The sequence below is a fragment of the Sphingobium sp. B8D3A genome (genome assembly GCF_025961995.1).
In the GTDB taxonomy this organism is placed as follows: Bacteria; Pseudomonadota; Alphaproteobacteria; order Sphingomonadales; family Sphingomonadaceae; genus Sphingobium.
In genome coordinates, this window is sequence record NZ_JAOQOS010000001.1 from 2896294 (window position 1) to 2953964 (window position 57671).

The 57671-nt window shown below is 63.9% G+C and carries 47 protein-coding genes (2 of these 47 only partly in view); 16 read left to right on the plus strand and 31 right to left on the minus strand.

The genetic code is table 11. The features are described 5' to 3' along the window. The 4 genes in view from M2342_RS13430 to M2342_RS13445 are tightly spaced (at most 54 nt apart) and all read right to left on the minus strand, a layout consistent with a single transcriptional unit that may run on beyond the window. Window positions 1-224 carry the 5' end (the start) of a spinster family MFS transporter gene (locus M2342_RS13430; RefSeq protein ID WP_264579458.1) on the minus strand. 1096 nt of this gene lie to the left of the window's left edge, so only the first 224 of its 1320 coding nucleotides appear in the window; it begins with the start codon at window positions 222-224; its stop codon lies beyond the left edge, outside the window. A 45-nt stretch (window positions 225-269) separates the two neighbouring features. Then, the gene (locus M2342_RS13435; RefSeq protein ID WP_264576323.1) at window positions 270-1898 is read right to left on the minus strand and encodes a thiamine pyrophosphate-requiring protein; all 1629 of its coding nucleotides are present in this window, start codon (window positions 1896-1898) and stop codon (window positions 270-272) included. Between the two features lie 9 nt (window positions 1899-1907). Continuing rightward, a complete protein-coding gene (locus M2342_RS13440; RefSeq protein ID WP_181558976.1) occupies window positions 1908-2867 on the minus strand; it encodes a TauD/TfdA dioxygenase family protein in 960 nt (319 codons plus the stop codon). 54 nt (window positions 2868-2921) lie between these two features. Beyond that, the gene (locus M2342_RS13445) at window positions 2922-5324 is read right to left on the minus strand and encodes a TonB-dependent receptor (protein ID WP_264579459.1); all 2403 of its coding nucleotides are present in this window, start codon (window positions 5322-5324) and stop codon (window positions 2922-2924) included. 184 nt (window positions 5325-5508) lie between these two features. On the opposite strand from M2342_RS13445, the gene M2342_RS13450 reads away from it, so the two are divergent. Next, on the plus strand, window positions 5509-6621 hold the full coding sequence (locus M2342_RS13450; protein ID WP_264579460.1) for an amidohydrolase family protein: 1113 nt from the start codon (window positions 5509-5511) through the stop codon (window positions 6619-6621). Window positions 6622-6666: 45 nt separating this feature from the next. Here M2342_RS13450 and M2342_RS13455 read toward each other — a convergent pair whose 3' ends face one another. The 3 genes from M2342_RS13455 to M2342_RS13465 all read right to left on the minus strand — a co-directional run bounded on the left by M2342_RS13455 (window position 6667) and on the right by M2342_RS13465 (window position 10092). Then, window positions 6667-7449: an IclR family transcriptional regulator gene (locus tag M2342_RS13455; protein WP_264579461.1), complete on the minus strand. Its 783-nt coding sequence runs from the start codon at window positions 7447-7449 to the stop codon at window positions 6667-6669. A gap of 95 nt (window positions 7450-7544) precedes the next feature. Next, window positions 7545-8696 (minus strand): FAD-dependent oxidoreductase, encoded by a 1152-nt coding sequence (locus M2342_RS13460; protein WP_264579462.1) that lies wholly within the window; start codon window positions 8694-8696, stop codon window positions 7545-7547. A 4-nt stretch (window positions 8697-8700) separates the two neighbouring features. Continuing rightward, complete coding sequence (locus M2342_RS13465) at window positions 8701-10092, minus strand: FAD-dependent oxidoreductase (RefSeq protein WP_264579463.1); 1392 nt, start codon at window positions 10090-10092, stop codon at window positions 8701-8703. Between the two features lie 171 nt (window positions 10093-10263). On the opposite strand from M2342_RS13465, the gene M2342_RS13470 reads away from it, so the two are divergent. Continuing rightward, entirely contained in the window at window positions 10264-11691 is a 1428-nt protein-coding gene (locus tag M2342_RS13470) for an FAD-dependent oxidoreductase (protein ID WP_264579464.1), read from the plus strand. An 80-nt stretch (window positions 11692-11771) separates the two neighbouring features. Here the strand turns inward: M2342_RS13470 and M2342_RS13475 are convergent, their stop codons facing one another. The 3 genes from M2342_RS13475 to M2342_RS13485 form a co-directional block, all read right to left on the minus strand. Then, on the minus strand, window positions 11772-12605 hold the full coding sequence (locus M2342_RS13475) for a p-hydroxycinnamoyl CoA hydratase/lyase (RefSeq protein WP_264579465.1): 834 nt from the start codon (window positions 12603-12605) through the stop codon (window positions 11772-11774). Continuing rightward, a complete protein-coding gene (locus M2342_RS13480) occupies window positions 12595-13065 on the minus strand; it encodes a MarR family winged helix-turn-helix transcriptional regulator (RefSeq protein ID WP_264579466.1) in 471 nt (156 codons plus the stop codon). The genes M2342_RS13475 and M2342_RS13480 overlap by 11 nt, the downstream gene beginning before the upstream one ends. 178 nt (window positions 13066-13243) lie before the next feature. Continuing rightward, a complete protein-coding gene (locus tag M2342_RS13485; RefSeq protein WP_264579467.1) occupies window positions 13244-14353 on the minus strand; it encodes a 5-methyltetrahydropteroyltriglutamate--homocysteine S-methyltransferase in 1110 nt (369 codons plus the stop codon). Window positions 14354-14505: 152 nt separating this feature from the next. On the opposite strand from M2342_RS13485, the gene M2342_RS13490 reads away from it, so the two are divergent. The 3 genes from M2342_RS13490 (at window position 14506) to M2342_RS13500 (ending at window position 19154) form a co-directional block, all read left to right on the plus strand. Further along, on the plus strand, window positions 14506-16254 hold the full coding sequence (locus M2342_RS13490; RefSeq protein ID WP_264579468.1) for a thiamine pyrophosphate-requiring protein: 1749 nt from the start codon (window positions 14506-14508) through the stop codon (window positions 16252-16254). A 129-nt stretch (window positions 16255-16383) separates the two neighbouring features. Continuing rightward, on the plus strand, window positions 16384-18501 hold the full coding sequence (locus tag M2342_RS13495; RefSeq protein ID WP_264579469.1) for a DEAD/DEAH box helicase: 2118 nt from the start codon (window positions 16384-16386) through the stop codon (window positions 18499-18501). Continuing rightward, window positions 18498-19154, plus strand: coding sequence for a DUF2290 domain-containing protein (locus tag M2342_RS13500; RefSeq protein WP_264579470.1), 657 nt, complete (start codon window positions 18498-18500; stop codon window positions 19152-19154). Before M2342_RS13495 ends, M2342_RS13500 begins: the two co-directional genes overlap by 4 nt. 57 nt (window positions 19155-19211) lie before the next feature. Here the strand turns inward: M2342_RS13500 and M2342_RS17130 are convergent, their stop codons facing one another. From M2342_RS17130 to M2342_RS13510, 3 genes are all read right to left on the minus strand, one after another. Next, window positions 19212-19355 carry an aldehyde dehydrogenase family protein gene (locus M2342_RS17130; protein ID WP_413715142.1) on the minus strand — a complete coding sequence of 48 codons (144 nt, stop codon included), beginning with the start codon at window positions 19353-19355 and terminating at the stop codon, window positions 19212-19214. A 120-nt stretch (window positions 19356-19475) separates the two neighbouring features. Then, window positions 19476-20966 carry an aldehyde dehydrogenase family protein gene (locus tag M2342_RS13505; RefSeq protein WP_264579471.1) on the minus strand — a complete coding sequence of 497 codons (1491 nt, stop codon included), beginning with the start codon at window positions 20964-20966 and terminating at the stop codon, window positions 19476-19478. Window positions 20967-21049: 83 nt separating this feature from the next. Beyond that, a complete protein-coding gene (locus M2342_RS13510) occupies window positions 21050-21670 on the minus strand; it encodes a MarR family winged helix-turn-helix transcriptional regulator (protein ID WP_181558965.1) in 621 nt (206 codons plus the stop codon). Between the two features lie 190 nt (window positions 21671-21860). Here M2342_RS13510 and M2342_RS13515 point away from each other — a divergent pair, with 190 nt between their 5' ends. From M2342_RS13515 to M2342_RS13535, 5 genes are all read left to right on the plus strand, one after another. Further along, the gene (locus M2342_RS13515; protein WP_264579472.1) at window positions 21861-23135 is read left to right on the plus strand and encodes an aromatic ring-hydroxylating dioxygenase subunit alpha; all 1275 of its coding nucleotides are present in this window, start codon (window positions 21861-21863) and stop codon (window positions 23133-23135) included. A gap of 419 nt (window positions 23136-23554) precedes the next feature. Continuing rightward, window positions 23555-24673 (plus strand): sensor domain-containing diguanylate cyclase, encoded by a 1119-nt coding sequence (locus M2342_RS13520; protein ID WP_264579473.1) that lies wholly within the window; start codon window positions 23555-23557, stop codon window positions 24671-24673. 83 nt (window positions 24674-24756) lie between these two features. After that, the gene (locus M2342_RS13525) at window positions 24757-24909 is read left to right on the plus strand and encodes a hypothetical protein (protein ID WP_264579474.1); all 153 of its coding nucleotides are present in this window, start codon (window positions 24757-24759) and stop codon (window positions 24907-24909) included. A 275-nt stretch (window positions 24910-25184) separates the two neighbouring features. Continuing rightward, window positions 25185-26741, plus strand: a complete 1557-nt coding sequence (locus M2342_RS13530) for an ATP-binding protein (RefSeq protein ID WP_264579475.1) — start codon at window positions 25185-25187, stop codon at window positions 26739-26741. Window position 26742: 1 nt separating this feature from the next. Then, a complete protein-coding gene (locus tag M2342_RS13535) occupies window positions 26743-27591 on the plus strand; it encodes an HNH endonuclease (protein ID WP_264579476.1) in 849 nt (282 codons plus the stop codon). Window positions 27592-27657: 66 nt separating this feature from the next. On the opposite strand, the gene M2342_RS13540 is transcribed toward M2342_RS13535, so the two are convergent. From M2342_RS13540 to M2342_RS13595, 12 genes are all read right to left on the minus strand, one after another. Then, a complete protein-coding gene (locus tag M2342_RS13540; RefSeq protein WP_181558959.1) occupies window positions 27658-28656 on the minus strand; it encodes an amidohydrolase family protein in 999 nt (332 codons plus the stop codon). A gap of 12 nt (window positions 28657-28668) precedes the next feature. After that, window positions 28669-29325, minus strand: coding sequence for an RraA family protein (locus tag M2342_RS13545; protein ID WP_264579477.1), 657 nt, complete (start codon window positions 29323-29325; stop codon window positions 28669-28671). Next, entirely contained in the window at window positions 29325-29999 is a 675-nt protein-coding gene (locus M2342_RS13550) for an RraA family protein (RefSeq protein WP_264579478.1), read from the minus strand. The genes M2342_RS13545 and M2342_RS13550 overlap by 1 nt, the downstream gene beginning before the upstream one ends. A gap of 23 nt (window positions 30000-30022) precedes the next feature. Next, window positions 30023-31033 (minus strand): protocatechuate 3,4-dioxygenase, encoded by a 1011-nt coding sequence (locus M2342_RS13555; RefSeq protein WP_264574663.1) that lies wholly within the window; start codon window positions 31031-31033, stop codon window positions 30023-30025. A gap of 108 nt (window positions 31034-31141) precedes the next feature. Continuing rightward, window positions 31142-31900 carry an HD domain-containing protein gene (locus M2342_RS13560; protein WP_264579479.1) on the minus strand — a complete coding sequence of 253 codons (759 nt, stop codon included), beginning with the start codon at window positions 31898-31900 and terminating at the stop codon, window positions 31142-31144. After that, window positions 31897-33237: an MFS transporter gene (locus M2342_RS13565; RefSeq protein WP_264579480.1), complete on the minus strand. Its 1341-nt coding sequence runs from the start codon at window positions 33235-33237 to the stop codon at window positions 31897-31899. The genes M2342_RS13560 and M2342_RS13565 overlap by 4 nt, the downstream gene beginning before the upstream one ends. A gap of 119 nt (window positions 33238-33356) precedes the next feature. After that, window positions 33357-34085: an SDR family oxidoreductase gene (locus M2342_RS13570; protein ID WP_264579481.1), complete on the minus strand. Its 729-nt coding sequence runs from the start codon at window positions 34083-34085 to the stop codon at window positions 33357-33359. A 238-nt stretch (window positions 34086-34323) separates the two neighbouring features. Further along, window positions 34324-34749, minus strand: a complete 426-nt coding sequence (locus M2342_RS13575) for a Zn-ribbon domain-containing OB-fold protein (RefSeq protein WP_264579482.1) — start codon at window positions 34747-34749, stop codon at window positions 34324-34326. A 5-nt stretch (window positions 34750-34754) separates the two neighbouring features. Continuing rightward, window positions 34755-35927, minus strand: coding sequence for a thiolase family protein (locus tag M2342_RS13580; protein ID WP_264579483.1), 1173 nt, complete (start codon window positions 35925-35927; stop codon window positions 34755-34757). Window positions 35928-35930: 3 nt separating this feature from the next. Then, window positions 35931-36731 carry a crotonase/enoyl-CoA hydratase family protein gene (locus M2342_RS13585; RefSeq protein WP_264574657.1) on the minus strand — a complete coding sequence of 267 codons (801 nt, stop codon included), beginning with the start codon at window positions 36729-36731 and terminating at the stop codon, window positions 35931-35933. Window positions 36732-36734: 3 nt separating this feature from the next. Then, window positions 36735-38888, minus strand: coding sequence for an acetate--CoA ligase family protein (locus M2342_RS13590; protein ID WP_264579484.1), 2154 nt, complete (start codon window positions 38886-38888; stop codon window positions 36735-36737). A gap of 107 nt (window positions 38889-38995) precedes the next feature. Next, complete coding sequence (locus M2342_RS13595; protein WP_264579485.1) at window positions 38996-41902, minus strand: TonB-dependent receptor plug domain-containing protein; 2907 nt, start codon at window positions 41900-41902, stop codon at window positions 38996-38998. 341 nt (window positions 41903-42243) lie between these two features. Between M2342_RS13595 and M2342_RS13600 the strand changes: the two genes are divergently transcribed. Next, entirely contained in the window at window positions 42244-43419 is a 1176-nt protein-coding gene (locus M2342_RS13600; protein WP_264579486.1) for an acyl-CoA dehydrogenase family protein, read from the plus strand. Then, entirely contained in the window at window positions 43416-44546 is a 1131-nt protein-coding gene (locus tag M2342_RS13605; RefSeq protein WP_264579487.1) for an acyl-CoA dehydrogenase family protein, read from the plus strand. The genes M2342_RS13600 and M2342_RS13605 overlap by 4 nt, the downstream gene beginning before the upstream one ends. 17 nt (window positions 44547-44563) lie before the next feature. Here the strand turns inward: M2342_RS13605 and M2342_RS13610 are convergent, their stop codons facing one another. Continuing rightward, on the minus strand, window positions 44564-45643 hold the full coding sequence (locus M2342_RS13610; RefSeq protein ID WP_264579488.1) for an aldo/keto reductase: 1080 nt from the start codon (window positions 45641-45643) through the stop codon (window positions 44564-44566). A gap of 89 nt (window positions 45644-45732) precedes the next feature. On the opposite strand from M2342_RS13610, the gene M2342_RS13615 reads away from it, so the two are divergent. Then, the gene (locus tag M2342_RS13615) at window positions 45733-47190 is read left to right on the plus strand and encodes an aldehyde dehydrogenase family protein (RefSeq protein ID WP_264579489.1); all 1458 of its coding nucleotides are present in this window, start codon (window positions 45733-45735) and stop codon (window positions 47188-47190) included. Window positions 47191-47649: 459 nt separating this feature from the next. Here the strand turns inward: M2342_RS13615 and M2342_RS13620 are convergent, their stop codons facing one another. From M2342_RS13620 to M2342_RS13630, 3 genes are read right to left on the minus strand one after another with little or no spacing between them, the layout of a single operon-like run. Continuing rightward, complete coding sequence (locus M2342_RS13620) at window positions 47650-48945, minus strand: MFS transporter (RefSeq protein ID WP_264579490.1); 1296 nt, start codon at window positions 48943-48945, stop codon at window positions 47650-47652. 39 nt (window positions 48946-48984) lie between these two features. After that, window positions 48985-50193, minus strand: a complete 1209-nt coding sequence (locus M2342_RS13625) for a pyridoxal-phosphate-dependent aminotransferase family protein (RefSeq protein ID WP_264579491.1) — start codon at window positions 50191-50193, stop codon at window positions 48985-48987. A 9-nt stretch (window positions 50194-50202) separates the two neighbouring features. Further along, complete coding sequence (locus tag M2342_RS13630; protein ID WP_264579492.1) at window positions 50203-51540, minus strand: Rieske 2Fe-2S domain-containing protein; 1338 nt, start codon at window positions 51538-51540, stop codon at window positions 50203-50205. Window positions 51541-51693: 153 nt separating this feature from the next. Here M2342_RS13630 and M2342_RS13635 point away from each other — a divergent pair, with 153 nt between their 5' ends. Then, a complete protein-coding gene (locus tag M2342_RS13635; RefSeq protein ID WP_264574647.1) occupies window positions 51694-52467 on the plus strand; it encodes a FadR/GntR family transcriptional regulator in 774 nt (257 codons plus the stop codon). Window positions 52468-52485: 18 nt separating this feature from the next. Here M2342_RS13635 and M2342_RS13640 read toward each other — a convergent pair whose 3' ends face one another. After that, complete coding sequence (locus M2342_RS13640; RefSeq protein WP_181558943.1) at window positions 52486-53178, minus strand: VIT family protein; 693 nt, start codon at window positions 53176-53178, stop codon at window positions 52486-52488. A gap of 95 nt (window positions 53179-53273) precedes the next feature. Next, entirely contained in the window at window positions 53274-53783 is a 510-nt protein-coding gene (locus tag M2342_RS13645) for a homogentisate 1,2-dioxygenase (protein WP_264579493.1), read from the minus strand. Between the two features lie 85 nt (window positions 53784-53868). On the opposite strand from M2342_RS13645, the gene M2342_RS13650 reads away from it, so the two are divergent. After that, complete coding sequence (locus tag M2342_RS13650; RefSeq protein WP_264579494.1) at window positions 53869-55956, plus strand: TonB-dependent receptor plug domain-containing protein; 2088 nt, start codon at window positions 53869-53871, stop codon at window positions 55954-55956. Between the two features lie 93 nt (window positions 55957-56049). Beyond that, window positions 56050-57671: the 5' portion of an FAD-dependent oxidoreductase gene (locus M2342_RS13655; RefSeq protein ID WP_264579495.1), read on the plus strand. The gene runs 52 nt beyond the window's last position; only the first 1622 of its 1674 coding nucleotides appear in the window; its start codon is at window positions 56050-56052; its stop codon lies beyond the right edge, outside the window.

The following is a 57671-nucleotide window of genomic DNA, read 5'->3' on the forward strand; positions in this document are numbered from 1 at the left end:
TAGAACAGGAGGAAGGCCAGGCCGGACACCAGCCCGAGGGCGGTGTCCGAGACGTGCATCTCCGACTTGATGGAGGGCAGCGCCAGCCCCAGCAGGGAGCGATCGAGATAATTGAAGGCCGAAACCAGTGTGAGGAACCCGAGGCCGTAAACGGCGCTGAAGTTCCAATCCTTCACGCTCCCGTCAGGACCAGAGCCAGTCGGGGGCGCCGTCGTTTCGGCCATCGCATCTCTCCCAGTTTATAGTCACCCGGTTATGGTCGCCCGCTTTTATAGTCGCGAAGCGCGCGTTTCCTTCGCGGTTATGAATTCGATCAGCGCCGGTTGCCCCGCCTCGATCGCAGCCAGCGCGCGATGAATGGCCGGGACGATCTCTTCCGGACGCGTGACGCGCTCGCCATGGCCGCCGAGCGCCTTGGCGAAATCGGCATAATGGCCGGAAATGTCCGTCGCCCGGAAGCGCTCGGTCGCGACCGGCATCACCGGCAGTTCGATGGCCATCGCCTCATTGTTGAGCAGGATTGACAGGATCGGCAGGCGCTCGCGCACCGCCGTCTCGAAGTCCATGCCGGTAAAGCCGATGGCGGCATCACCCCACACATTGATGCACAGCTTGTCCGGGCAGGCGAGCTTGGCGCCCATGGCGAGGCCAAGGCCGTAGCCAAGCTGCGTGGATTTGCCCCAGCCAATATAGCTCAGCGGCGTGATCGACTTCCAGTAAGGCGTCAGCTGATCGCGCGGGCTGCCGGCATCATGGGTGATGATGGTATTAGCGACATCCACCGTCTTCTGAAGATCCCAGAGCACGCGGTAGGGGCTGATCGGCGCATCGTCGCTCTCGAGCAGCGGCAGCCAGTTCGCCAACCACTCCTTCTCGACCTTGGCGATTTCCGCGGCCACCGGCCCGGCGTCGCGTGGCGCTGACACCAGCGCGCGGCACGCCTCGAGCAGCATCCCCAGCGTCAGCTTGGCATCGCCGGCCAGCGCCATCTCGCAGGGCACATTCTTGTTGAAGTCGGCGGGATCGAGCGTCGAATGGATCACCCGCTTGCCCTGCGGCATCTTCACGCCGAACGCCGTCTCGCTGAAGCTGCAGCCGATGCCGAAGATCAGGTCCGCTTCATCGAGGAAATGCCGCAATTGGCCCGAAATAGCCGCACCGCCCGAACCGAGCGCCAGTGGATGCGTCTCGTCGAATGCACTCTTGCCTTCAAGGCTGGTGGAAACCGGGATGGCCAACAACTCGGCCAGCGCCTTCAGTTCCTCATAGGCCTCGGCCCAGTGCACGCCCTGCCCGGCGTAGATCACCGGGCGCTTTGCGGCGACCAGCGCCTCGGCTGCTCGCTTCACCGCGTCTGGCTCGGGCGCGTAGCGGGTGGTGACCACCGGCTGATAGCTCTCGGGCGCGTCGATTTCTTCGCCCAACACGTCCCAGGGCATCTCGACCAGCACAGGGCGCAGACGGCCATTGCGCAGCTGCGTGAACGCGCGGCGCATGATGTTCTGCGTTTCTGCCGCAACCGTTATCGGCTCGGCATGTTTGGTCACATCCCGCATCGAGACGCTGGCATTGAAATTGTCCGGCACGAAGGCGATGCGGCGGGCATAGCCCTGCGGCAGCACCAACACGGGCACGGATTCGGAGTAAGCCTGTGCCACCCCGCCATAGGCATTTTCCGTCCCCGGTCCATGTTGCATGGCGAACACCCCCATGCGCTTGCCCCGCGTCAGACGGGACAGCGCATCGGCCATGTGAACGCCCGTCCGCTCCTGGCGGACGATGACCGGGCGGATGCCGATTGCGGCGGCATCCTCCAGCACGGCGTTGCGCGGATAACCGAAAATGACGTCTACACCCTCACGCTTGAGGATGTTGGCGATGGCAGCACTGACTTTCATGGGGTAATTTCAATCCTTCCTGGGGCCTTTCGGGCCGATCGGCCTCTCGCCCATGACCGTCGTGCGGATGAGATGCCGACGTTCGTACTTGAAATCATGGACGCCACGATGAAGCAAGAAACGATTGTCCCAGACAATCAATGTGTCCTTCTTCCATTTCACGCGGCAATGATAATGGAGGTGCTGGGCAAGGCTCTGGAGATAGCCGAGCAGCGCTTGGCTCTCGGCCTCCGTCCAGCCGACGAAGCGCTTGAAATAGGCCGTCGTCGCGAACAAGGCCTTGCGGCCAGTCACCGGGTGAACGCGCACCGCGGGGTGGATATTCTCCAGTTCGTCTTCGCTGAAACCGTGCGATTCACGCAGGCGCAAGCGCTTCTCGGGCGGCAGCTTCTCATTGCGCGCCCAGATTTCCTTGCCTGAGTAAACGACCTCGAGCCCGTCGAGCAGTTCCTTCATGGCATCGGAAAGATGCTCATAGACGAGATAGCCGTTCGAGAAGGCGGTATCGCCACCGAATTTGGGCACTTCCAGCGCGCGCATCACCACGCAGAGCGGCGGCTGCAGCAGGAACGGGCTGTCCGTGTGGAAGTGCTCGAAGGAGGGAACGACGTTCTCCGGCTCATGCGCTTCGCGGCGCACTTCCTGCATGTCCTGATGCTCGCCATAGGTCGGCGCCTGCGGCAGCTCGGTAATCGGGCCGAAGTAGCGCGTGAACGCCTTGTGCTGCTCCGGCGTCAGATCCTGGTCGCGGAACACGATGACCAGAAAATGCTCGAACGCCTTCATCACTTCGGCGAGCGTCTCGTCATCCAGCGGCTCCCGCAGGTCCACACCGCTGATCTCGCAGCCGCACGCGCCGGAGATCGGCTCGACGGTGATCCGCTTGAACTCGGGCATGGGCAAACCCGCCACGATCGTGCCGGTCGCCTGATCGGCGGCCTGCCCCTTGTGAGACACTTGGATGTTCATCTCGAAGCTCCTCTTCCAAGACCCCGGCGCAAGACCGGCCGGGGTCATCATCTATCAGAAATTGCGCTTGATGGTGACAGCCCATTCCCGCGGACGCGCCGGGCGCCCTTGGATGGACTGGGTCGATCCGCGATTGTCGAACAGGCCGTCATAATAGAGCCGGTCGGTGAGGTTGGTGACCTCAAGCGAGAGCTGCCAATCCTCGGCCACATCGCGATACGTGAGGCGCGCATTCACGATCGTGCGCCCTTCCACCTGGTTGAACGGCGCGCGGTTGATCGCCGTCGAGAAATAGGGGCTCTGCGAATTGACGTCGATGCGCGGGGTCAGCGAGCCGGCATCACCCAGCTCGATCTTGTACTGCCCGCCAACGCTCCAGCGCCATTCCTGCACGAAGGGCGCGTCCATATCGAGCGTGATGCCGGCGCTCTGGCCGATGGCGGAAATCGACTTGTAGTCGAAGTCCAGATAGCCGAGCGAAGCATCGATCAGCAGGCCGCGGACCGGGCGCAGCGTCGCCTCGACCTCGAAGCCCTTAACATCCGCCTTGCCGGCGTTGAGCGGCAGCGCGCAGGGCGCGGCCGGCACCGTCGGGCAGGTCGAGACGCTAACGAGAATATCGTTATACTTGTTGAGGAAGCCCGAGACATTCAGGCGCAGCAACCGGTCGAACAGGTCGCTCTTGAACCCGACCTCATAGGCGGTCAGCGTCTCGGGATCATGCGTCAACGCCTGCGCAGGGAAGAACGGCCGCGGGTTGGCGCCGCCACTCTTGAAGCCCGTCGCGATCTGCGCATAGGTCATGAAATCGGGCGTCCAGCGATACTGGATGACACCGCGATAATCGAGACGATCGCCCTTGAACGTCCGCACCAGCCCATCGAGCGGGGCGAGCGACGGCGGCGCATTGCCGCCGTAGATGTTCCCCGGATTGCCCTTGCGCGCATATTGGAAACTCTTGGTAATGTCCGTGTAGCGCAGGCCGCCGATCAGCGTCAGCTTCTCGGTCAGATGCAGTTCGGCATTGGCGAAGGCAGCGATGGTCTGGGATTCGACATGGTCGTTCTGGCGGAATTCCAGCGTGGGAAGCTGGACGCGCGAGCCGCCGTCGCTGGTGCCCTCGAAATAATAGCCGCCCACCGTGTAGTTCAGCAGCGTACCGATCGCACCGCTGGCGCGCAGTTCCTGGCTGAACTGATTGTGGTTCACGTCATTGGCCGTCAGCGCGATGTTGATCGGCGAGGACTCGGCCGATGTGAACACCGAATTATAGCTACGATAGGCCGTAATCGAGGTGATGCTCAGATCGCCGACATCGATGGTGATGTTGCCGGAAAGCCCCCAGGTATCGAGCGAATTGCGCGCCGGCGCCGCATAAGGCGCCGTGCCATCGCGCGGGGCATAGTTGAGATAATTCTCATAGCTCACGAACGGGCTGGTCGTGAACGTATCCTGCGCGAAATTGCCGTAAGGCGAATAGCTGATGAACGGCGAGCCGGTGGCCGCACCATAGCGGACGCCATCGATGACATAAGGGGCGGTCGCGCTCGACCCCGGGCCCGTCAGCGTGCCGACATAGAGCAGCGTGGAGGGCGCAGACTCGCTGTCATCGCGGGTGATGTCGCCGATGATTGAAATGTCGACCGCGTCATTGGGCGTCCAGCGCAACGTCCCGCGGCCGGCGACATAGGATTTGCCGCCCTCGGTGCCGAGCTTGCAATTGTCGGAAATCGCGAAGGTCCGCACCGGCGAGGCCGGGTGAGTGCAGCGGTAATCGTAGCGCGTGACGTAGCCGTCCTTCTTCACACCAGCGCCGGAGACGCGCAGGAAAAGCTGATCGGGCACGACCGTCAGGTTCAGGCCGCCGCGCACCTCGGTGCGGTTGAAGCTACCGTAGGTTGCCTGGACATAGCCGCCGCCCGAGCCATCCGGCTTCTTGGAATAGAGCTTGATCGCGCCGCCGATGGAATTTTGCCCGGCAAGCGTGCCCTGCGGCCCGCGCAGGATTTCCACCCGGTCGAGGTCCAGCAGATCGAGCATCGAGCCCTGCAGCGTCGAGTAATAGACGTCATCGACATAGAGGCCGACGCCCGGCTCCAGCGCGAAGGTCGAATCCGACTGGCCGACGCCGCGAATGAACGCTTGGATCGACGGGCCGTAGGTGGCCGGCGCTTCGGCGAGATTGACGTTGGGTGCCTGTGCGGCAACCTGAGCGATGCTCGTCTGGCTGCGCGCTTCCAGCATGTCGCCGGAGACGGCGGTGATGGCCAGCGGCGCATCCTGCAGACGCTGCGAGCGGAACTGCGCGGTCACCACGATGTCATCGGCATCGGCCTGCTGTGCAGCGCTTTGTTGGGGAGCGGGGGCATCCTGCGCCATGGCGGGTGTCGCCAGGGTTGCGGCGCCCAGCGCCAAGGCGCTCGCGGCCTGCAACAAAAGATCTGCCTTCTTCATCATCGCTCTCCTCCAATGTCAGAACGCCCGTGCCTCGGGCTGTTATCGGGCGGGACCATGGCGACGCTCGGCGTGCATGTCAAATTTATTCCATATTGCAGAAGTCTTGTTCCGTATATTGGAATTATCGGCTTGACTTGTTGCCGCACCGCCGTAGCTTCCGCCTCAGAAAAACGAGGAGGGATGAATGGCAGAGTTCGATCGACGGCAGCTTTTGGCGGGCGGACTCGCCGCCGGCGGCGCCATGAGCGCAATGACCGGCACCGCAGCGGCGCGCACGATGCGGCCGCCCCCAGCCGCCGCACCCGCGCGACGGATTGCCGTGGAGGAAGCTTGGACGATTGCCGAGCATCAGGACGCGCTGGCCGCCCTTGCCACCGGAACATGGCCCAATCTGGACGCGCAGCTGATTAACCCGCTTGGTTCGCGTGGACCCGATCGCCTCACTCGCCGCCTGCGCGACGTGACGGAGCGGCTCGCGGAAATGGACCGCCTAGGTGTCGACATGCAGATACTTTCGCTCACCTCGCCGGGCGTGCAGATGTTCCGCGCCGATCAGGCCGTCGCCATGGCCGAGCTTGCCAATGATCGGCTTGCCGAGGTGGTCCGCGCTCACCCAAAACGCTTCGCCGGCCTTGCGTCCTTCGCGCCGCAAGACCCGGCACGGGCCGCCAAGGAAATGGAGCGGGCCGTCAATAAGCTGGGTTTCAGCGGCTTCATCGTGAACTCGCACACCAATAACGAGTATCTGGACGATCCCAAGTTCATGCCGATCCTGGAGGCCGCCGCCGCGCTCGACCGGCCGATCTACATCCACCCCCGCTGCCCGTCAGATGGCATGGCGGAGCCGTTCCGCGATCACCGCCTGCAATCGGCGATCTGGGGCTATGCTGCCGAAACGGGCACCCATGCCATGCGGCTGATCCTCAGCGGTGTGTTCGACAAGCTGCCCAACCTCAAGATCGTGATTGGCCATATGGGTGAAAACATCCCGTTCCACCTGTGGCGCACGGACCATTGGTTCGAGCGCCGGCGCGATGCCTATGGCAGCAAGCTCAAGCCCTCCGAAGTCATGAAGCGCAACGTGTACATCACCACCAGCGGCGTGGAGCATGGCCCGGCCTTGCGCTACGCGATCGACGTACTGGGTGTAGACCGCGTGCTTTGGGCGATCGACTATCCCTATGAGGAGATGGAGCCCTCCGTCACCTTCATCAACCACGCCCCGCTTGACGGAGAAGAACGCGAGGCGGTCTGCCATCGCAATGCCGCGCAGGTCTTCCACCTCCCGCCAGCCTGATCCCGCCTAACCCTGACGACCCGCCCTGGCCCGCCAGGGCGGGCGTCAGGCCTCGGCGGAGGCGTGGCCGAAGGTAGCGCTGAGCGTGCGCGCTGCCGCCATGACGTCGCTCGCCATGCGCTCGCGGTCCATCGTGCCGAAGCGCTTGGCCGGCATCGTGAGGCCGATCGACCCAATCACCGCATTCCCGCTGCGGAACACCGCCGCCGCGATGCCCGCGACATCGGCTTCCTGACTGGAGAAGATCGCGCAACCCCGATCGCGAATGGCCGCCAGTTCCTCCACCAGCACCTCGGGCGGCGGCGTTGGGGCGCCGGTCAAAGGGCCCACCGGGCTCTGCGCGAGCGCCGCCGCCAGATCCTCCGCCTCCAGATGGGCGAGAATGGCACGGCCCAGCGACCCCCAGGTCAACGACAGATCGGTATAGGGCTCCAGCACATGCCGCAGCGTGTGTGGCGTGAGGATTCGCTCGGAGACGATGGCGCGGTGATGGGGGGCATCATAGGTGCAGAATACCGCCGTCTCCTGCCAACCCGTCCACAGGGTGCGCAGGAAAGGACGAACCGCCGCGACATAATGGCTGCGGCTCAAGATGTTGGCGGACAGCCTGAACAGTTCACGCCCGGCCCGATAGGATGTGCCGTCGCCCCGCTCCACCAACCCGCCGCGGATCAGCATCTGCAACAGCCGATGCACGCTGCTCGCCGGCATCCCCGTGCCGACGGCAAGATCCTTGAGCGCACAATCGCCGTCGCTTTCGCCGATCAGTTTGAGCAGGGCAATCATGCGGGCGCCAGAGCCGCGATCGGTGTTAGTCGATGGATCCATGAAAAAGAAGACGCTCCGCCCCATACCCCGCGCTGCCGGGGGAGCGTCTTCTACGAAATCTTCAGCGCTGACGCCATTGCCGAGTTCTGCCGCGATCAGGCAGCGGACCGGGCCGCCAGGTGCGCGAGCGCAAGCGCGCCTGCTCGCTCGCCGAGCTGTAACGATCCGCCCGTGCCCAGAGTGGCCCAGGCGCGCGGATCGGCAGAGACAGCCCGCCCGGTGACGAACAGCCCGCTCAACTCTCGGGCGCGCAGTGCCGCGTCGATAAGCGCACTATCGCTCTTCAGGGGCGCGTCCTCAACGCCGAGCACATGCGCGCCCACGACATGGCGAAGGCGCGCGGCCTGCATGGCGCCTGCAACGTCGATCAGGAAGCTCGCTTCCAGTCCGGGCAGGGTCCGCAGGAAAGGCAGAATCTCGCGAATCAATGTCCGCGCCCGCGCCTCCTGCGCGCCCAGTTGCGCGACGCTGGTCGCGCCATCAACCTGCATGGAAGGCCCGCGCACATAGGCCACGCCCCTGTCCCGACCCGCTGGCGTCACGCCGTAGAGCACCAGTCGATCCGGCTGATCGGGCGACAGCACGCCAGATGCCCTCGCTTCGGCGAGGGGGGCAGGCCATGTCGCTTGTCCGGCCAGCACCGCATCGAACGCGACGCCGCCGATCCGGTAATTCATGGCGATGGTGGCGGGCTCGTCCAGCACGCGCATGGCAGCGCCCGCCCGCATCGCCAGTTCGCCATCGCCGGTGGCGTCGATGACCATGCCGGCCGGCACAGCGAAGCGCCCGGACTTGTTCTCGACCATCGCGCCCCGCACGACGCCGTTTTCCACGATGGGATCGGCCGCCCAGCTGGAGAGCAGTAGCTGCACCCCCGCCTCCTGCGCGAGATCGAGCAGCGCATATTTGAGCGCCTCGGCATCATGAACCAGACCATCGCCCAACAGGTCAGGCCCGGCCTCGCCGTTTCGCTCCAGCCGACTGACCAACTCGGCCGCGATGCCCTGTTCTGCGGGCGTAAGGGCGATATCGAAGGACAAGGGGCCATTGCCGCCCAGTACGACGTTGCGCTCCACGAGGAGCGTGCGCGCTCCGCCCCTCGCCGCCGCCACAGCCGCCGCTACGCCGGACAATCCGCCGCCGCACACCAGCACGTCGACCGCGCGATAGACCGGGGTTCGGCGGCCCGGCAGCATGATCTCACCGCGCGTTGCGCCCGCTGTGCGTTCCATGATCGTCGTGCTCATCCGCTTAATCCCGCACCATATTGTGAATCTTGGCCTTGCTGATATCGATCGCGCCATCGGCCAGGTTCTGGCCCTGCGCGATCAGCAGCGCCTGCAATTCGTCGATGGCGACCTCGCGCAGCGTCACCCCGTCCCGGCAAGCCAGCGCCGCCGCCGTCCCCGCCGCCTGACCGAAGGCCATGCAGTCAGGGATCTGCCGACAGCGCGAATGGGCCTCATAGCTCATCGACACGGTCTTGCCGGCAACCAGAAGATTCTCGATGCCCTGCGGCATCAGGCAGCCTAAGGGCACGCCGAACACCGACGTGACCATCTTGGCGTTAGCCAGCCGCTCGCGAAAGGCCGCCGTCGTTTCGCTGCCATCCGAGGGGTGACGCACGAAGCCAAGCGTGTCAGGCAGGCGGTGGTAACGCTTGAAGATGTCATCCGCGTGGAAGAGGCCTTCCAATATGTCGTCGCGCGTGAGCGTGTAGTCGCCCAATATCCGCCGGGAATCGCGCACCCCGATCATCGGCGCTGCCTTGATGAGATAGGCCTCCTCGAATCCCGGCACAGTGCGCAGGAACGGCATGAACGCGCGCACGCCCTGCCGGGCCCGGACCTCCGCATCCGTCAGCTCGTCGGCATCATAAGGGTCGCGATGCAGCACACGGACGCCGTAGATATAGCCCATCTGCCCCGCCCGTGTGGAAGGCGCGATGCCGAAGTTGGAGAAGTTGTCGAGATAGACGTCGTCCAGCAGAACGCCTGCAGCCTTGGCTGCCTTCACCATCTCGGTGCGGCCCTTGCGATCCTGACTGTGGCGATAATCCACCCCGCCGATCTGGAAGAGCATGACCATCGGCTGCGGGTGATTATACTCCTGCATCGGCGCTCCGGCCCGAGCCGCGACATCGGCATCGCCGGTCGCGTCAATCACCACGTCGGCCAGCACGGCCTGCCGCCCGGCCTTGTTCTCAATGACAACGCCGCGCACAGCGCCATCCTCGACGATCGCATCGGTGACCCAGGTCTGCGGCAGCACACGCACGCCGGCTTCCTCCACCAGTTCGGCGAGGACAAATTTGAGGATTTCGGGGTCGAACGGCACGGCGAAATGCCCGTCCTCCAGGTCCGGATCGGCGCCGCCATTGGCGCGTAGCCGCTCGATCACCTCTTTCATGATCCCGCCGGTGAAGAAGGCTTGATGATATTCCGTGACGAACGAGCGCGGCCCGGTGCCGCCCAAGGTTGTATCCCGCTCGATCATCAGAACGTCGGCGCCATTGCGGGCTGCGGCGACCGCTGCAGCGACGCCGCCGGCGCCTCCGCCGCAGACCAGCACTGCGGCCCGGTCAACCACCGGCAGCCCTTGCGGCTGCTCCTCGATCCAGTCCTGCTCGTCCACGGCTGTCATGTAATACCCCTCGGTCTCGGCTGAGGCGAACTATCTAACTATAATATTCTTTGCAAGACCAGATAGCGGCTTGCGACGCAAACCATATAACTATATTATTTTTAGATGGAGAAAAGATTCGGGGCTCCCACCGCACGGGAAACCATCACCGAGGCTGCACGGGAGATCCCGGTGGCACGGCGCACGCAGGTTCTGGTGGTCGGTGCCGGCGCGGGGGGATACCCAGCGGCGATCCGCGCCGCACGCAATGGCGCGGAAGTGCTGCTGATCGAGCGCAACGCCGTTGTCGGCGGCACCGGGCCGATGTCGTTCGTCACTGAATTCCTCAGTTGCGAGAATATCAGCGGCATTTTGCGCGAGATGCAGCAGCGCCTCGCCGCGCATGATGCTGCGGCAGAGACCTTCCTGCCGGAATATTTCAACCTCGCTTACGATCCCGAGATGCTCAAGCTGGTGGTGCTCGACATGCTGGTGGAAGCCGGCGTCGATCTCCTGCTCAACACCAATGTCGTCGACGTGATCCGTGAGGGGGATGCACTCAAGGGCGTCATCATCGAGAACAAATCCGGCCGGCAGGCCATTCTCGCCGATGTCATCATTGATGCCAGCGGCGATGCCGATGTCGCCGCGCGCGCCGGCGTCGCCATGCATCCGCGCGAAGACCCACAGCCCATGATGATGCTGTGCCGCATGGGCGGCGTCGACTGGGAGCGGATGCAGGCTCACGCCCGCGCGAACCCGGACGATTTCTCCAAGCTGTGGGGTACGCCCGCCAATCCACTCGATGGTGCCCAATATGTCCACCTGACTGGCTGGAAGTCGCTGGTGGCCCAGGGCAAGGAAGAAGGTGCCCTGCCCGGCACATTCGGCCATCACATCTCGATCTTTGGTGCTACACCGGCCAATCTGCGCCATGGCATCGGCTATCTCTATGCCGTGCAGGTGCTCAATCGCGATCCCACCGACGCCGCCGATCTCACCGGCGCTGAGGTGGAAGGCCGCCGCCGGGCGCGCGATTTCCTGCCGTTCGTCAAGCGCATTCCCGGTATGGAAGACGCCTTCCTCATCGACATGGCGCCGCAGATCGGTGTGCGGGACAGCCGCCGGATCGTCGGCGATTACACGCTCACCCGCGATGACATCTTCGATGGCGCCACCTTTGCGGACGAGATCGCCCTCAAAGTCTATCGCGGCCCGAATGTGAAAGGCTGGGTGCGCCACAAGCCCGACGGCAGCGAGGGCGGCAAGGGCCATGATCTCACCGAAATGCCAATCTCTGTGGTCGTGCTTGGCCTGCCTTATCGCTGCCTGCTGCCGCAAGGCCTCGAGAACCTGCTGGTCGCGGGCAAGACCGTTTCATTCGACAATGAGGCCCATCAGCGCGTGCGGTTGATGCCCGAATGCATCGCCATGGGCGAGGCTGCTGGCGTCGCCGCCGCCGTGGCAGTGCGAGACGGCATTTCGCCGCGTCAGGTCGATACGGACGCGGTGCGCGCCCTGCTGAGCGAAGGCGGCATGAATCTGGACCGGACCAAGGTGCGTGTGCAGCAAGTGCGGGAAACCCTCGCTAGCCGGGGCTTGAATGTCCTGATGGATTGAGACCGGCGCCCTCCCCGCGCCCCTTGCCCAAGGCGGGGACGCGGAGCAGGTGAGGTTCGGCGCTTGAACGCGAGGAGCGATCAGTCCTCGCGGCGATACCCGCCCAAGCCGGGCTTGAAGGACTTTTCGTCCAGAAACTGCGTCATCCCCTTGCGGCGCCCGCGCTCGGTATCCTGACCCGCCGCCGTCGCCGCCATCGCGCCGAGCATCGCCTCGGACGTGTCCCAATCCAGCCGCTCGACATATTTGAACGCGGACTTGGCGTGGCGCAGGATGGTCGGGTTCTTGGAGAGCAGCTTGCGCGCCAACGCCTCGGTTTCGGCACGCAGATCGGCCAACGGCACCGAGCGGTTGACCAGCCCCATTTCCGCCGCCTTGCGCCCGTCGAACGGATCGCCGGTCATGATGTAATAGAGGCTGTCGCGATGGTTCATCACCTGCGCCACCGCCCGCGTGACGTTACCGGCCGGAATGATCCCCCAGTTGATCTCGGACAGGCCGAAGGTCGCCTCATCAGCTGCAATCGCCAGATCGCAGGCGACCAGCGGCGTGAACGCCCCTCCGAAGCACCAGCCATTGACCATGGCGATCGTCGCCTTGGGATAGTGGGTCAGGCGCCGCCACATCCAGTCCGTCGCAGCGCGACGGAAGCGGGCCTGCACAATGGCAGACTCCCCTTCCGTCTCACGGAAATATTCCTTGAGGTCCATGCCGGCGGAGAAAGCCTCCCCCTCGCCAGTGAGCACCACCACACCCACATCATCCCGGACCTCCAGCTCATCGAGCATCTGCCACATCTCACGATTGATCGTCGGATTCATCGCATTGCGCTTGGCCGGGCGGTTGAGGGACACCCATGCGATGCCGTCATCCAGCGTGACCTTCACGGCCTCATAAGTGTGTTCACTTGTCATCGATGGATTGTCCTTTCGCTTCCATGGACACGACCAGGCGGGTGAGCAGATCGAGCAATGTCTTGCGCTCTTGCTCCGCCAGCCCGGCCGTGAGTTGCTCTTCCAGCCGTCGCGCATCGGCGTTGACGGCTTCGAACCGCGCCTGTCCCTCGGGCGTCAAGCTGATGAGCGAGATCCGGCGGTTGAGTTCGCTGGTCTCGCTGGTGATGAGGTTCTTCTCGCGCAATTGGGCGAGTTGCTGGGTGGCGGCCTGCGGCGTGACCCGCTGCACCCGCGCAAGATCCGCCGCCGAACAGGGGGCGAGGCGTTTGAGGAAAGAGAGGATCGTGAAATCGCTGGTCGTCAGCCCGTGCGCCCGCACCAACTCGTCCAGCTCCAGCTTGCCGGCGGTGTAGCCGCGTTTGAGCAGATAGAGCAGCCGTTGCGGCCTGACTTCATCGGATCGCGACTGCCCGCTCATGCTCCCCCTCTCCCGCCGACCTCCGGCCGTTCAAATTAACAATCTACTTTATATAAAGCTTCTTGATAATTATCCCGCTGACTGTCAACCGGCTTCGCCTTCGCCACACCGCACGCAAAAGGGCGGCACCTACCGATGCCGCCCCTACGAGATCACATGATGCGTGGCCCGCGGCGGCTCAGCCCCAGACCTCCTCCGCTACGCGCACGACCAGCTCCAGCTTGGCCTTCTCGTGCTCGATATCCATCATGTTTCCGCCGATTCCGCTGGAGAAGCCGCATTGCGGAGACAGTGCGAGCTGACTGATATCGGCATATTTCGCCGCATCCTCGATCCGCCGCTTGAGCTCGTCGGGGCTCTCCATGGTGCCGCGCTTGGTGGTGACAAGGCCGAGCACCACGGTCTTGCCCTTGGGCAGGAAGCGCAACGGCTCGAAGCCGCCGGCGCGATCGGAATCATACTCCAGGAAATAGCCGTCGATGTTCATCTCGTTGAACATGACGTCCGCGACCGGATCATAGCCACCCTCGGCGACCCAGCGGCCGGCGAAGTTGCCCCGGCAGACATGCATGCAGACGGCCATATCATCGGGCTTGGCGGCGATCGCCGCGTTGATGAGCTTGGCGTAGACGTGCGGCAGCTCGTCCGGGTCCTCGCCGATGCTGGTCGGCACCTGCGCGCGCAGGGTGGGATCGCAAAGATAGGCGAAGTTGGTCTCGTCGATCTGCAGATAGCGGCAGCCGGCGTCGATCAGATCGCCGATCTCCTCGGCGTAGACCGCCGCGAGGTCCGCGTAGAATTCCTCCATCGTGGGATAAGCCTCAGCGTCGATCGCATCGCGCCCGCCGCGGAAGTGCATGATCGAGGGCGAGGGAATGGTGATCTTGGGCGTCTGCTTCGTCACCGTCTTGAGGAACTTGAAGTCCTCCACGAAAATCGGCTTGGGGCGGCTGAGCTTGCCGGTGATGCGCACCGTATGCGGCTTGCTCTCGACCGTACCCTGCTCGTTGCGGAAGGTGGTGCGGTGGCTGGATTGCCATGGCTCGACATTGGCGAAGCGGAGCAGGAAGTCGGTGTGCCAGCTGCCGCGATTATACTCGCCGTCGGTGATCGACTTGAGGCCGACGCCCTCCTGCAACGCCACGACCTCGCGGATGGCGTCCTGCTGGATGGTCAGCAGCTCCTCCGCGCTGAGCTCGCCGGCGGCCTTCTTGTTCCGGGCTTCGATGAGATATTCCGGGCGGATGAGGCTGCCCACATGGTCGGCTCGGAACGGCGCTGGCTTCATGCAAAACTCTCCCTTGGGCAACAACAGAATGCGGTTTTGATGATCGTCATTTGAGACAATCCCTGCACCCCGCCAATAGCACGATTCCTTGCAGCAGCCACAATTTTCGTTATCAATGACAACAAAATAAGCGGCCACAGATAGGAGATTTCATGGTCAGTCCGGCGCAACCTGTTTCTGCCCCTGCGGAGACGGCGGATATCGAAGCCCCCATGATCGAGGCTTCGGCTGGCGAGATCTTCCTGCGGCGGCTGGCGGCCAACGGCATCGATTATCTGTTCGCCAATGGCGGCACGGACTTTGCGCCGGTGATCGAGGGCTTTGCCCATGCGCAGGTGGCGGACTTCAAGGTGCCCACGCCCATCCTCATCCCGCACGAGACCGCCGCGCTCGGCATGGCGCATGGCTATTATCTGGCGACCGGACGCCCGCAGGCGGTGATGGTCCACACCAATGTGGGCCTGGCCAATTGCGTGATGGGCGTGCTCAACGCGGCCTCCGACCAGGTGCCGATGATCCTCGCCAGCGGCATCACTCCGCATACCGAGCACGGGGCGCTCGGCCACCGCAACTCGCCGATCAACTGGGGCCAGAACATGCGCGACCAGACCGCGATGGTGCGCGAGCCGGTGAAGTGGGACGCCACCCTCTCCCGCCCCGAGCAGATCGCCCCGCTGGTCGACCGCGCGGTGGCCATCGCCACCTCCAGCCCGCGCGGCCCGGTGTATCTGGGCCTGCCACGCGAGGCGCTGTGCGAGGTGACGACCTATCGCGACAGCAAGCCGCGCAATGCCGCCGCCCGCGCCGCGCCGCATCCCGAGGATCTGGCCGAGGCCGCGCGGCTGCTCGATGCCGCGGAGCGCCCGCTGATCGTCGCCTTCCGAACCGGTGCGCGCGGCGGCGGATTCGACGCGCTCACCGCCTTTGCGGAGCGCCACGCGATCCCCGTGGTGGAGTTCTGGCCCTCGCAGCTCTCCATCGACGGCGCCTCGCCCATGCATGGCGGGTTCGACCCCGGCGAGGACCTGGCGGCGGCGGACGTGGTGCTGGTGCTCGATGCCATCGTGCCCTGGCTGCCGCACCGCCACGGCTTTGCCGAGCAGGCGACGGTGATCCAGGCCGGGGCCGATCCGCACCAGCTGGAAGTGCCCCTGCGCGGCTTCGCCACCGATCTGGCACTGACCGGCGAATCCGCCCACATCATCGCCGCGCTGGACGAGGCGATGCAGGCCATGACGCCCCCTCCGACATTGGCGCGGGACCGCTCCGCCCGCTTCGCCCGGCTGGCCGAGCGCCACGCCGCGCGGCGCGCGCAGCTGGACAGCGCCGTGCGCGCCGGGCCGCCCATGTCCGCCGCCTTCGTCACCCGCGCGATCGTGGCGCTGATCGGCGCAGAGGGCTGCATCGTCAGCGAGCTGGGTGCCAAGCCGGAATTCGTGACCGGGCTGCGCGGCGACCAGTTCTTCCAGAACCCGATCTCCGGCGGGCTCGGCTGGGGGCTCCCCGCCGCGCTGGGCGTGCAGCTGGCGGACCGCGACCGGCTCGTCGTCGCGACGGTGGGCGATGGCAGCTACATGTTCGCCAATCCGGTCGCCTGCCACCAGATCGCCGAGGCGCACGGCCTGCCGCTGCTCACCATCGTCTATAATAACGGCATCTGGGGCGCGGTGCGCGGATCAACCCTGGGCATCTACCCCCAGGGCCACGCGGCGCGCGCCAATGTGATGCCGATCACATCGCTCGAGCCGCTGCCCGACTTCTGCAAGATCGCGCAGGCCTCACGCGCCTGGACCGCGCGCGTGGCCGACCCGGCCGCGCTGGCCGACACGCTGCGCGAGGCGGCGCGGGTGATCCGGGAGGAGAAGCGACAGGTGTTGGTGGAGGTGAAGGTGGGGCGGTAGGGGAGAGGCCGAGCCTCTTTGCAAAGAGCCTTTCTCACCAGCATACGTCGAACTTTCTCTCACACGATGCGACTTGCCCTGCGCGCGGAATCAGTTGTTCAAACTTAGTTGCCGTGCAAAATGCAACGAATGATCGACACAGTTTGGGGCAGCACAAAAAAGCCGGTCGCGGCTCGGCAGTTAGCCGAGACGTTGTCGCACATACAAAATGTGAGTGGCACGCTCTATATCGGTTATCCTATCATCGGCACGCCCGATGGGGCATTCCCGTTCGACGCCCTTCTCCTTAGCCCGGAGAAAGGCGCTGTCGCGTTCGACTTGGTGGAAGGCCGGGAGCTTGGCGATTTCCAAGATCGTCAGGACGACTTATATGCCAAGCTGCATTCAAAACTTCTGCAATATCCGGCGTTAGTAAAACGCCGGACTCTTGCCGCCCCGATCCACACCATTACATTTGCGCCGGCTCTGCCGGGCAGCACAGGGCAAGCTGATGCGCCGGTCACTGACACGACTTCCCTACCTGGGGTGGTTGACGAAATCGCTTGGCAAGAAAATCAGAGTTTTTCAGCATTAGCTTCAGCAATTCAAGCACTAACCACAATACGTAAAAGTCGCCACAAGCGTACGATTAGCAATGCGAACTCGCGCGGGGCGAAGCTTCACGCACTTAATGAATCCATTGCCACCCTAGATGCCAACCAGAACGCGGCAGTCGTAGAGACCGTCGCAGGCGTGCAGCGAATCAGAGGCCTGGCTGGTTCCGGCAAGACCATCGTACTCGCCCTCAAGGTAGCATATCTTCATGCGCAAAACCCGGACTGGCTGATAGCTGTTACATTTAACACTCGGTCACTTAAGGGACAGTTCGAAAGACTGATCACGTCATTTGTCTATGAGCAGACAAGCGAAGAGCCCGACTGGAGTAAAATCAGAATTCTTCATTCGTGGGGATCCGCAAACTCGCCGGGAATTTATTATAATTTCACCAAAGATCACGAACTAACATACCGTGACTTTCGTTCAGCGCAGAGCGCCTTTGGGGAAGGCAAGGAATTCTCTGGAGCTACAGAGGAAGCCATCAACCATGTCTCGAAAATAAAAGGGACATATGACGCTATCTTGGTAGACGAGGCGCAAGATTTGCCGAGTTCTTTTTTGAGATTGTGTCATTCTCTGCTTAAGCCTCCCCATCGCTTGGTTTACGCGTATGACGAGCTCCAGAGCCTGACTAACGCTTCTCTTCCTGGTCCAGAAGAATTGTTCGGAAACGACGCTGCGGGTAATCCGCTTGTCGAGTTCTCTGCCCCTGTGCTTGGGGAACCAAGACAGGATATCATTTTAGAAAAATGCTATCGTAATTCCCGTCCCGTCCTCGCAACTGCCCATGCTCTCGGATTTGGTATCTATAGGGAACCTGACGGTCTTATCCAAATTTTCGAGCAGAACCAGTTGTGGCAAGATGTCGGGTACAGGGTACGAGACGGGGCCCTTGAAGACGGACATTTCGTTTCTCTCGAACGTACATCCGAAACTAGCCCAATATTTCTTGAAAATCATTCTCCTATAGATGATTTAATTCAATTCCATGCTTTTAATTCACGCGCGGAACAAGACGATTGGCTCACAAATTCGATAATACGGAACATCCAGGAAGATGAACTTCTTCCGGAAGATATCGTTGTTATTAATCCTGATCCATTAAAAACTCGGAAGATAGTAGGCAGTGCCCGAAGCATCCTTCTTAGTGCTGGTATAAATTCGTCGTTGGCCGGAGTGTCTACATCTCCTGATGTTTTCTTTGAGAAGGATGTAGTTACATTTACGGGCATATTTAGAGCCAAAGGCAACGAGGCCGGCATGATATATATCGTCAACGCCGATGACTGCTTCGACTCTCCGAGACCCACCACTAGAGCCCTGATTAGGAATCGCTTATTCACTGCGATTACCCGCTCAAAGGCCTGGGTTCGCGTGCTTGGCGTAGGCCCTGGAATGGAAGCATTGCGGGAGGAATTTGAGCGCGTGAAGCAACGTCAGTTTCGATTAGACTTCGTTTATCCAGACGAACAGAAGAAAAAGGCCCTGCGTATCATTAACCGCGATCTAACACGAACTGAACGTAAGCGTTTAGATGCAAAAGTCAGTGATTTGGCGAGCGCGATCGAAGCACTGGAAAGCGGGGACGTCCTTGTCGAGGATTTACCTGAAGCGCTCCGTCGTCGCCTCAAGGAACTATTCAGTTCGTGACCCCATCGCAGATCTGTCAGCAAATAAATGAGGTGATCAGGGTCTTGGTCAAGGAGGGACTTTCTGATCACCAGAGATTCCCAGCCGTGCGCACAGCAGGGTCCCAAGTCCAAATCACTATTCCAGACGCGCCAAATCTTTCGGTTAGCTTGAAAAAGAAACCATACGCAGAAATATATGAAGAGCTTAGACGGTCTGAATCATATCATATTCGCATGTTGGATGGGGCCCTTATACAGTTTCTTTTCACTTTTGATCAAAATGTTCTCAGTTCTCACAGATTGGCTTTCTTTCCTTCCCCGACATTGGAAATGTACGAAACAGTTCCAGAACATTACGATTTTGATGAGTCATTTGCGGATATTGTAGGAGATTTCTCCATAAAATTTCCAATCAGATTTGACTATTCGTCTTCCGACGAAAAGCATGTTGATGTTGAACATCCTAAATCGCACTTAACATTGGGCCAGTACAAAGGTTGTAGAATCCCTGTAAATTCTCCGCTGACACCCTTCAGATTCATTCGTTTTACGCTACGTAATTTTTATAACCCTGCATACTTTGCCGTCGACTTCGATGATGCTGCCAGGGCAAGCGGATTTCCGAACGTGATCACCCAAGCGGAACAAGGAATATTATTTGTTACTGCTTGATGGGCCTTCTTAAAGCTTAAAGCGCGTACGACGCGGTCCAGATCCACAATTTCAATCTCACCACACCGGCCGGCTCACCAGCTGCAATTTCCTGATACGCCCGCATCCCCAGCCGCCATGCTCGCGGCCATAACCGGAGCCCTTCATACCGCCGAAAGGCACGTTTGACTCGTTAAGGCCGTGGCGGTTGATCCAGAGCATTCTACTCGCAAAATGACGCAGTTTTTAGGTGAAGTGAGACAGAACGGCGCTTTGCCGGAGGTGTCTCGACTTCGCTCGACACGAACGGGGGCGGGTTCAAGCGCGGGGGCTTTAACTCCCTCACCCCACCGGCCGGCTCACCACCTGCAGTTCCTGATAGGCCCGTATCCCCAGCACGCCATGCTCGCGGCCGTAGCCGGAGTCCTTCATGCCGCCGAAGGGCACGTCTGACTCGTTGAGGCCGTGGCGGTTGATCCAGACGGTGCCGGCCATCAGCTGCCCGCCGACGGTGCGGGCGCGGGTTTCGTCCGTGCTCCAGACGGAGGCGCCGAGGCCGAAGCGGGTGGCGTTGGCGCGCTGCACGGCTTCATCCTCGCTGGCGAAGCTGAGGACGGGCATGACCGGGCCGAACTGCTCCTCGCAGACCAAGGGCACGCTCTCATCCAGCCCGGCGATGATGGTCGGCTCGATGAAATAGCCCCCCTCGCCGTGCTCGCCGCCCCGCGCCCCCCCGCTAGCGCTGCCGCCGGTCAGCACCTGCGCGCCTGGGCGGGCGACGGCGTCTTCCAGATAGGCCTTCACCTTCTCATATTGCGGCAGGTTCTGGATGGGCCCCATGTCCATGCCGGGCGTGCTGCCGGCGCCGACCTTGAGCGCGCGCACCTTCTCGACCAGCTTTTCCAGAAAGGCATCGCGCACGGGCTCGGCCACATAGACGCGCTTGATGGCCATGCAGATCTGCCCGCAATTGTAGAAGCCGCTGCGGGCGATGCCGGCGGCGGCCTTGTCCAGATCCGCATCGGCCAGCACCAGCGTCGCATCATTGCCGCCCAGCTCCAGCGTGATGCGCTTGAGCGTGGCGGCGGCGCTGGCCATCACCTTCTTGCCGGTGGCGACCGAGCCGGTGAAGCTGATCTTGTCGATCCCCTCATGCGCGGTCATCCAGGCGCCGAGATCATTGCCGCCGGCGAGGACGTTCATCACGCCGGCGGGCAGCACATCCGCCGCGAGCGCGCCCACCGCCAGCGTGGTGAGCGGCGTGTAGGGCGAGGGCTTCAGGATCAGCGTGTTGCCTGTGTAGAGCGCCTGCGCGACCTTGTGCATGGCGAGCGCGATGGGGAAGTTCCACGGCGCGATGGCGCCGACGACGCCCAGGGGATGGTAGCGCAGCTCCACCTTGCCGCGCGCATCATCGCGCAGCACCTCATCGCCGATCTCCAGCGCGGCGAGCTGCTTCATGTGATGCGCGGCGACGGTCAGCTCCATGCGCGCCTGCTCGATGGGCTTGCCATGCTCGCGGGTGAGCAACGGGGCGAGGCGATCGGCCGCGGCGGCGATGCTGTCGGCCAGGGCGTGGATGCGCGCGCGGCGCTCCTCCGGCGTGCGCGCGGCCCAGGCCGGGAAGGCGGCGCGGGCGGCGGCGACGGCGGCATCGAGATCGGCCTGCGACGCCTCCGGGCAGAGCGCGAAGGGGCGGCCGGTGGCGGGATCGATCACCGCGAAGCTGCGCCCCCCGTCCTCGAAAGCGCCCTGCACGAGCTTGCCGCCGATGAGATGCGCATCCGCACCCGCCACGCTCGCCGGCCGCTCCAGCACTGTTCCCTCGCCCATCCATCGTCTCCTGACTCGTTTGCGCGGGAGCATGGATATTGTTGTTTGAATCTACAACCCCGAAATCGTGATGATTGGATCGCTCAGGGATTTTCGGCGAGGTAGCGGCCGAGCATGTCGTGCAGCTTCTGGGCGAAGGCGCGGTCGAGCATCATGGCGCCGTCGCTGCGGGTCTCCGGCGCGGGGGCACTCTCGATGCGGGGCACCTTGCCCAGCGCATCGACATCCTCCACCACCCCGCTCACGCGCTTGAGCTGCTGATCCAGCTGGCCGAGAAACGCCAGAAAATCATCGCTTTGCTTGCGGGTGAAGGGCATCTGCAGCACCTCGTTGAGGCGCAGCGCGAGGGCGTAGGTCTGCTCGTGCACCGTCTTGCCATGATCGGTGAGCTGGAGCAGCACCGAGCGGCTGTCCGACGGATTGGCCTGCTTCTCGATGATCCCGCGCTCGACCAGCGAGGAGACGACGCGGCTAGCATAGCTCTTCTCCAGATGCGCATCTGCCGCGACCTGCTTGAACGAGACCGAACCGTAACTGGCGGTGATGCCGATCACCCGGCACTCCGGCAGCGAGAGCCCCAGGTGCCGGCGATAATATTCCTCGGAAATCCCTTCGGAAAAGCGCGCCACCATATGGAGGCGGAAGGTCATCAGGTTGCGGAAGCTCGGCCGATCCACCGATGCGCCGGCCTTCTTTCTGGCCACAGAACAGGTCCCCCTTGGTTTCGAACGGACCGGTATAAGGGATGCCGCCGCCCACGCACAACAAAAAGGCCCGCGCGGCAAACACGGGCTTGACGCACTTTGTTGTCTATGACAACGATTTGGCAAAGACGACATGAGTCCGCGGGCGCGCCCCACGGATTCCCGGCAGATGACCAAGGAGGGATGCGCCATGCTGTCTGCAGAACAGAATGAAAAGCTGGCCCGCGTCGGCCCCGGCACGCCGATGGGCGAGCTGCTGCGCCGCTACTGGCACCCCATCGCCGGCGAGAGCGAGTTCGAGACGCGCGCCACCAAGCCGGTGCGGATCATGGGCGAGAATCTGGTGCTCTACAAGGATCTCTCCGGCCAGTTCGGCCTGATGGACCGCCACTGCCCCCACCGCCGCGCCGACATGGCCTGCGGCATGGTCGAGCCCGACGGGCTACGCTGCAGCTATCATGGCTGGATGTTCGACGCGCAGGGCGCCTGCACCGAGCAGCCCTTCGAGGACACCGCCAATCCGCAGGGGCGCTACAAGGACAAGGTGAAGATCAAGGCCTATCCGGTCCGCGCCCATGCCGGGCTACTCTGGGCCTATATGGGCCCCCTCCCCGCGCCCGAGCTGCCGGACTGGGAGCCCTTCTCGTGGAAGAACGGCTTCCGTCAGATCGTCATCTCCGAGCTGCCGTGCAACTGGCTGCAGGGGCAGGAAAACTCGATGGACCCGATCCACTTCGAGTGGATGCACGCCAACTGGAGCAAGCGCCTGCGCGGCGAGACCGGCCCCTATGGCCCCAAGCACCTCAAGATCGATTTCCGCGAATATGAGTATGGCTTCACCTACAACCGCATCCGCGAGGATACCGACGAGACCAATCCGCTGTGGACCATCGGCCGCGCGTGCCTGTGGCCCAATGCGATGTTCACCGGCGACCATTTCGAATTCCGCGTGCCCATCGACGATGAGACGATGATGAGCGTCGGCTGGTTCTTCACCCGCGTGCCGCGCGATGCCGAGCCCTATGTGCAGCAATCCATCCCGGTCTGGTTCGGCCCGATCAAGGACGAGCGCGGCGAGTGGATCACCAGCCATGTGATGAACCAGGATTTCGTCGCCTGGATCGGCCAGGGCACCATCTCGGACCGGACGCAGGAAAATCTCGGCCTGAGCGACAAGGGCATCGGCATGATGCGCCGCCAGTTCCTGCGCGACATGGAGAAGATCGGCCGCGGCGAAGACCCCAAGGCAATCATCCGCGACCCCGCGATCAACAAGGCGATCCCCCTGCCGACCATCCACCGCGACGCCGTGATGGAAGGCATGACCGCCGAGGAAATCGAAGCCGGCGGCGCGCTGCACCTCAAGCGCTTCATCTTCCAATATGGCCAGCCCGCGCATGTGCTGAAGCTGCAGCAGGAGGCGATGCGCATCAGCCAGGACAATAAGGGCTATGTCGACGCCTGAGGGCGGCGGACGACGCGCGCGCGATCAGCCGACCTCTCTCGGCAACAGACTGGCCCGGCTGGCGTGATCTGGCCGGGCTTTTGTTTGGCGGGATGCCGCATGGCTGCGAGGTTCGTCCGCTGTGCTTTGGGCTCCTGCCTGCGCAGGAGCACAGAGAGAGATTGGGCGGGCGTGAAGCTTGGCTCTCATCCTCCGTGCTCCTGCGCAGGCAGGAGCCCAGGGCGGCGATAAGCGGAGCAAGCCGAGCGCTCCGTCCGCGCGATCTCCAAACCGCGCCCTCCCCGTCGGGCCACGTCCGCGCCCCTGGCGCCCGTTGAACGGCTGATCTCAAAACGCGGTGGTCCGCTGCGATGAAATGCGCAGGCATCACGCATTGTTAACCCGATCTCGGACAGGAGAGCTTTAAGATCGGATGAATCATGAATTTGCTGGACATCGACACGCTGCAGCTCTGCAGCCTCGTGAATACGAGCGCCTTCGGCATCGTATTTCTGCTGCTTTGGCGTGGTCGAAAAGCGGATAATTATCTGCTGTTCTGGTCGGCAAGCGCGCTTCTCTACGGCGGTGTGATGATCGGCTTTGCCCTGTGGGGTGAGCGCGGCATGGGCGCTGCGACGGCGCTGTTAATGATGCTCGCCTTCAGCAACACGGTCTCGGTGATGGGCGTGCGCCGGTTCGAGGGCCGGCCCGTGCTCACGCCATGGATGGCGCTGCCGGCGCTGGTCATCGGCGTTGCCCATCTTGGGCCGCTGTTGCTGATGGCCCAAGGCTGGCTCCCGGCAGACTCCCAAATCCCACGGATCGCCGATGTCCTTGGCCTGACCGCAGCCATGGCGATCAATGGCACAGCCATGATCTCCGGGCGATTGCGCGGGCAGCGGATCGCCGGCGCAGGCCTGCTCGCCTACATCCCCATATTCCTGATTTCGCTGGTGGGCGATCTGGGCGTGCTCTCGGGCGACCACTCGCTGGGCAGCCTGCCGCTGCTCGCAGATCAGGCGTTGCTCGGGATCATCAATCTTGGTTTGCTGGTGCTGCCAATCGATCAGGCGCAGGACGCGCTGCGCGCCGCAGCGCTTCGTGATCCGCTGACCGGCGTGTGGAACAGGGCGGGCCTGGAGGTGCAGAAGCGGCGCCTGCTCGCGCCTGGCGCGGCCGTCGTCGCGATCGATGTCGATCATTTCAAGGCCGTCAACGATCTGCACGGCCATGAAGCAGGCGATGCCGTCTTGCGCGGCATTGCGCAGGAGGCTGGCCGGATCGCACAGGCTCAAGACGGCGCTCTCGCACGCATTGGCGGCGACGAATTCATCCTGCTGCTGCCGGCGAGTTGCGAAGGGCAACGCCTGATCGTCGAGGCGCTGATGAACCGATGCCGCGCCGCTGGCGCCGCACCGGGATCATGGAGTGTCAGCATCGGCTTCTCGCAGGTGACGGCGGCGGAAACAGCCTTCGAGCCTGCCGTCGTCCGGGCCGACAAGGCGCTGTATCACGCCAAGGCGGAGGGGCGGGATCGCGTTGCAGGACTGGCGGCGTGATGTGCAGCGGGTGACTGATAGCACGGCACCCGCTGCCGCCACGCGATACATCATTGGGTGACGCCGTCCACCGCGACGCCGTGATGAAGGGGTCGACCGCCGAGGAAATCGAAGCCGGCGGTGCGATGCACCTCAAGCGCTTCATCTTCCAATATGGCCAGCCCGCGCATGTGCTGCAGCTGCAGCAGGAGGCGATGCGCATCAGCCAGGACAACAAGGGCTATGTCGACGCCTGAGGGCGGCGGACGACGCGCGCGCGATCAGCCGACCTCTCTCTCGGCATCAGACTGCCCCGGCTGGCGTGATCTGGCCGGGCTTTTTGTTGTATGTGGAGGAACCGAATAGAGAGAGAGAGAGAGAGAGAGAGAGAGAGAGAGAGAGAGAGAGAGAGAGAGAGAGAGAGAGGGAGGCGCCCTCACAAGATAGCACCCGAACTTCAGGCGCTGAGACTAAACCTCGACACGCGTGTGATCGTTGGGATACTGATTGGGATGAGGAGCATCCTGTGTCCATGAAGTTTAAGTTTGTCACTTTGACGGCATCAGAAGCGATACCCATGACCGCGTCTAACGTGGTTGTTCTCGGTTATGATAGTTGGGACGATTGGTTTGAGTTCGAAACGACGTACAACGTCGTTCTTTTCGACGAGGCGGGGGAGCGCCATCACCTCGGCGGCATCAAAATCGGCGAGGCGGGTCAGACCAATCGCCGCGCTTCCGTTCCTAGAGAATTTGACACGCTTCCTCCGCAGTTTTTCTCTGTCGGTTTAACGGAAGACTACTACAAGTCATTATCTGATTTGGGTTTTGCAAGCGACATATTGCCAAATCTTAATGACATGGCCTACAATCTTGAAATATTAGAAAAATCTAAGGATGAGCGAGTTACTGCAAGATCTTTATTCCGGACAGTTGATAGTGATCGAATAAAGAATAAATTCCATCGTCTGGCAAATGGAAATGCAGAATTAACGAGTTATGCTTTCGAGTATATTGTTGATGATACCGTCGCTGAGGAGGAAGGGTCTGTTCTCCGTTTTGAAGTACAGCCAAACTCAAAACCCCCTTCTAACGTCCACACTTTAATTGGCCGGAATGGTGTAGGAAAGACGACTTGCCTAAATAACATTGCACGTGCTTATGTCGATAGTTTGATTGCCGGATCTCCATCTGGAATCGCCTCTGAGAAAGTTAGACTTCGCGTTTATTCAGACAGCGGTGGCGGCGCTTTCGCAAATTTAATTTCTGTTACTTTTAGTGCATTTGATCCATTTTTCACTGAAAGCAGAGAGACCAAAGGAAGATATTCCTACATTGGCTTAAAAGAGAGCTTGGTTAATTTTGACAAAGTATCGGCTCCCGCAGGAATCTCATATCGAGTGAAAAATCCAGATGATTTAAATTTGGATTTTATAAAATCAGCCGAAAAATGCTTAGCTCCACCGAAGAGGGCGAGATGGATGGCATGTCTCGAAAACCTAGCAAGCGATCCGATTTTTGCTGAAAGTGACATAATAGAAATTACAGATAATTTTGACGATTCGGAATCATGGAAAGAATTTTCTTCAAGCGTCTTTAGAAGGTTAAGCTCAGGACACAAAATCGTCCTGCTCACTATCACTCGGCTTGTGGAACTTGTTGAAGAACAGTCCTTAGTTCTCTTGGATGAACCAGAGAGCCATCTTCATCCGCCACTCCTCTCCGCCTTTATTCGAACTTTATCAGAATTACTTACCGCTCAAAACGGCGTGGCCATCGTCGCAACGCACTCCCCAGTCGTGTTGCAAGAGACACCGAAAGATTGTGCATGGATTCTAGACAGGAGCGGTAACACCGCGCGCGCGCGACGACCGCTGCCAGAAACCTTCGGGGAGAATGTGGGGCGCCTAACTCATGAGGTTTTTGGGTTGGAAGTGACAGAAACTGGATTTTATGAACTGCTAAGGGAAGCAGCGGATAGGCTAAAAGATTTTTCAGCTGTCGAGGCTGAATTTGGAGGGCGTTTGGGTTCTGAGGCACGCTCGATATTACATGCACTTCTCGCGCCCCAAAAAGCTCGGGTGCGCTGAAATGATGAAGCTGCCCTTACCGGATATAGACCATGCTGTGGTTTACGAGGCTGCGCGGGCTCGGTTTGCAGATAAGAATTTAAAGCAGCGCCTCTCAGATGGTCAGGCGGCAGTGATGGCGTTAGGAAACGACTTCATTGCGTTGGGCAATGATGGTCAACTGCATACAATTGCACCAGACCCGGCAGTACCTCCAGCTATACAGCCTGGGGATATGCAGAGGCTCTATACGAGCGGACTTTTAAGGAAAAAATCGGACGCTAGAAACTACTACGACAGGCTGAGGCTATCTTCGCCTTTCCGCGTGTGTCCCTTTTGCTTGCACCGCCCAGTTAGGAGCTTAGATCATTACCTTCCGAAGGCTCAATATGGGGCTTATGCGGTTCTGCCTGCTAACCTAGTGCCATCTTGTCGCGACTGCAATAGTGACAAAGATATCTTCGCTCCTGAAACCAGATCCTCCAGTATAATTCATCCCTATTTTGACCATATCGATGACGAGCCATGGTTGGGGTGTGAGATTAATAATCTAGATGGATTTTGCACTGCGACTTTTTTCATAAGTTCGGCTGCTATATCAGAAGATCTGAGGCCGCGTTTGATTTCTCATATGGAGGCATTGAATCTTTTCGATTTGTACGATGTTGAAGGAGCTAGGGAGCTCAACGAAATGGCTGCGGCATTGAAAAAGACGTTTGATACATCGGGCGCAACAGGTGTGCAGTCATTGTGTGAAACGATTGCAGATTCTAGAAGCGCGTTGGCCAACAATTACTGGAGGTCGGTTTTGTGGCGCGCAGCCGCTAACAATGAACAATTTCGAAGCCTAGAGTGGTATCACGCAGCATAGCTGCCTATTCACCAGTCTAGGAGAAATCTGTCAGATTTGGCATTGCCAAAGTGCGCCGTCTTCCCCTCAAACCTCCAAATTAAACACCTTCCGCGCATTATCCTCAAAAATCAGCTTCTTGTCGGCGTCGCTCAGGAAGTCGAATTTCTGGATGAAGGGGGCGATGTGGTCCATTTGCTTGCCGGTGGCCGGATCGATGGTGGAGCCGACGCCGGGGCATTCGGAGCCGAACAGGCAGCGCTCGGGGCCGACGGTTTCGATGAGCAGGCGCAGGGCGCCCTCGGTGTAGAGCACGGTATCGAAATAGAGCTTGGCCATGCGCTCGGAGAAGAGGTGCTTGGTGCGGCGCGACTGGGATTCGAAGCGGCCGAGCTGATAGGGGATGGCGCCGCCGCCGTGGCTCACCACCACCTTGAGCTGCGGAAAATCATCGAACACCGATGAGGTGCAGAGGTTATAGGTGGCGATCGTCTCTTCATTGATGAAGTGCAGCGAATAAGGCGAGCGCTCGGACTGGGAGCCGGTGGCGTGGATATGCGCGGGCAGATCCAGCTCGCACAGCTTCTCGTAGAGCGGATACCAGTAACGGTCGCCCAGCGGCGGGGCTTCCTCGGCGCCATTCTCATACGGGTCCGGGTTGAGCAGGAAGCCCTTGAAGCCCATGGCGACGCAGCGGTCCATCTCCGCAAAGACATTCTCGATGGGCTCGCCCGCCACCTGCGGCAGGCCGGCGACCGGGATGAACATCTCCGGGATGAGCGTGCACTGGCGGTGGATGAGGGTGTTCACCTCCTCGCAGAACCAGTGGACGACGCGCGCGGGCTTGGCCGAGTTCATCATCTGGAACGGGCGCGGCGAGATGAGCTGCATGTCCGTGCCGTGATTGTGCAGCAGCTCGATGTGCCCGTCCGGCCAGGTCTCCTTGTGGTGCGCGGCGGCAATGATCTGCTCGTCCGTCACCTTGACGCTCCCGCGCCCGTGCGAGCCGCGATGCGCGAGCAGGCTCGCCTTATAGGCCCAAAGCTCCACCGGAGCGCTGACGTGACCATGGCAGTCGATGATCATCGGGTGATCCCCTTATTTCTGACGTGTCTGAAGGCTGTGATATTTGAACTGGGCGCGGGCCTCATCGAGGCGCATGCCGGTGCGGCAGGCGGCGCGGATGCTCTCCTCGGCGGCGTGGATCTCCTCGGCGGCGGTGAGCACGGCGTCCTCATGCGCCTGCGGGATGACGATCACGCCATCGGGATCGCCGCGCAGGATATCGCCGGGGGCGACGCGGGCGCCGCCGATATTGACCGGGCAGTTGGTCACCTCGACCTGCACCCGATCCTTGCCGGTGCGCATCCAGTGGCCCTTGCTGAACACGGGGTAACCGAGCGCGCGGCAGAGCGAGACATCGCGGCTGATCCCGTCGATCACCGTGCCGGCGAGGCCCCGGCGATGCGCGATCTCGGTGAGGATGTCGCCCCAGATGGTCGCATCCTCGCGGCCGCCATTGTCGATGACGACGACATGGCCGGGGGGCACGTCATCGATGTAATCGCCGACGGTGCCGGGCGGGGTCGAGGCGGGGCCGCAGAGCATGGTGTAGGCACGGCCGGCCATGCGGAAATCAGGGTCGCGACCGGCGATCTGGTAGCACTGGCCGACGATGCCGAGCCGGTCGAGCGCGTCGCTGAGTGTTGCGGTGTCGAGCGCGGCGGCGCGGGTGACGTTGCGGTCGTCGGTCATCAGCTGTCGCCCTTGAGCATATATTCGTAGTTGGCGCCGAGCACGGCGCTGGCACTCTCGCCGGTGGCGAGGCGGCGGGTCATCTCGCCTTCGCGGCGGACGATGTCTTCGGCGGCATCGAGCACGCGGGCGATGTCGGCGGGCGCGATGAACACGGCCGCGCTGGAATCGCAGATGACATAGAAGCCAGGTTCGACGGTGAAATTGCCGACCGTCACGGGCACGTCGGTCGCGTCCTCATAGACGCGGTTGCGCGCGGTGCGGGCGGTGTAGCCGCGGCAGAAGACGGGAAAGCCGATCTCGCGGGCTTCATCGACATCGCGGGCCAGCCCTTCGCAGATCACGCCGGCCACGCCCTTGTGCTGCGCGCCGCGCGACAGGATGCCGCCCCAGCAGCCGGCGTCGATGCCGGTGCGCTGCTCGACCACGATCACATCATCCGGGCCGCTGGCATCGATGGCCGCAGCGCCCAGATGCACCGGCGGGCGATCGGCGGGCGCATTGCCGGCCTTGAGCTTCACGGTGTGGACGCGCCCGGCGATCCGCTTGCCCGGCGAGGCGGAGCGCAGGCCCGTCACGCAGCCGGCCAAGCCCAGCTTGTCCAGCGTGTCCGACACCGCGCAGGCATCCAGCTGGCGCAGCCGCGCGACATGGGGATCTGTTGCTGTCATCATCCGTCCTTTGAAAACGCGTTGGCTTATTGCCAGGCGACGAAGCCATTGGCGGTGCCGGTCCCTGCCTCCGAGCGGTAGCAGGGCTCATAGCCGACCACGTCGCCGGTTAGATCGGTGTCGAACAGCGCGCCGGCGGCGGCGATCCAGGTCTTGAGCTCCGAGGTGCCGGACTGGAGGTGCTTGTCCTCGATGGCGCAGAGCGTCTCGGCATCGCGGGTGCGCAGCGCCTCGAAGAACATGCGGTCGAAATCCTCGTCGATGACGAAATGGCTCATGCCGCCCGAGCCGAACACGGCGACGCGCAGATCCTGCTTCCAGCTGCGGATCGCCTTGCCGACCTCGCGCCCCAGCTCGAAACAGCGGCGGGCGGTGGGCTGGTTGGGCGGGAAGAAGGTGTTGATGAGGATCGGCAGGTTGGGCACGACCGCGTCGCGCATGATCTGGCGATAGATGAAGCCGAGCGAATGCGGCGCGCCGCTCGACCAGTGGCCGGCCGGCTCGGGCAGCTTCTTGGAGACGGCGAGATCAAAGCCCTGCGGCACCAGCGATTTGCAGACGTGCATGCCGAGCTCGGGCTGGCAGGGATAGTCCCGGCGCTCGGGCGGGCTGTGGCCCCACTCGGCCTCGTGAATGCCCGGCGGCATCCGCGCGGCCTGTTCGGGGGTGGCGGGCTGATCCCAGATCGTCTCGCCGAGATAGACGGTGATCGCGGGCGTCACATCCTCAAGGAACAGCTCGCGCTGGTCATTGCCCATGATGACGGCGACATCGATCTTCGCGGCGGCGAAACGGTCGGCCATGTCGCTGATCGCGCTCTGGCAGGCGGCCGAGCGGCGCTCGCGCTCCGGCAGGGTGCAGGCCTCGGCGAGGTTTTCGCCCGCGCGCAACGTGACCAGCTCATCGAAGCTGTATTCGGCGCCGCGGAAGGGATGCTGGCGCTTGAGATCGGCCGCGACGCGCAGGGTCCATTGCTCGGGCGTGGTCGAGAGGGTCGGCCCGTGCGATGTCCACATTCCCAGCACGATCTCCGCCATGATTCCGCTCCGCTCCCAGATTGTTGCCGCTCGGGCATATAATTGTAGACTCAGTAAACAATATCGATGCGGTTAGCAACCGATGGCGGGCGCTTTCGACAAGGCTGTTCAGAGAAAGCGCGTCGGCATCATGATGGTGCGCCACATGTGCGCGGAGGGGCTGTCATCGAAGCCAAGCCCTTCCTCCGGCTGGCGGAAATGGCGGCCGATGATATCCGTAAACTCTTCGATATCCACGACGACATTGGGGTCGAAAGCGTAGAAATCATTGAGCGTGACGAGCCGGGCGCTCATATACCATTTGTGGTTGCGGGCGCGCTGATAGGCGCGGTCGATATGCGGATCGGGCCGGTAATCGGCGCCGAAGAAGCGGATATAGGCTTCGGGATAGTCATAGCCGACCGATTCATCGGGATAGAAGCGCACCACCTGATGCTCGCGCACCGCCCAACTGACTTCAGGGTCGACATAAGGCTCGATCAACTGCGCCGCCCAATAGCCATGATCGGCGCGGATGAAGCCGGTGACGGCGATGTCGTGCAGCAGGCAGGCGAGCACGATCTTCTCGTCATGTCCGGCATCGCGCGCCAGCTTCGCGCTCTGGAGGACGTGCGCGGATGGGCCGAAGCGATGACGGAAGAAATCGACCAAAGTCGGCTTCTCCGGCATCGGCGGCAGGCGCGGGTCCGGCCCCATCAGGAATGGGAGGCGGCGTGGATTGTCGATGGGCGGGCGCGGCAGGCGCGGATCGACATCGCCGGACTGGTAGAGGGTGGACTTGATGATGATCGCGTCCAGCGCCTCGCTCATCTCCTCCTCCAGCGCGTCGGCCTGCGCATGGAGGCTGTGCAGATCCGGCGCACTCATAGCGCGGCGGAGGGCTTGGCGGCGGCCCGCGGCGTTGCCATCCCCACCCCCTCGCCCACGCCGGTCTGCGTCGCGGCCCGCAGCCGGTCCCGATAGAGCGGCCGCACGAAGGTGAGCAGGAACGCCGCGAAGAACGCCATGGCGGCGAACAGCGCGAAGCCCCAGACATAATGGCCGTTCACATCGTAGATATAGGCGAGCGTCACCGGGCCGATGGACGAGCCGAGTGCGAAGCAGCCAGTGACGATGGGCAGAACCTTGTCCATGTTGCGCGGGCCGAAGACATGCTTGGCCAGCACCGGCCCCTCGCACACCAGTCCGCCATGGGCGAGACCCAGCGCGCAGATGAAGATGATCGCGGTGGAGAGGCTGGAAACCTGAAAGGCCAGCAGCACCATCGCGGCGATGAGCAGATACCAGGCCGCAATGCCCTTCACCGAATAGACATCGAAGAACTTGCCGGCGATGAATTTGGAGGCAAGGCCGATGGCCGAGGTGAGCGAGAGCAGCCACGCCGCCGTCTCGCGGGTCAGACCGACTTCCTGCACGAAATAGAGCTGCATGTTCTGGAACAGGCCCTGATCCACGCCCGCGATGATCAGCACGCCGACCATGATGCCCCAGAACATCGGCTTGCGCACCAGTTCGGCATAAGTCATCGGAATGTCCGCCGCGCGCGTGGCCGCCGCCACCTCGGCGCTGGGCAACACGCCCTTGGCATTGGCAGTCTCCGGCAGCAGATCCTCTTCCGTGGGGTTCTGCTTGACGAACAGGACGAGCGGCACCGAGACGGCGAGGATCGACACGCCGATCAGCGCATAGGTCATGCGCCAGCCGATCTCGGGAATGAGCGCGGCAATGACGATGGGAAAGACCACGCCGCCGGCACTCGACCCGACCAGTGCCAGCGCGCCGGCAAAGCCGACATTGCGCATGAACCAGCGCGCCACCATCAGCTTGATGCAGAGCAGCACCGCCCCCTGGCCGAGGCCGATCAAAAAGCCGGCCAGAAAATAAGTGGCGATGGAGCTGACGTTGAGGAAGGTAAAGAAGCCCAGCGCCTGGATGATCAGCACGGTGAGGAAGACCGGTTTCAACCCGAAGCGCTGCACCGCCGGCCCGATGACGAGAATGGCGACCAGCGCGCCGGTGAGGCCTTTCCACGCATAGATGCCGGTGGCCTCGGCCCGGGTCCAGCCGAACTCCGCGATCACCTCATTATAGAGGAGCGACATGGAGTAGGTCGGGCCGCCGAAGGAAAAGAAGAAGATGATGAATCCGGCAGCCACCACCCACCAACCGGGATAGTATTTGCCTGTCGCGGGTGTCGTGGCCATCGCCTGTCCTCTCCGTAGCCAGCCTTGCCGATTCATGCTTTTTTTATCGGCTCAGCTTCCCATGCATCCTATCGACCTGTCAACAACTCCGTTGCTTGAAACAACAATATCGGGCGCGGTCAGCCGCGACCCAGAAAGGGCATATTGAGCGGCAATATGGTGCCATCGACGAAGTTCACATGATCGGGCAGATCGGCCATGGCCAGCACCGCGCGCGCCGCGACATCGGCGCTGATCCGGTCGCGCGGATCGCCCTCCTGCATGTTCTGCACCAGATTGGTGCCGACAATGCCGGGGTGGAAGATGGACGAGGCAACGCCATGATCGCGCCCATCGATGGCGAGGGAATGGTTCATGCCCGCCAGCGCGAACTTGCTCGCGGCATAAGCAATGGTGTTCGGGCGAGGCACCTGCGCGGAGAGGCTGCCGATGTGGATCATTCGCCCCGCCCCCTGCCCTTTCATGATCCGCAGCGCCTCCCGCGCGCACAGGAAAGCGCCGTTGAGATTGGTGTCGATCACTTCCGACCAGCGCGCGAAGGAGAGTTCATCGGTCGGGGTGTGATCGGCGATGCCGGCATTGTTGATGAGAATATCGATGCGCCCGAACCGCGCGAGGCCGGCGGCGAACATCTCCTGCACAGCGGCCTCCTGCGAGACATCGCACTGCACGGCGAGCGCCTGCCCGCCCCGCGCTTCGACCTCTGCCACGAAGGCATCCAGCGGTGCCTTGCGGCGCGCGCCGACGATGAGCGAGGCCCCGGCTGCGGCAAATTCGGTTGCGATGGCCGCGCCGAGACCGGAGCTGGCGCCGGTGACCAGCGCGACCTTGCCCTTGATGTAGCTCATGATGCGTCCTTCTCCCTTGCGCGCGGCGGATGCACCGGCCTGCCATCTCCCCTCGTCATTCCCGCGATCGCGGGAATCCAGGTCCACGCCTGCGCCGAGACGCAAGGTCCAAGCTGGATTCCCGCGTTCGCGGGAATGACGAGGGGGCTTCCGGTTGCCGTCACGTTCTGCCTACGCCGCCTAGCCTAAGCAGGCGTCGTCGCTCTGGCCATTCAAAAGAGGATTGGAGGGCGAAGTCTCAGGCCGGCTCGAACAGCAGCAGGTGGCGACCATCGGGCAGCGGATGCCAATAGGGCTTCACCGCCAGCCCGGTCTTCAGATCGGCTTCGCTGCAATGGATGATGTTGCTCATCACGTTCACGCCTTCCTCCAGCGTGACCATGGCGACGACATAGGGCTCCTTGTCGCGGAACGGCGGGCGGGCGCGGCGGACGATGGTGTAGCTGAAGATGGTGCCGCGCCCGGAAACCTCGCGCCATTCCAGATTATCGCGGCGGCCGGTGTAGATGCTCGTGGGGCGCGGGTAGAATTGATAGGCGCCGGCCACGCGATCATATTGGATGAGCAGCTTCTTCTCGCGCGTCGCTTCCCAATAGGGCCGCGAGAAACTGCGCTCCGGCGGCAGCGGGCGATCGATATCGAGGAGATCGTTGAGATCGGCCATGCGCCTCAGCCCTCCGACGTGAGGATGAGGGCGGTGCTGGTGTTCCAGTTCCGCCCATAGGGAATGCCGCCGATGCCGGTGACGAGCGCATGGCGGCGGTCCTTCACCTGCCGCGCGCCGCCATCGCCGAACAATTGGCGCACCGCCTCGACGAGATTGGTGCCGCCACCCGCCAGACCGCACTGCCCGGCGGAGATTTGCCCGCCGCCGGTGTTGAGCGGCAGATCGCCGGAGAAGAGGAAATCGGTCTCGTGGATGAACGCCGCGCCCTGCCCGTGCGCACAAAAGCCGAGCATTTCCAACTGCATCATGATCGCAATGATGAAGTCGTCATAAGGATGGAAAGAGCCGATATCGCGGGGGGTGAGCCCGGCCTGCGCGAAGGCCCGTTCCCCTGCCTGCCGATGGCCGGTGACGGTGGGATCGACAATTGCCAAGGCGGCACCGAGATTGGTGCGCTCGCCATAGCCGCGCAGCACCGCACAGCGCGTGAGGCCCCGCTGCTCCGCGCGCTTGCGGCTGGTCACCAGCACCCCGCTGGCGCCATCGCAGGGCATCACGCAATCGAGCAGGCGGATCGGATCGTTAATCATGCGCGATTGCACATAATCATCAACCGTGATCGGCTTGCGCAGCTTCTCGCAGGCCTTGTCATTGCGCAGGGCATGTTCGCGCTGGGCCACCGCCAGCTTGCCGAGAGCGCGCTCGTCCAGGCCGAACCTGTCATGATAATAAAGGCTCAACATGCCGAAGGCGGCGGGTGCGCCGAGATAGCCATAAGGCGTGGTCCACTCCGCGCCATAGGAGCGCGGGCGGCCGTTATTCTCGGCCACGGCGGTATCGGCAAAGAGGCAGAGGACGGTGGTGCAGAGCCCGGCATCGATGGCGGCGGCGGCGCGCGCCACCGCGCCGACCGGCGAGGAACCGCCAATGTCCACCGTTTGGCAGAAATCCAGCTCCAGTGCGAGTTGATCGGCCGTGGTCTGCGACCAGAAGATGTTGCCGGCGCCGGTGGAAGAGGAGGAGAGGATCAGCCCGTCAATCTCGCCTTTCTCGAAGCCGGTCTGCTCCAGAATGCCGTCGAGGATTTCGGCGCCCAGCTCCCAGACATCGACCTCGCTGCGCAGGACGATCTTGGTTTCCGCATAGCCGACAATGGCATTGTCCCGCAGCGCCATGGGTCAGCCTTTCGTCGGGTCGGAAGGCGGCGCGGCAACCTTGTTCTCGCCGCGCTCGACAAAGGCGCGGATGCGGTCAGTACCCTCGCTGCTGCGGGCCGATCCGCCGATCAGCCCCTCGAAGAACAGCCCGTCGCTGTGGCTCATGTCGCCGATGCGGGGGAGCGCGGCGCACACGGCCCAATTGGTGTTGGGCGCATTGCTGGCGATGCTGGCCGCCAGTTCCTTCGCCTTGGCCATCGCCTCGCCCTTGGGCACGACATATTGGCAGAGATTGGCGCGCTCGCCCTCGGCGGCGCTCAGCACGCGGCCGGTGAGCATCATGTCGGCCATGCGGGCGTAACCCATCAGGCCCTGAATGCGCACGGCGCCGCCGCCACCCACGAAGATGCCGCGCTTGCCCTCCGGCAAGGCGAAGAAGGTGCTCTCGTCGGCGACGCGGACCTGGCAGGCCGAGGCGATCTCCAGCCCGCCGCCGATGCAGGCGCCCTCCAGCGCGGCGATCCACGGGATCGGCCCGCGCGCGACGAGATCGAGCGGGACCGTCCAGCGGCCGCGCTCCCAGGGCTTGGGCGGATTGGCGCCACTCATGCGCGAGGCCGCTTCCGCCAGATCCAGCCCGGCCGAGAAATTGCCGCCATGGCCAAAGAGGATGCCAACGCGCGCTTCCGACGCGGCGCGTTCGAACGCCGCGTGCAGACTCGCCATCACTTCCGTATTGACCGCGTTGCGCTTGGCCGCGCGGTTGATGCCGACGATGGCGATCTCGCCATCCAGCTCATAGGTCGCCAGCGTCTCGCTCATGGTTCAGTTCCCCTCCGCAGCGGTGATGATGAGGGCATCGACGGCCGTCAGCCCTTCCCCTTGCGGATGCACGAAGACGGGGTTGAGGTCGATCTCCTCGATCTGCGGCATGGTTTCCATCAGGCGACCGATCAGCGCGGCGGTGCGGGCGACCGCCTGCACATCGACCGGGGGCGAACCCCGGAAGCCCTTGAGCAGCTTGGCGCTGCGCAGCTTCATCAGCTCGGCGACGATATCCTCCTGCGCCATGTCGACCGGGAGCAGGCGCACATCGCCCAGCGCCTCCACCCAAATGCCGCCGAGGCCGACCAGCACGACCGGCCCCCATTTGGCATCGCGCTTGGCGCCGATCATCAGTTCCAGGCCCTTGGGCGCCATCTTCTCGACCAGTACGCCATCCAGCACCAGACCGGGCTGGGCGCGGGCGACATTGGCGTGGAGATCGTCCCAGGCGCGGCGTAGCTCGTCGGCGTCACGGATGCCGAGGATCACGCCGCCCGCCTCGGTCTTGTGCGCCAGTGCGCCGGCCTGCGCCTTGATGGCGAGCGGGTAGCCGACCTTGGCGGCGGTCGCCTCGGCTTCCTCAAGCGAGGTGGCGAGGCCTCCGGCGGGCACGCGGATGCCCATGGCGGACAGCAGCTGCTTGCCGAGCCATTCGGGCTGCGGGCCGCTGCCCAGCGTCGGCAAATCGGCAAAGGGCGTGTGGGTGACCGAGCGCGCCGAGCGCGCCAGCGAGCGGCCATGGCGCGTGACGCGAGACAGCGCCGTCATCGACCGCTCGATGGAGCGGCTGAGGATGAGGCGGTTGGCGCGCACCGAGGCTTCGAAGTCGGCATCCATCTCCGGCGCCGGGAAAGCCATGATCGCCGGGCGATCCTTGCCCTTGAGGCTGTCGATGAACATCGGCCCATAGCCGCGCTGCGAAGCGGCCGTGCCGCTGTTGATGGCAATGAGCACACTGCCGACATTGCCATCCGCCATCAGCGCATTCGTGCCGAGCGGGATCAGATCGGGCTGGAAAATCGCCTGCGTGCCGAGATCGAGCGGGTTGCGCGGCGGGATGAAGACGGGGAGTTGCGGCGCCAGTTCGCTGCGGGTCTGCTCGGTGAGCGCGGGCATCTCCATATCCAGCGCCTCGAAATAATCATGCGCGATGGCGCAGAAGCCGCCCGAGAAGGTGAGCACGCCGGGCCCCTTGGTGGGCGCGACCGGATAGCGCGCCAGCAGCTCGATCACATCGACCCACTCCTCCAGCGTCTCGACCAGCACCACGCCGGCGCGATCGAGATGGAGCTGCATGGTGGCATAGTCGCCCGCCAGCGCACCGGTGTGCGACTGGATCGCGGCCTTGCCCTTCTCGCCCCGGCCCGGATGAATGGCGACCAGCGCCTTGCCGGCCGCTTGCGCGCGCCGGGCCGCGGCGAGGAAGGCCTGCGGATCGCGCACTTCCTCCAGATAGAGCGCGATGACCTTCGTCGCCTCATCCTGCGCGAAGAAATCGATGAAATCGGGAATGCCGATGCCCGCCTCGTTTCCGGTGGAGACGGTATAGGCCATCGGCAGATGCCGCGCGGCGAGATTGGTGCTGGCATAGGCCATCAGCCCGCCGCTCTGAGAGACCATGGCAATGGCGGGATTGGGATCGTCCGGCGCCAGCCTGGCGACCTTGCGGGCGTTGGCAAAGCCGATGGGCAAGCCCTTGACGAGATTGGTGTAACCGAGGCAGTTCGGCCCGAGCAGCGCGACATTACCTTCATAGGCGATGCGGACCAGTTCATCCTGCCCTGCCCGGTTGCCGGCCTCGGCAAAGCCCGAGGAAAAGACCGTCACCGCCTTGACGCCGCGCCGCACGCAGGCCTCCAGCGCATCCTTCACACCCGCCGCCGGGAGCGTGAACACCGCCAGATCGACGCCCTCGGGCAGATCGTCGATGCTCTGCGTCACGGGATAGCCGTCAATCTCCCCCTCCGCCCGGCCGACGACATGGACATCGCCATCAAAAGCATTGAGCTGGAGATTGGCGAGCACCGTCCGCCCCGCCGTTTTGGGCTTGGCCGACACGCCGATGACCGCAATCGAGCGGGGGCGCATGAACAAGGCGACCGCATCGGCTCCCCGCACAGGTTTGATCCGGGGGGAAAGATCGGTCGCAGACATAGGATCACCATTCATGCTGAGGGGCCATGAAAAAGGGCGCGCGAGCGCGGCCCCCAATATGTAAATCAAGGCAGCGGCCGACGCGTGGCCGGCCGCTGCCGAAGCGATCAGAAATTGAAGCGCACGCCGACCTTGTAGGACCGGCCGATACGATCATAGAAGCCGGCCAATTGCGTGTTCGGAAAGGGCGGCTCTTTGTCGAGCAGGTTGTTGATCACAGCGTAGAGCTGCACCTTCTTTCCGTTGCTCTCCATCAGATTGATGTTGCCGGACCAATTCAGATACAGCCGCGAGGCAACATTCATGTTGCCGACCGAAATCGGCGAAGCGGAATTATAATCCGGGTCGCCGGGCTGAACGAGGGTTGCGTCCACGATACCGCCGTCGATCCAGCGCGCGTTGAGCGTGGTGCCCCAATCATCCGTCTCATAGCCGAGGCTGGCGTTGATCTGCCAGTGCGGTACGCTCGTGGCCCCGGTATTGAGGCCGGAGGTGAAGCCGCCGAGCTGGCCGGCCCGGTTGATCCGGCTGCCCCGCGTCTGGATGATTCCAGCGGCATTGCGAGTGGGCGCGACGCCCAGCCCATCGTCCGAGATCAGATCCTTCACATAAGTACCGAACAGGCGGGTGGTGACCCGGCCGGGACCAGCATTGAAGCGGTACTGCATCTCGAAGTCCACGCCGCGCGTCTCCAGCGAAGCGAGGTTGAGCAACTGCACGGTCACCGAGTTGATTTCCGTAGAGGTGCCGGTGCCGGAAAGGGCCGTCACGGCGCAGAAGGCGCCCCGCGAGCCGCCCTGGATTTCCGCATAGCAGTTGTCGACAATCTGCTGGGCGGGGAAGCTGGCAATCGCGCCGTTGATCTTGATATTGTAATAATCGATCGAGGCGGAGAAACCCGGCAGGAACGATGGCGACACCACCGCGCCAACGGTGAAGGTATCCGCCTTTTCCGGCGCCAGCGTCTGGCTGGGCGCGAAGACCACCGTGTAGGACCGCGACACGCCGTTGAACGGATTGCGCAGCGTTGACTGGGTGGAGGTCACCGAGAACAGCTCGGCCGCATTGGGCGCCCGAATGTCCCGCGAGCGCGTTCCGCGGAACCGCAGCCCGTCCAGCACGTCCCATGTCGCGCCGATCTTCCAGGTGGTCACGCCACCCGACACGTCATAATCCGTGTAACGCACCGCACCGTTGAGATCGAGCGCCTTGAAGAATGCCGTGTCGCGGGCCAGCGGCACCACGACCTCGGCATAAGCTTCCTTGGTGGCGAACGCGCCCTGATAAGGCTGCGGATTGGAGAAATTGTAGCGCCGTTGCGCCGCCAGTGAGTCAACGACGCTCAGCGCCGTATCGCGGCGATACTCGGCGCCCGCCGCCAGAGAAACCGGCCCTGCCCAGGTGGAGAAGGGCTCACCGCGAAGGTTGAGCGCGCCGACAAACTGGGTCGTGGTGATGCTCTGGAACTGGGTGCCGTTCACATAAGCGATCGCCTGCGGCGACATGGCGCCTACCCCGAACAAGTTCAGCGGGACGCAACCCTGCGCACGTGCGGTCGTATCGCGGCAGACGATCTGGCCGCCCACATTGATCGCATCATAAGCCCAGAGGAAATTCTGCTGGATGCGCATGTTGCGGATCTGGGAGTCGAGCTTGTTCTCGCCATACTGGACATAACCGTCCCACGCCCAGCCACCGCCAAGATCGCCATTCAAACCGGCGACCACGCGATAGGTGGAATTGAAGTTCACGATCTGCGTCGAGGAGAAATCCGGGTTCGACCGTCCCATGACGAACGAGGTGATGCCGTTTGCGTCCATGATGGATGCCACGGCAGCCGGGAGAAAGGCATTGTCGCGCCGAATGATAACGGCATTGGCGCCGCTCACGGCCGTATCGCGCGGAATGGGGCCGGAATAATCCGAGCCCGACCGGCCATAGCTGCCTTCGACGAACATGCCGATGGCGTCGCTGAGTTCATAATTCAGGTGCGCGCGGACCACATAGCGATCCACCGGCAGCACCAGCGTATGGCCAAGGCGGGGCGGCGTGCCCTGCGAGCTCGACATATTGTAGGAGGAACCGCCCGACTCCTGCCCGTAGGTGAAATTGCCAACCTGGTTTGGCGCAGGGAACCAGATGCCGCGCAGCGCATCGACGCCATTGGCCGGGTTGGTATCGGCATTGTTGCCGAGGATGACACCGCCGATGAGCGAATTGACGAACCGCACGCCGCTCTCGAACGACCGCGACGGGGTGCCCGCCGGACGCGTGGCGGCGAAGGAAACGGACTCTTCGTAACGGCGCCCCCAGGCCCGATCATCGAAGCCGCCGATGCCATCGGACTTCACATATTCGCCGCCGATTACGAAGTGGCCGCGACCCTCAGCAAACGGGCTGCCGAAAGCCAGACCGATGCGGCGCTCGAAATTATCGCCCTCCTCGGAAAGGCCGAGGGAAAGATCGCCCTTCAAGCCGGTCAGGCGGTTGTTCATGATGACATTGACGACGCCGGAAATCGCGTCCGACCCGTAGGCGGCCGAGGCGCCGCCGGTCACCACATCGACCCGGTCGATCATGACGGTGGGCATGAGATTGAGATCCACCTGCCCGGTGGGCGCGGTGGGCACATGGCGGCGGCCATCGACCAGCACCAGGGTACGGATGTTCCCCAGCGCGCGAAGGTCCGCGAAGGTCGCGCCGGAAAGGTTGGACGACTGAGTGTTGGTCTGGTTGCTAACGCTCGGGCGGAAGGACGGCACCTCATTGAGATAGTCGCCCACATTGGCCGCGCCGCGCTCGGCGATTGCCTCCGAGGTCACGACGACCAGCGGCGTGGGCGCCTGAAAGCCATCGCGCTTCACGCGCGAGCCGGTGATGATGATATCGCGCACCTGCGCATCGTTATCCTGCGCCTGGGGCGCCGGCCCATCCTGCGCGAGCGCCGGGGCAGACCCCAGGGCGACAAATGTGCAGGCGGCAGCAGACGCGAGCAACCATGTTCGACGAGACATATCCCCTCCTATTTGTTGCCGCAGGTTTGCGCCTGCCGGCCTTTCATTGTGCCCGAGACTAAGCGTCATAAAGGCTGTGTCAACAACAATGATACTATATTATCTTTTGGGGTCGCCGGGTTTTAACAGGTGCGTGGATGACGGCCCAATGCCCCGGAAACCAAGGCTTGCCGGCGGCGCCCTCAATGCAAACCGCGCAGCCCTCTGCCCCGATCCGGTGACGACTCAATTGTTGCGCAAATCGATGCTAATGACAACAACATTCTCCAGCCGCTTTATATAAAGCTACTTGATATTATCTGCGCGCGCGCGATGATGGGAAGGAGAAGGAGAGGACAGGCATGTACACGCAAAGCGAGCAGGCTTTTGCCGAAGAGGTCCGCGCATTCGTGCGCGCGCAATGCCCGGAGAATGTACGCGAGAAAGTGACCAACGCGGTCGGCATCACCGCAGCGGAGCGGCTCGCCTGGCACAAGGCGCTGCACGCGCGCGGCTGGGCGGCGCCGCACTGGCCGGTGGAGCATGGCGGCACCGGCTGGAGCCCGGTCCAGACCTATATTTTCTCCGAGACGCTGGCCGAGGAAGGCGCGCCGGACCTTGGCTCCTTCGGCCTCAAGATGCTCGGCCCGACGCTGATGCATTACGGCACGCCGGAGCAGAAGGCCCATTATCTGCCACGCATCCTCTCCGGCGAGGACATCTGGTGCCAGGGCTTTTCCGAACCGGGCGCCGGGTCCGACCTCGCCTCGCTCAAGACTCGCGCCGTGCGGGACGGCGACCATTGGGTGGTCAACGGGCAGAAGATGTGGACGACCATGGCGCATGAATCGACCATGATGTTCGCGCTGGTCCGCACCGATCCCGATGCGCCCAAGCCGCAAATGGGCATCTCCATGCTGCTCATCGACCTCAAGACGCCGGGCATCGACATTCGCCCGATCATCCTGCTCAACGGCGCCCACACCACCAACGAGGTGTTCTTCGACACTGTGCGGGTGCCCGCCGAAAATCTGGTGGGCGAGCCGCATAAAGGCTGGACCTATTCGCGCGTGGTACTCGGCAATGAGCGGCTGTCGATCGCGCGCATCGGCCTCAACCGCCGCCAGTTGGCGCGGCTGAGGCAGATCGCGGCCGAGCAGGGACTGGCCGGCGCGCCGCATGTCCGCGCGCGCATCGCCGAGGCGGCGATCGAGCTGGATGCGCTGGAGGCCATGGCCACCGCCATGCTGGACCGCGCCCGGGCCGGGGTCGCCCCGGGGATCGAGGCCAATATGCTCAAGATCAAGGGATCGGAGCTTCAGCAGCGACTGACGCGCCTGCTGGTCGAGGTGGCGGGCCGCAGCGCAGCGCCGTTCGCCCCCGACGCCGCCATGGACGCTGGCGATGCGGACAAGCCATGGCTCGGGCGCCTGTTCAAGAGCCATTTCGATACGCGCGTCGTCAGCATCTATGGCGGCTCGAACGAAATCCAGCGCAACATCATCGCCAAAACGCTTGGCCTGGGGGCAGCCCGATGAACACGACCGTGATGGACGCCGCGCCGGCAAGCGGTGCCGAAGAGACGAACATTCGCGACCTGCTGCGCAACTCGCTCGAAACCGTTCTCGCGCGGCACTACAGCTTCGAGCAGCGCCGCGATGCGCATGAAAGCCCTGCGCGGGAATCGCAGACGGCCTGGGTGGCTTACGCCGACATGGGCCTGCTGGCGCTGACCCTGCCGGAGGGGCATGGCGGCTTCCCCGGCACATTGGGCGACCTCGCCATGGTGGTCGAGACGATGGGCAGCGCGATGGTGCTGGAGCCCTATGCGGCGGTGATGACCGGCGCGCGGCTGCTGGCGGCGGCCGGCAGCGAGGATCAGCAGGCGGCATGGCTGCCCGCCATCTGCGCCGGCGCAGTGCGCGTCGTGCTGGCGCATGAGGAAGCCGATGGCGGCTATGGCCGGCCGATCACTGCCCACGCCACGCCCGATCCGCATGGCTGGCGCCTCTCGGGCCGCAAGGTTGCCGTGGCGGGCGGGGACACGGCGGACCTGTTCATCGTCTCAGCGAACACAGCCGGGGGTGTGGCGCTGTTTCTCGTCCCGGCGGCGGATCTGGCCCTTCGTCCGACCCGCTGTTTCGACTGGACCGGTGCCGCCGACCTCTTGCTGGACGACGTCATCATCCCCACCGCCGCGCGGATGCCGGGCGGCGAGGCGGCGCTGGCCCGCGCGCTCGATGAAGCCACCGCCCTCGCCTGCGCGGATGCCATTGGCGCCTTGCGGGCGGCGAATGCCCTCGCTCGCGAGCATACCCACACCCGCCGGCAATTCGGTCGCCCGCTGGATGCCTTTCAGGTGCTCCAGCATCGGCTGGTCGACATGGCCATCGCGCAGGAGCTTGCCGCGCCGATCGCGGCCGCCGCCATCGCCGCCTGCGAGGCAGACGACCCGGCGGCACGCGCTCGCGCGGTCTCGGCGGCGAAAGTGAAGATCGGCGAGTCGGCCCGCTTCATCGGCGAGCAGTGCGTGCAACTCCATGGCGGCATGGGGCTGGTGCAGGAATATCCGGCCGCACATCTGTTCGCCCGGCTGGGCCTGTTCGAGCTCTCCCATGGCGACCGCGACGCTCATCTCGAGCGCTACGCGGCGCTGGCCCTTTAAGCGCTCAGCTTAAACCCTTAGCGGCGGCTCTGGCTCGGCGAGCCGCCGCCGGTGGGTGGCGCGATACCGTTGATGCGGGTGCCGCCACTGATCGAGCCCGTGGCACGCCGCGCAAAGTCGGCGGGATAGGTCAGCGCGGGAGGTCCGGCGGCATCGAGCGCCGCCAGATCCTCGGCCGACAGGGTGATGCGGCTCGCCGCGGCATTTTCGACAAGCTGGTCGGCATCGTTGGCGCCCAGCAGGATCGTCGCGACCCAGGGCTTGGCCTGCAGCCAGGCCAGCGCGATCTGTGCCGGGCTGGCGCCGTGGCGCTCCGCGACCTGCAGCACGACGTCCAGCACGCGCTCGGCCTTCTCGTCCAGAATGCGGGCAAGGAACGAGCCACGCCCTTCGGCATCATGATTGCTGGCATCGCCGCGCCGATAGCGGCCGCTCAGCGCCCCGCTCTTGAGCGGCGACCAGGCCGCGATGCCCATGCCATAGGCCTGGGCGAGCGGCACATGCTCGACCTCGATATTCCGCTCCATCAGCGAATATTGCAGCTGCAGGCCAATCACCGGCACCAGATTGCGCCACTGCGCCAGCCAGTGCGCCTCGGCCACCTTCCACGCCGGAATGTTGGAAAGGCCGACATGCAGCACCTTGCCCGCCCGCACCAGATCATCGAGCGCACGCATCGTCTCATCCATCGGCGTCAGCGGATCGACGATGTGCATCCAGAGCAGATCGACCCGGTCGGTCTTGAGCTTGCGCAGCGAGGCTTCGACGCTTTGCAGGATGGACTTGCGCCCGCCCCCGCCGGCATTGGGATCGCCATCGCGGACGTTCGAGCCGAATTTGGTGGCGATCACCAGCCGGTCCCGCAGGCCGGACTCGCCGACGAGATAATCACCGAGAATCGTCTCGGCCTCGCCGCCGCCATAGCTGTTCGCGCAATCGAGGAAGTTGCCGCCGAGGTCGCGATATTGCGCGATGAGGCGCCCGGCGGCGGTGGGGTCCAGACTCCAGGGCTGCGCGCCGCCGAAGTTGAAGGTGCCGAGCGCGTAACGGCTCACCCGCAGGCCGGACCGTCCCAAGGTCACGAAATCGTCAAACATTCCACCCCTTCCCGATTGCTCAAACTATACTACTATATTATCTTTATGGCGTATCGCCGGATGTGAGCCAAGCGGAGAACAAAAGCAACATGAACGATCGTCTGACCGCGCAAAAGCCCATGCTTGACTCGCCCCAGCTTGCCGCCGGCATGCTGATCGACGGGGAGATCGTGGCGGGAGAGGCGTTCATGCCGGTGATCGATCCCGCGACCGGCGCCGCCTTTGCCCAGGCACCGGACGCGCAGCGGCACGATCTCGACCGGGCCGTCGCCGCCGCGCGCCGCGCCTTCCCCGGCTGGTCCGCCCGCGATGTGACCGAGCGGCGCGCCGTCATCCATCGGATCGCCGCGCGCCTGCGCGAGGTCGCCGATCCGCTGGGCGCGCTGCTCACCGCCGAACAGGGCAAGCCGTTGCGCGACGCCATTGGCGAGGTGCGCCGCGCGGCCGATCATATCGAGGCGTTGAGCGCCTTCGATGTCGCCGGCGGCGTGCTGCGCGAAGATGCGCGCGAGCGGGTGGAAATCCGCTACCGGCCGCTCGGCGTGGTGGGGGGCATCACGCCGTGGAACGTGCCGGTGATGCTCGCGACGGTGAAGATCGCGCAGGCGCTCTACACCGGCAATTGCATCGTGCTGAAGCCCTCCCCGCTCACGCCGCTCTCCACGCTCGCCATCGGGCAGGCCATTGCGGACATCGTGCCCCCGGGCACGGTGAACATCCTGAGCGGCGGCAATGATCTGGGCGTTTGGCTGACAACGCATCCGGATGTGGACAAGATCAGCTTCACCGGATCGGTGGCGACTGGCCGCCATGTGATGGCCAGCGCGGCAGGCACCTTCAAGCGCATCACGCTGGAATTGGGCGGCAACGACCCCGCCATTGTCCTGCCCGATGCGGATGTGGAAGCCACCGCCGAGGGCATTGCCCGCAGCGCCTTTGCCAATTGCGGGCAGGTCTGCATGGCGATCAAGCGGGTGTTCGTGCATCGCGCGCTCTACCCGGCGATGGTCGAGGCGCTGGCCCGCCGCGCCGCCGCCATCCGCGTGGGGCCGGGCACCGATCCGCAGAGCCAGATGGGGCCGATCCAGAACCGGATGCAGTTCGAGAAGGTGCTGGCGCTGCTCGACGGCGTGCGGGCGACTCCGGGCGCACAGATTCTCACCGGCGGCGAGCGGCTGCCCGGCCCGGGCTATTTCGTCATGCCGACAGTGGTCGCAGGGCTGGATGACGCGGCGCCGCTGGTGCGCGAAGAGCAGTTCGGCCCGGTGCTGCCGGTGCTGGCTTTCGACGAGATCGAGGATGTCATCCGCCGCGCCAACGCCACCGAATTCGGCCTCGGCGCATCGGTGTGGACGGCGGACACAGACGGCGGCGGCGCGATTGCCCGGCAGCTTGAGGCCGGGATGGTCTGGGTCAACCGGCACGGCGGCAATGGCCGCGACGTGCCGTTCGGTGGCGCCAAGCATTCAGGCTATGGGCGGGAACAGGGCGTCGCGGGGATGCAATCCTATATGGAAATGCAGGCGGTCACGATTCCGCTGGCATGAGGTGCACCCCTCAGTCGCTCCGCCTGCCTAATCGATGCAGACTTGGCGCGGTATCATCGTCATGCTCCCGTCACTCGTGATCGGGCGCATCTCAGTCCGCGTCTTGGTGCAAGGCCGACCGTGCTTGTTGAGCAGTGGCTCGCGTCGCTTTTCTCGTAAGGCAGCCCGTGCCTCCGGGCACACTGACGTCCGGACCCACTGCTCCGCCACTGCTTTGCCTTTTGTGCGCACCCGGAAACGATAGCGCGAGCCATATTGCTTTTGGTCTGCTGCTGACAGGGTTGCGAACGAGGAGCAGCGCGGCTGAGCAGGAGCAGGCGCTGCCGCGGCCAGGAGCAATGTTGCAAAAGCCGTGATCATGAGGTCCTCATCCTGGGTAAGCATCGAAATTATAACGCTTATAACGCTCGAACCGGGATACGGACGCTTTTCTGACGATCTGCTTGGGCACACTGCTGATTAAGCGGCATTATCCTGCAGTGCCCTGATCCGCAGCAGATAGGCCGGGGTGACGCGCGCCATCAGCAGTGCGGCGACGATCGTCAGGGCGATGAACACGCCAAAGCCGACCAGATAGGTGCCGGTGCGATCGTACAGGTTCGCCAGCACGACCGGCCCGAAGGCCGAGCCCATGGTGTTGAAGCCGGCGAGCACTGGCAGCAGCCGGTTCATGAGGCCGGGGCCATAGACATGCTTGGCAACGACCGGGCCGTCCACGGTCAGCCCGCCATGCGCCACGCCCAGCACGGTGGTGAAGACAAGCGCGGTGAACAGCCCCTGCACCGGCAACGCCAGCAGGATGGCGAGGCCGAGCAGCAGGTTCCAGCCCGCCACGCCCTTCACCGAAAAGCGATCGAACGTCATGCCCGCGACGAACTTGGCGCCGATGCCGATGAGGAAGGTGAGCGACCAGGCCGAGGCCGCGACGGTGCGCGAGAGGCCGATCTCGTTGGTGAGATAATAGATGCTGTGCTGGAAGAGCGCCTGATCGATCAGCGCCGAGAGGAATGTCGCCAGCGCGATCAGCCAGAAGGCGTGCTGGCGCAGCATGGTGCGGAAGCTGATGCCGAGATCGGCCGCGCGCAGCCGGGCGCTGCTGACCTGCTCGCTCGTCCGCACCGCCTCGGGCAGCACGTCCGCCTCGCTGGGGTTGAACCGCACCGACAGCGCGAGCGGAATGGAAATGCAGAAGATGCCGATGCTCAGACAGGCAAAGGCGACGCGCCAACCATAAAGCGGAATGAGCTGGCTGGTCATCAGCGGGAACAGCACGCCGCCGAAGCTGGTGCCGATGACCGCCACGCCCGTCGCCAGCCCGACATTGCGCATAAACCAGCGCGAGACCAGCAGCCGCAGCGAAATGATCACGGCGCCCTGGCCGATGCCGATCATGAAGCCGACGACATAATAGCTCCACAGCGAGTGGACGAACAGGAAGCCCGCCAGCCCGATGGCTTCGGCCGCCATGGCGCCGACCAGCACCAGCTTGAGGCCGATCCGCTCGACCAGCGGGCCGATGATGAAGATCGCCATGATCGCGCCGGTCAGGCTCTTATAGGTGTAGATGAGCGTCGCCTGGGTGAGCGTCCAGCCGAACTCCTTCATGACCTCGGGATAGACGAACGGCATGGTCAGCGGCGCGCCGAAGGCGATGAGGAAGATGAAGAACGCCTTGGCGACCACGCCCCAGCCCGGATAGCGCCAGGTCGCGCGGATGATGGCGATCTTGTCTGTGAGGCTCGCTCGACCTGCCATGCTCTCGCTCCCGTCCGGTCTCTTGCCGCCCTCGCCCGATCAGGCGGCTAGGCCGGGCGCGCCGCGCTGCGCCTGCCCGGTCAGCACGGCAATGGCCGCTTCCGTTCCGCCAGCCCGATAGGGCACGCCCGCGAAGGCCAGCGCAGCTTCCGTCGCGGCGATGGTGCCGAGCACCAGCGCGTCGCTGAAGTCGCCGAGATGGCCGATGCGGAACACCCGGTCATCGAGCTGGCCGAGGCCATTGCCGAGGCTCATGTTGCAGCGCTCCAGCGCCGCCTCGCGCACCGCATCGGCGGAGATGCCCTCGGGCATCCGCACGGCGGTGAGCACCGGAGAATGGGCGGCGGCATCGCGGCACTGCGTCTCGAAGCCCCAGCGCGCGACTGCCGCGCGCGTCGCCTGCGCCGCCCGCTGGTGACGCGCGAAGACGGCGTCCAGCCCCTCCTCCTGCATCATGGCAATGGCCTCGCGCAGCCCCTGCAGCAGATTGATGGCCGGGGTGTAGGGGAAGAAGCCCCGGGCATTGGCCTCCAGCATCTCGCCCCAGTCCCAATAAGAGCGCCTCATCCCGGCCGATTTCGACGCCGCGATCGCCTTTTGCGACAGGGCATTGAAGGAGAGGCCCGGCGGCAGCATCAGCCCCTTTTGCGAGCCGCCGACCGCCACATCCACGCCCCAGACATCATGCTGATAATCCACCGACGCCAGCGACGAGACCAGATCGGCCATCAGCAGCGCGGGGTGCCCGGCTTCATCGATGGCGCGGCGCACGGCGGCGATGTCTGAGGTCACGCCGGTGGAGGTCTCGTTATGGACCACGCAGACCGCCTTGATGCGATGCGCCTTGTCCGCGCGCAGCCGCTCGCCAATGGCCGCGGCATCGACCGGGGTGCGCCAGTCGCCGGGGATCAGCTCGGGCTTCAGGCCGATCTTGCGGGCGAGCCGGCACCAGAGGGTCGCGAACCAGCCAGTCTCGTACATCAGCACCGCGTCGCCCGGCGAGAGCGCGTTGACCAGCGCCGCTTCCCACGCGCCGGTGCCCGACGAGGGGTAGATGATGACCGGGCCTTCGGTCTTGAAGATGCCCTTTATCCCGTCCAGCACCTCGACCGTGAGATCACGGAAGTCAGGCCCGCGATGGTTGATGGTCGGGCGCGCAATCGCCTCCATCACCCGTTGCGGCGTGGTCGTTGGACCGGGCAGTTGCAGGAAGTGCGCGCCCGGGCGATGGGAAGAGGTGGCAGACATGAACGGTCCTCAGGCTGGCGCGGCCGCGAGGCGGCGCTTGCGGTCCACCGGCTCGGCGGTCCCCCTGCTCCACACCGCGCGGCGCGCATTGTAGAAATCGAGCCAGTCCTGCTCGGGCGGGAGCAGCGCATAGCCGGCGCGGACATTATGGTAGCAGGCCGGATTATCGACGCCCGGCGGCACCACCCCGTCGTCCCGCAACGCCGTCGCGGCCCATTTGAGCCGCCGGCGGGTGAGCACGATCATCCGATCGCTGGTGCCCAGATGCTCCATGGTGCGGTCCACCACCGGCCCCATGCTCTCGGTGACGGCCTGATCCTGCACCGGGATCGCCTCGATGCCGCTATAGCTCTGCGTCGACTGCGCCTCGCGCGAGATCAGATGATCGTTGCGCGGATTGGCATCGATGCGGAAGCGGCCGAGCCAGTCGGTGCTGTTGGGCAGGAAATTGATCGGCGAGGTGGTGCCGGGAATGGGCTTGCCCGCCTTGGTGAGCGTCGTCGCGCCGGTGCGCGGGCCGCCGATGGTGACGAGCATGGCATGATGATCATCCAGCGGCACCCATGCGCGGGCGCGGATATGGTCGAGCGGCTCGGAGGGCGCCATGGTCCAGAAGGGCAAAGCGAACTGGCCGATGCGGTGATAGAGATTGTCCCCGGCGGGGCGGTAGGCGCAATACATAGTGCCGTAATCGGTCTCCAGCGCCTCATATTTCGGCGCAAGATTCTCGCGCATCTGCCTGTAATAATTGATCGAGCCTTCCTCGAACTGATCCGGCGTCGCCGCGCCCAGATGCAGGAAGCCGACATGGCAGGTGTCGATATCCCCCTCCAGCGCCTGCAGCCAGTTGCACTCGCGCATCATGAAGGTGACGGTAAGCGGCTGGCCCGCCTCCACCTCGTCCCAGTCGAAATGCGGCAGTGCGGGCGGCTCGGCGCGGGTGCCCATATAGACCCAGGCGACGCCGTAGCGTTCGACCACGGGCAGCGCGCGGATTTTCACCTTGTCCTTGTAATCCGTCTCCGGCGGCTCGCTCGGCATCTCGATGCACTGGCCGTTCCGATCGAACTTCCAGCCATGATAGACGCAGCGGATGCCGCCCTCCTCATTGCGCCCGTAGAACAGCGAGGCGCAGCGATGGGCGCAGCGATGATCGACCACGCCAAGCGAGCCATCGGGCGAACGGAAGGCGAGGAAGTTCTCCCCGAGCAGCCGTAGCCGCAGCGGCGCGCCGCCAGCCTTGACTTCGTCCGGCATGAAAGCGGGGATCCAATATTCCCGCATCAACGCGCCCATGGGGGTGCCGGGACCGGTCTGGGTCAGCAAGGCATTGTCTTCCGGCGACATTCCGCCCTCCCCCACACTTGAATGAATCAAACTATAATATAGTTATTCTTTTTCATCCGATGCGGCGTGGCTTGTCAAGCAATGCCGGGCGGGGCAGGATTGAAATCATCATATAGAATGACCGATCGCCCGCCCCGCGCGGGCGATGCCAACATGAGAAAGCCTGTTCCCTTGGCCGAATCCGACACCGTTTTCAGTTCCGTGCGCAGCCAGTCGCTCGCCTCGCGCATCGTCTCGCAGGTGATCGACGCGCTGTTCGCCGGCCAGTTCAAGCCCGGCCAGTTCCTCGGCACCGAGGCGCAGCTGACCGAGACCTTCCAGACCAGTCGCGTGCCGATCCGCGAGGCGCTGGGCCGGCTGGAGGCGCTGGGGGTGGTCACGATCAAGACCGGCGCGGGCGGCGGAGCCACCATCGCCGAGGGCAAGCCCGACCAGTTCGCGACGGCGCTGGCGGTGCAGTTCATGCTCGTGCAGGTGACGGCCGAGGAGATTTTCGATGCCCGCATCGGCATCGAATGCCGCGCCGCCGAGCTGGCTGCCGAGAAGATCACCGACGACCAGATCGAGGCGCTGCGGCTGCTGCTGGAGCGGATCATGGAGCCGGACCTGCCGCGGCGGGAGTCGGTCGATCGCATCCTCGCCTTCCACCGCTTCATCGTGGAGGCTTCGGGCGCGCGCACGCTGGTGACGCTCATGCATGCGCTGGAGCATGCGCTGCTCAACCTGTTCACGGCGCTGGAAGCCTCGCCGCGCAACAGCCGCATCGGCTACAAGTCGCTGCAGGGCATTTTCGACCGGATCGCCGCGCGCGACAGTGAGGGCGCCTTCACGGCGATGCGCCTCCATCTGCTCGATCGGCGCAAGTCGATGCTCTACCGGCTCAAGGAGCTGAGCGATCAGGCGGGGATTGCGACGCCCGCCAGCTAGGCGGCCGACGCCGTCCGGTCAGACACTCGTCCCGACCAGCCGCCCGATCCCGGCTGTCAGGGCCATGGCAAGCGCGCCCCAGAAGACCACCCGCGCCACCGGCCGCCATGGTTTGGCCCCGCCAGCACGCGCGCCGATGGCGCCGAGCAGGCCGAGGAACAGGATCGATCCTGCTGCCTCGCCCACCACCATCCGGTCCATCGGCAGCACGGCCGCCAGCACCAGCGGCAGCGCCGCGCCGGCCGTGAAGGTCGCGGCGGAGGTGAAGGCCGCGACCACCGGGCGGGCTGCCGTCGTTTCGGTAATGTGCAGCTCGTCACGCGCATGAGCGCCGAGCGCATCATGGGCCATCATCTGCTCGGCCGCGCGCCGCGCCGTCGCCGGGTCGACGCCGCGCGCGACATAGATGTCGGTGAGTTCCTGCAGCTCGGCCTCGGGCGCGGTGGCCAACTCCTGCGTCTCGCGCGCGAGGTCGGAGCGCTCAGTGTCGGACTGGGAGCTGACCGAGACATATTCGCCGGCCGCCATGGACATCGCCCCGGCCACCAGACCGGCAGCACCCGCGACGATCAGCGCCGACCGATCCGCCCCTGACGCCGCCACGCCGAGGATGAGGCTGGCCGTGGACACGATGCCATCATTGGCGCCCAGCACCGCCGCGCGGAGCCAGCCGATGCGCGAAACAAGATGATATTCCCGATGCGGCCTCACGGATGATCCCCCTCACAGTTCGGCGCGACTTTATCAGCACCGGGCCTGCGCGGCGATTGGGGAAATCTGCTCTTGGGCGGAGGGCTGGCGCGATCTTATTCGGGTGATGGGACGATCATCACTCTGATGATCGGCGCCTCGCTGCCGCTGATCTGCAGGATGTGGCGCCCGGCCTTGAGGCGGAAATCGACGATCTTGCGGATGCCCGAGCAAGCCGGCCCATGGCCATGCGCGAGGGAGGTCACGCGCGCGCCGTCGGTCACCATGTCCACCCACGCCGCTGCGCCCAAGGCGACGCGATAGATGCCGTCGCGCGGGGCGTCGAACGCCAGCATCCCGGCGTAGGTGCCGGGCTTGGCCGCACGCTCGGGCGCGGCAGCGAACGCGACGGATGAGGCAGGCGACAAGGTGAGATCGACGGCCTGGCCGGGCTTGAGCTGAACGGCTGCTTCCGTCGCGCTGGCAACCCGCTCGGCGCTGCGCCAGGCAGCAAATTCAGGCGGCAGAGCCGCATCGTCCGCGCAAGCGGGCGCATCCGCAGCGGGCATCTGAGCGGCGACGGGCACCGGTGCCAGCGCCATTGCGAGAGCCATCATCACACGCATTGTCCGCTTCTCCTCTGGACGGTCGGTTCTTTCGATGTATTTCCGCATATACATCGAATCACGAACAAGAAAAGGGGACCCATTGATGAGAGCGACACTGGTGCTGGGCGCCGCAATTCTCGTGACGTCGGGCATGGCCCGCGCGCAGGTGGCGGAGGGCGAGGCCGGCAGTTTCGGCCTCGGGCAAATCATCGTGACGGCGCCCGCCGGACCTGACCGGCTGCTCGGCACGGAGACGCTCGGCCAGCAGGCCATGGTCCGCTTCAACCGCGTGCAGCTCGACGATGCGATCAACCTCCTGCCGGGCGTCTCCGCGGGCAATAGCGGTGGCTCGCGCAACGAGCGGCTGGTGTTCGTGCGCGGGTTCGACCGCTTTCAGGTGCCGCTCTCGATTGACGGGATCCGCGTCTATCTGCCGGCCGACAACCGGCTGGACTTCGGCCGCTTCCTCACGCCGGACGTCGCCGAGGTGCAGGTCGCGAAGGCCTATGCCTCCGTGCTGGACGGCCCCGGTGCCATGGGCGGTGCGATCAATCTCGTCACGCGCAAGCCCACCAAGGCTTTGGAGGCCGAGGCGCGCGCCACGCTCAACCTCGACCGCGATGCGGACTATGGTGGCTACAGCGTCTTCGCCCTGCTCGGCACGCGGCAGGAGCATTGGTACGCGCAGGCGAGCTATGCCCGCAATTTCACCGATCACTGGACGCTTGCCGGTAGCTTCCGCCCGGTCAGCGCGAACGAGGACGGCGGCGCCCGCGACTTCTCCCGCACATCAGATTGGCGCGTGAATGCCAAGCTGGGCGTCACCCCCAACGCCACCGACGAATATGTGCTGAGCTACACACGGCAGGAAGGCAGCAAGAACGCGCCGCTGCATGTGAGCGACACGAGCAATGTCTCGCTGCGCAACTGGAGCTGGCCCTATTGGACCATCGACACGCTGGCCTTCCTCTCCACCACTGCGCTCAGCCCTCAGGCGACACTCAAGACGCGGGCCTATTACAGCCGCTTCGACAATCTGCTTCGCTCCTGGGACAATCGCAGCCAGACGAGCCAGACGCTGGGTCGGTCCTTCGACAGCCCTTATGCGGACACGGCCTATGGCGGATCAGCGGAGCTCGGCGTGGACCTGCTGCCCGTCAACCGCCTGACCCTTGCCGTCCATTATCGGCATGACGAGCACAGCGAATCCCAGACCAGCCGGCCGGGCCTGCCCGGAAGCGTAGCAGAGCCGGTGCAGATCAGTGCCGAGCGCAACTGGAGCATCGCGGTGGAGAACCGCTTCGCCTTGCTGCCGACGCTCACCCTGACGCTGGGCGCCTCCTATGACTGGCGCGATCTCGACCGCGCGGAGGACTATGGCGTGCCGCAGGGGCAGACCGGCGCGAACCGGCTCTACAGCTTCCCGCTGCGCAACGTCGATGCGTTGAATGCGCAAGGGCGGCTGGAGTGGCGCGGCGAGAATGGCAGCGCGGCGCATCTCTCGCTCTCGTCTCGCGCCCGCTTTCCGACCCTGTTCGAGCGGTTCAGCAGCCAGTTCGGCACCGCCGAGCCCAATCCCGGCCTGAACCCGGAACGGGCGACCACGCTGGAGGTCGGCGGGGCGCGTCAGTTGGGGCCGCTCCATGTCAGCGCAGCACTCTTTCACAGCTGGGTGAGCAACGCGCTGGTTTCGATCCGCACACCAGCCAATCTCAATCGCCGGGAGAATTATGGATCGGCGCGTTATTATGGCGCCGAGGTGGCGGTAGATGTGAAGCTGAGCGACCAGATCGAGCTGGGTGGCAATTATTCCTACATCCAGCGGGACTTCACGGTCGGCACGGCGCCGGCGGGCAGCCTGATCCGTCCGTTCCAGCTCACCGATGTGCCGGGCCACAAGGGCTTTGCCTATCTGGGCTGGCGGCCCGTCCCTGCCCTGCGCATCACGCCCAATCTCGATTTTGCCTCGCGCCGCACGACCGTCACGCCGGCCTCCGCCAACGGCCTCGCGCCCATCTATTACAAGACGGGCGGCTATGCGCTCGCCGGGCTGAACATCGATTATACGCTGACGCCGCAGGCCACGCTCAGCGTCGGCGGTCGTAATCTCTTCGACCGGGATTATGTGCTGACCGATGGTTTCCCCGAACCGGGCCGCTCGCTGTTCCTCAGCCTGAGCGCGCGCTACTGAAGCCTCTGCCCCTCTACAATTGATAATACTGTCTTTCTATATGATCTTTATCGGGATATGCTCTCTCCGAACGATAAGAGCGGAGGAGAGGACATGGCCGTCCAGAGGAAGAACGAGCGGTTTGTGGCCGCGCTGACACCGACGAAGGCGATGGATGTCGTTGTCGTCGGTGGCGGGCCTGCCGGCTGTGTCGCGGCGCTGAGCGCGGCGCGCAATGGTGCGCGGGTGATGCTCATCGAGCGGGTCGGCTATCTGGGCGGGATGATGACCGGGGGCGGCATCGGCGGCATCGGCATCAATGGCTATATCATCGAGAAGGGCATCGGCACGCCGGTGGTGAAGGGCATCTCGCTGGAGATCCTGCACCGCATCCAGGCCATGGGCGGCGCGCCGGAGGGTAGCCCGATTGCGCGGCACCCCACCGACTCCGTCATGATGACCAGCCTGCTCGACGAGATGATGGAGGAGGCCGGGGTCGAAATCCTGTTCAACACCGTGGTGTTCGACACGCTGGTGGAGGACGGGCGCGTGACGGGCGTCGCCATCGGCAACAAGTCGGGCGGCCAGGTGGTGCTGGCCGATGTGGTGATCGACGCCTCGGCCGATGCAGACGTCGCTGCCTGGGCCGGCGCGCCATTCCATCATGGACGCGAGGAAGACGGGCGCCATCATGGTGGATCGATGGACATGCAGATCGGCGGCATCGATGTCGACCGGCTGATCGACTATCTGCGCAACCAGCCGCTGCTGAGCGAAGAAGAGCGCGCCGAGCTGGACCGCGAGCGCTCCGCACTGATGGGCGGCGGGCGGCCGGTGAATACCTACAAGTCGCTCAAGGGCGAGACGCTCCATGCCGAGCCGGTGGTGCAGCCGACAGACTGGGACGAGGTGGACCGCATCCGCGCGGCGGGCGGCATCCCCAAGCTGCGCCTCTCTCCGGCGGCGGGCGGCCCGATCCCCGGCAAGGCGACGGCACCCAGGGTGGATGGCAAATATGTCCCCCTCCCCGCCGGGCTGGACCGCGAATGGGTGGAGTATATCAAGGCCGGAAAAGTGCCGTTGCTCTATGGCGCGACCGAGCCGGTCTATCCGCCGCCGCGCTTTGGCAGCATCGGCATCTTCCGCCACGGCAAGATGCGCGACGGGCAGATGATGTCCGGCGTGTACGAGGTCTGGTACGACCACACCAATGAGGAGGAAGTGAGCAAGTCGCTGATCTATCGGCGCAAACTCAACCGCGTGTATCTCAACTTCCTGCGCGAGCGCATCCCCGGCTTCGAGGAGGCTTATATCGTCATGGAATCCCCCACCGGCGGCGCGCGCGAGGGCCGGCGGATCGTCGGCGACTATATCCTCACCGAGGATGATGTGCTGGCAGGGCGGCGCTTTCCGGACGTGATCGCCAAGGGCGGGCCGCGCGGGCCGGACCTGCATTCGGTGACCGGCCTGTGGGGCGACGGCGTGGCCTCACCGTTCAAGGCGCCGTACGACATTCCCTATCGCATCCTGCTGCCCAAGGGCGTTGAGGGCCTGCTGGTGGCGGGGCGCTGCGTCTCCGCAACCTTCGCGGCGCTGGGCGCGGTGCGCGATCAGGCGACCTGCATGTCCATGGGCGAGGCGGCGGGTGCGGCGGCAAGCCTCGCGGTGCGCGCGGGCGTTACCCCGCGTCAGGTGGACGTGCGCACCGTGCAGCAGCGCCTGCTCGATCAGGGCGC

Bases quoted from the DNA above. Each gene is read 5' to 3' on its own strand.
- M2342_RS13435 (WP_264576323.1), bottom strand. From the start codon at position 1,898: ATGAAAGTCAGTGCTGCCATCGCCAACATCCTCAAGCGTGAGGGTGTA.
- M2342_RS13440 (WP_181558976.1), bottom strand. From the start codon at position 2,867: ATGAACATCCAAGTGTCTCACAAGGGGCAGGCCGCCGATCAGGCGACC.
- M2342_RS13445 (WP_264579459.1), bottom strand. From the start codon at position 5,324: ATGATGAAGAAGGCAGATCTTTTGTTGCAGGCCGCGAGCGCCTTGGCG.
- M2342_RS13450 (WP_264579460.1), top strand. From the start codon at position 5,509: ATGGCAGAGTTCGATCGACGGCAGCTTTTGGCGGGCGGACTCGCCGCC.
- M2342_RS13455 (WP_264579461.1), bottom strand. From the start codon at position 7,449: ATGGATCCATCGACTAACACCGATCGCGGCTCTGGCGCCCGCATGATT.
- M2342_RS13460 (WP_264579462.1), bottom strand. From the start codon at position 8,696: ATGAGCACGACGATCATGGAACGCACAGCGGGCGCAACGCGCGGTGAG.
- M2342_RS13465 (WP_264579463.1), bottom strand. From the start codon at position 10,092: ATGACAGCCGTGGACGAGCAGGACTGGATCGAGGAGCAGCCGCAAGGG.
- M2342_RS13475 (WP_264579465.1), bottom strand. From the start codon at position 12,605: ATGACAAGTGAACACACTTATGAGGCCGTGAAGGTCACGCTGGATGAC.
- M2342_RS13480 (WP_264579466.1), bottom strand. From the start codon at position 13,065: ATGAGCGGGCAGTCGCGATCCGATGAAGTCAGGCCGCAACGGCTGCTC.
- M2342_RS13485 (WP_264579467.1), bottom strand. From the start codon at position 14,353: ATGAAGCCAGCGCCGTTCCGAGCCGACCATGTGGGCAGCCTCATCCGC.
- M2342_RS13490 (WP_264579468.1), top strand. From the start codon at position 14,506: ATGGTCAGTCCGGCGCAACCTGTTTCTGCCCCTGCGGAGACGGCGGAT.
- M2342_RS13495 (WP_264579469.1), top strand. From the start codon at position 16,384: ATGATCGACACAGTTTGGGGCAGCACAAAAAAGCCGGTCGCGGCTCGG.
- M2342_RS17130 (WP_413715142.1), bottom strand. From the start codon at position 19,355: ATGCTCTGGATCAACCGCCACGGCCTTAACGAGTCAAACGTGCCTTTC.
- M2342_RS13505 (WP_264579471.1), bottom strand. From the start codon at position 20,966: ATGGGCGAGGGAACAGTGCTGGAGCGGCCGGCGAGCGTGGCGGGTGCG.
- M2342_RS13515 (WP_264579472.1), top strand. From the start codon at position 21,861: ATGCTGTCTGCAGAACAGAATGAAAAGCTGGCCCGCGTCGGCCCCGGC.
- M2342_RS13520 (WP_264579473.1), top strand. From the start codon at position 23,555: ATGAATTTGCTGGACATCGACACGCTGCAGCTCTGCAGCCTCGTGAAT.
- M2342_RS13525 (WP_264579474.1), top strand. From the start codon at position 24,757: ATGAAGGGGTCGACCGCCGAGGAAATCGAAGCCGGCGGTGCGATGCAC.
- M2342_RS13530 (WP_264579475.1), top strand. From the start codon at position 25,185: ATGAAGTTTAAGTTTGTCACTTTGACGGCATCAGAAGCGATACCCATG.
- M2342_RS13535 (WP_264579476.1), top strand. From the start codon at position 26,743: ATGATGAAGCTGCCCTTACCGGATATAGACCATGCTGTGGTTTACGAG.
- M2342_RS13540 (WP_181558959.1), bottom strand. From the start codon at position 28,656: ATGATCATCGACTGCCATGGTCACGTCAGCGCTCCGGTGGAGCTTTGG.
- M2342_RS13545 (WP_264579477.1), bottom strand. From the start codon at position 29,325: ATGACCGACGACCGCAACGTCACCCGCGCCGCCGCGCTCGACACCGCA.
- M2342_RS13550 (WP_264579478.1), bottom strand. From the start codon at position 29,999: ATGATGACAGCAACAGATCCCCATGTCGCGCGGCTGCGCCAGCTGGAT.
- M2342_RS13555 (WP_264574663.1), bottom strand. From the start codon at position 31,033: ATGGCGGAGATCGTGCTGGGAATGTGGACATCGCACGGGCCGACCCTC.
- M2342_RS13560 (WP_264579479.1), bottom strand. From the start codon at position 31,900: ATGAGTGCGCCGGATCTGCACAGCCTCCATGCGCAGGCCGACGCGCTG.
- M2342_RS13565 (WP_264579480.1), bottom strand. From the start codon at position 33,237: ATGGCCACGACACCCGCGACAGGCAAATACTATCCCGGTTGGTGGGTG.
- M2342_RS13570 (WP_264579481.1), bottom strand. From the start codon at position 34,085: ATGAGCTACATCAAGGGCAAGGTCGCGCTGGTCACCGGCGCCAGCTCC.
- M2342_RS13575 (WP_264579482.1), bottom strand. From the start codon at position 34,749: ATGGCCGATCTCAACGATCTCCTCGATATCGATCGCCCGCTGCCGCCG.
- M2342_RS13580 (WP_264579483.1), bottom strand. From the start codon at position 35,927: ATGGCGCTGCGGGACAATGCCATTGTCGGCTATGCGGAAACCAAGATC.
- M2342_RS13585 (WP_264574657.1), bottom strand. From the start codon at position 36,731: ATGAGCGAGACGCTGGCGACCTATGAGCTGGATGGCGAGATCGCCATC.
- M2342_RS13590 (WP_264579484.1), bottom strand. From the start codon at position 38,888: ATGTCTGCGACCGATCTTTCCCCCCGGATCAAACCTGTGCGGGGAGCC.
- M2342_RS13595 (WP_264579485.1), bottom strand. From the start codon at position 41,902: ATGTCTCGTCGAACATGGTTGCTCGCGTCTGCTGCCGCCTGCACATTT.
- M2342_RS13600 (WP_264579486.1), top strand. From the start codon at position 42,244: ATGTACACGCAAAGCGAGCAGGCTTTTGCCGAAGAGGTCCGCGCATTC.
- M2342_RS13605 (WP_264579487.1), top strand. From the start codon at position 43,416: ATGAACACGACCGTGATGGACGCCGCGCCGGCAAGCGGTGCCGAAGAG.
- M2342_RS13610 (WP_264579488.1), bottom strand. From the start codon at position 45,643: ATGTTTGACGATTTCGTGACCTTGGGACGGTCCGGCCTGCGGGTGAGC.
- M2342_RS13615 (WP_264579489.1), top strand. From the start codon at position 45,733: ATGAACGATCGTCTGACCGCGCAAAAGCCCATGCTTGACTCGCCCCAG.
- M2342_RS13620 (WP_264579490.1), bottom strand. From the start codon at position 48,945: ATGGCAGGTCGAGCGAGCCTCACAGACAAGATCGCCATCATCCGCGCG.
- M2342_RS13625 (WP_264579491.1), bottom strand. From the start codon at position 50,193: ATGTCTGCCACCTCTTCCCATCGCCCGGGCGCGCACTTCCTGCAACTG.
- M2342_RS13630 (WP_264579492.1), bottom strand. From the start codon at position 51,540: ATGTCGCCGGAAGACAATGCCTTGCTGACCCAGACCGGTCCCGGCACC.
- M2342_RS13635 (WP_264574647.1), top strand. From the start codon at position 51,694: ATGAGAAAGCCTGTTCCCTTGGCCGAATCCGACACCGTTTTCAGTTCC.
- M2342_RS13645 (WP_264579493.1), bottom strand. From the start codon at position 53,783: ATGCGTGTGATGATGGCTCTCGCAATGGCGCTGGCACCGGTGCCCGTC.
- M2342_RS13650 (WP_264579494.1), top strand. From the start codon at position 53,869: ATGAGAGCGACACTGGTGCTGGGCGCCGCAATTCTCGTGACGTCGGGC.